Below are 56,379 nucleotides of genomic sequence, written 5' to 3' on the forward strand. Positions count from 1 at the left end.
GCACACCATCAACCTGCAGGCCAAGGGCCAGCAGTACCAGGAATTCGTGCTCCAGGGCCGTGCGCCGCAGATCGTGCTCGTGGTGTCGAACAAGACCATGCCGAACTTCAAGTCGATTGCCGACCTGAAGGGCAAGAAGATCGGCGTGACCGCGCCGGGTTCCTCGACCAATATGATGGCCAACTTCGTGCTGGCCAAGTCGGGCCTGAAGCCGTCGGACGTGTCGTTCATCGGCGTGGGCGCCAGCGCCGGCGCGGTGGCCGCCATGCGCTCGGGCCAGATCGACGCGATGGCCAACCTGGATCCGGTGGTGTCGATGCTGACGCAGAAGAACGAGGTGAAGATCGCCTCGGACACCCGCACGCTCAAGGAAACCCAGGCGGTGTTCGGCGGGAATATGCCGTCGGGCTGCCTGTATGCCTCGACCGCCTTCATCCAGCAGAACCCCAACACCACGCAGGCGATGACCAATGCCATGGTCCGCGCGCTCAAGTGGCTGCAGAAGGCTGGCCCGTCGGACATCGTGAAAACCGTGCCCGAGAGCTACCTGCTGGGCGACCGCGCGCTCTATCTGGCCGCCTGGGAGCAGGTCAAGGAAGCCATCTCGCCGGACGGCACGATGCCGGCTGATGGCCCGAAGACGGCGCTGAACACCTTGCAGCAGTTCGATCCTGAGCTGAAGGGCAAGTCGATCAAGCTCGAGAACACGTTCACGAACACGTTCGTCCAGCGCGCCAACGCCAAGTACAAGTAATCGACAAGTCAGCGCACCCGCCTTCACGCCGCCCGCCGCGCGCGCAACGCTCGGCGGGCTTGTGTTTTCTCTGAGTCCAGTTTTTCGACGAGTTTTCTTCGAGCAATGAGCACGCCCGCACTTTCCCTCGAGAACGTTACCTGCACCTTCGTCTCGCGCGAGGACCGCAGCCAGCGCTACACCGCCGTGCGCGATGTCACGCTGTCCATCCAGCCCGGCGAGTTCGTCTCGGTGGTGGGCCCCACGGGCTGCGGCAAGTCCACGCTGCTGAACGTCGGCGCCGGCCTGCTGGAGCCTTCCAGCGGCACCGTGCGCGTGTTCGGCGAGCCGCTGGTCGGCATCAACCGCCGCGCCGGCTATATGTTCCAGTCCGAGGCGCTGATGCCGTGGCGCAGCGCACTGGACAACGTGATTGCCGGCCTGGAATTCCGCGGCGTGCCGCGCGCCGAGGCCGAGGCGCAGGGCGAGGAATGGCTACGCCGCGTGGGCCTGGGTGGGTTTGGCGACCGCTATCCGCACCAGCTCTCGGGCGGCATGCGCAAGCGCGTGAGCCTGGCGCAGACGCTGGTGCTGGACCCGGACATCATCCTGATGGACGAGCCGTTCTCGGCGCTGGACATCCAGACCCGCCAGCTGATGGAAAACGAGGTGCTGGACCTCTGGGCCGCCAAGCGAAAGGCCGTGCTGTTCATCACGCACGACCTGGACGAGGCCATCGCCATGAGTGACCGCGTGGTGGTGCTGTCGGCCGGCCCGGGCACCCATCCGATTGGCGAATTTGCGATCGACCTGCCGCGTCCGCGCGACGTGGCGGAAGTCCGCAACCATCCGCGCTTCGTGGAGCTGCACGCCGCCATCTGGGACGTGCTGCGCGAGGAAGTGCTCAAGGGCTACGCGCAGCAGCGCAAGGTCGCCTGACCCTCTGACGATACAAAAACTCGTAGAACAACGATATGGCATTTCGAGCGGATTCTAAGGGCATGCTGCGTGTGTGGCAGCTGCTGGTGCTGGTGGTGATCCTGGGGGTGTGGCATGCGGCCACGCGCTCGCAAGAGGTGGCGTTCTTCTTCGGCGAACCGCTGATGGTGGCGAAGCGCATCTGGACCTGGTTCGTCGTGGAGCGTGACATCTATATCCACCTGGGCGTGACGCTGCTGGAGACGGTGCTGGCGTTCGGCATCGGCACGGTGGCCGGGCTGGGCGTGGGGCTGTGGCTGGCGTTGAGCCCGTTCACCTCGGCCGTGCTCGACCCGTATGTGAAAGCGGCCAACTCGATGCCGCGCGTGATCCTGGCGCCGATCTTCGCGGTCTGGTTCGGGCTGGGGATCTGGTCGAAGGTGGCGCTGGCCGTGACGCTGGTGTTCTTCATCGTCTTCTTCAACGTCTACCAGGGCGTGAAGGAAGTGAGTCCGGTGGTGCTGGCCAACGCACGCATGCTCGGCGCGAACCAGAAGCAACTGCTGCGCCACGTGTACCTGCCCAGCGCCACGAGTTGGGTGTTCTCGTCGCTGCACACGTCAGTGGGTCTGGCGTTCGTGGGCGCGGTGGTGGGCGAGTACCTGGGTTCCGCGCGCGGCGTGGGCTACCTGATTCTCCAGGCCGAAGGCACGTTCGACATCAACACGGTGTTCGCGGGCATCGTAGTACTGACCGCGTGCGCGCTGGTGCTGGACTGGATGGTGACGGTGGGGGAGAAGCGGCTGATGAAGTGGCAGCCGAGTTCGGGTGAGACCGAAAAACTCTGAAATACTGCGTTAAACGTTGTTGAATTCGCCCTCTCCCGGCCATGTCCAGACAAAGGACAGGCCGGGGAAGGGCGGAGAAGCGTTACGGCATGATGACGATCTTGCCGGTCACCTTGCGCGCTTCCATGTCCTTCAGCGCCTGCGGCGCCTGCTCCAGCGGGTAGCGTGCCGAGATGTGCGGGCGAATCTTGCCTTCCTTCATCCAGCCCAGCATCTGCGCCATATTGGCCTGATTGTTACGTGGCTCGCGACGGGCGAAATCGCCCCAGAACACGCCGACCAGCGACGCGCCCTTGAGCAGGGCCAGGTTCAGCGGCATCTTCGGGATCTCGCCGTTGGCGAAGCCCACCACGAGGTAGCGGCCACGCCAGCCGATCGAGCGGAAGGCCGGCTCGGCATAAATCCCCCCAACCGGGTCATAGATGACGTCCGGGCCCTTGCCGTCGGTCAGCGCCTTGACGCGCTCGCGCAGGTCTTCGGTGCTGTAGTTGATCAGCGCGTCGGCGCCGTGCTCCTTGCAGACCGCCAGCTTCTCGTCGGTAGACGCCGCCGCGATCACCCGCGCGCCAATCGCCTTGCCGATCTCGATGGCCGCCAGGCCCACGCCGCCGGCCGCGCCCAGCACCAGCATCGTCTCGCCAGCCTTCAGCTCGCCCCGGTCCACCACGGCGTGGTGGGAGGTGCCGTAGGTCAGCGTGAAGGCGGCGGCCACGTCGAAGTCGATGCCGGGCGGCATCGGCACCACGGCGCTCGCCGGGGCCTTGGCCTGCGTGGCGAAGGCGCCGTTGCCGAGATAGGCGATGACCTTGTCGCCGGGCTTGACGTGCGTCACGCCCGCGCCCACCGCGTTGACCACGCCGGCCAGCTCCGAACCGGGCGAGAAAGGCAGCGCCGGCTTGGCCTGGTACTTGTTCTGGATGATCAGCACGTCCGGGAAGTTGACCCCGGCGGCCTTGACGTCGATGACGACCTCGCCATCGCCGGGTACGAGGTCCGGGAGGGTGTCGAGCGAAAGGGAATCGGGCGGGCCCCAGGCTTTGCAGAGTACGGCTTTCATCTTGTCTCCGGTGGTGGTGTTGTGGTGTGGCGATGGTCTGCGCTCCGGGAAGTGTAGCGCAAAAAAGCACGATCGTTCTGTTCGCGTCGGGCGGCGGTTCCACGCCGTTTTGGTGCCGCGATGGCCGCTTTGCTCGGGTACAATCGCGGCCATGCATATCCTTCTCGCCAACGACGACGGTTATCTCGCGCCGGGCCTTGCCGTTCTGCATGCCGCGCTCGCCCCGCTTGCGCGCGTGACGGTGATCGCGCCCGAGCAGAACCATAGCGGTGCGTCGAATTCGCTCACGCTGCAACGTCCGCTCTCGGTTTTCGAGGCGCGCGAGGGCGTGCAGAAGGGTTTCCGTTTCATCAATGGTACGCCCACCGACTGCGTGCACGTGGCACTGACCGGCCTGCTCGAGGATCGGCCCGACCTGGTAGTGTCCGGCATCAACCAGGGCCAGAACATGGGCGAGGATGTCCTGTACTCGGGCACCGTGGCCGCCGCCATCGAGGGCTATCTGTTCGGCATCCCGTCCATCGCGTTCTCGCAGGTGGACAAGGGCTGGGAGCACCTGGACGCCGCCGCGCGCGTGGCGCGCGAGATCGTGGAGCGCGTGATCGCCCGCCCGCCCCAGGAGCCGTTCCTGCTCAACGTCAACATCCCGAACCTGCCGTTCGAACATCTGAAGGGCCAGCGCGCCACGCGCCTCGGCAAGCGCCATCCTTCGCAGCCGGTCATCACGCAGGTGAATCCGCGTGGCGATACCAACTACTGGATCGGCCCGGCCGGCGACGCGCGCGACGCGAGCGAAGGCACCGATTTCCACGCCACCGCCAATGGGTTTGTCTCGCTGACGCCGTTGCAGCTCGACCTGACCCATCGCGCGCAGCTCGAACAACTCGGACAGTGGCTGGGGTAGGCGTGTCGTTCGCGTCGGCCCTCCAGTCTTCGATTCCGGTATCGCGCCGATGAGCACCACGCCGCGCCGATCCCGCTTTCCGCTGCCGCTCGATGCGGTAGTCGAACGCAAGCCCGCGCCGAAGCGCACGGCCGGCCTGCCCGCCGTGGGCGGCCGGCATGTGGCCGCGCCCGCGCCGGCGACCGTCAAGCCACGCAAGCCGTCCGCACCGCCTGCGGCCCCGCCGCCACCGGGCAGTGCCGTGGAGGCGCGTGCCTCGGCGGCCACGGCGGGCGGGGGCGGCATGGCGTCCGATCGCGCCCGCACCGCGCTGGCTGCACGGCTGCGTGCCGGCGGCATCCGCGACGAGCGCGTGCTGAGCGCCATCGCCACGGTGCCACGCCATCTGTTCATGGAGCCGGGGCTGGCCTCGCAGGCCTATGAGGACGCCGCGCTGCCGATCGGCCATCAGCAGACCATTTCCAAGCCGTCGGTGGTGGCGCGCATGATCGAACTGCTGCGCGAGGGCCTCACGCCGGACCAGCCGATCCCGCGGGTGCTGGAAATCGGCACCGGCTGCGGCTACCAGGCTGCCGTGCTGAGCCTCGTCGCGCAGGAAGTGTTCTCCATCGAGCGGATTCGTCCGCTCCACGAACAAGCCAAGGCGAACCTGCGTCCGCTGCGCGTGCCGAACATCCGCCTGCATTACGGCGATGGCATGCTCGGGCTGCCGCAGGCCGCACCGTTTTCCGCCATCATCCTGGCCGCCGCCGGGATGGACGTGCCCGAGGCGCTGCTCGGGCAACTGGCGATTGGCGGCCGGCTGATCGCCCCGGTGGTGGCATCCGCACCGGGCGGCCCCGGCCAGACCGTCACCCAGCAGCTCTTGCTGATCGAGCGCCTGAACCGTCATCGGTTTCACAGGACCGCGCTTGAAGCCGTTTTCTTTGTGCCCTTAAAATCGGGCACCATCTGAGTCGAACTATGCACAACATCGTGAAATCGGAACATTTCGCACGTTTGGGACAACGTTTCACCGTCACCGCGCTCGTCGCCCTGCTGGCTGCCTGCGCCAATTCGCCCATGCCCGCCCCGGTGGTGGACCGTACCTCCACCGCAGGTGGACAGGCCGCCGCGTCCGTGGAGCCGGCGCCGCCTGGATACTATCGGGTCAAGCGAGGCGATACCCTTTACCGTATCGCGCTCGAGAACGGGCAGTCGTATCGCGACGTGGCGTCGTGGAACAATATCGGCAATGCGAATCAGATCGAGGTCGGACAACTGCTGCGCGTTGTGCCGCCGAGCGCCGACGCTAACGTAGCCCCGGGCGTCGCCACGGTGCCGGTGGCGCCTGGCACGGTGCAGTCGCAGCCGATTGACGCGGCGCGCCCGGTCGGCACCCCTGTCGGGACCCCCTCCGGCACCACGGCAGCGGCCTCGGTGCCGGCCGCCACGCCCTCGGCCGGTGCATCGGCAGCAGCGGCGGCTTCGGCCCCGGCTGGCGACGTCCGCCTGTCCTGGCCCGCCAGCGGTCAGCTGATCGGAAAATTTGATGACAAAGGTAACAAAGGCATTGATATCGCTGGTAAAAAAGGCGATGCCGTGCTGGCTGCCGACGAGGGTAGGGTGATTCACGTAGGCCCCTTGCGCGGCTACGGGAATCTTGTCATCATCAAACACAACGACACGTATCTCACCGCCTACGGTCATAACGACAAGGTGCTGGTGGCAGAGCAGTCAATGGTCCGCAAGGGCCAGAAGATTGCCGAAATGGGTAACAGTGATACTGACAGGGTCAAGCTGCACTTTGAGGTTCGCAAGAACGGAAAACCGGTCGATCCGATGCGGTATCTGCCGCCACAGTGAGGTTTCATGCCACGCCAGAAAACTGTCTCATCCGGAGTTGTCAGCAGGACCCGTCGTCCCAAGCAGCCGGAAGGAAAGGCTGGTGTGGCGAAATCTGCCGACGTGGTGGACGCCGAGGGCTTCGGCGACGATCCTGCTGCCGAAATGGTCCCGGCTACCGACGAGCCCATCACGCCCGTTTCGCGTGCCGGCCTGCGTGACACCGATCTCGCCACCGACCTGCGCGTAGACGTCGTCGCCGCCGACGACGGCGACGACGATGAAGCCGAGGACGAGGAAGAGGAAGAAGAAGCCGCCGAGGCCGCGCCCGAGCACGACGACTTCAAGACCGTGCTACACACGGAACTCGCCGCCGACACCGTCCAGCATTACCTGAACCGCATCAGCATCAAGCCGTTGCTGTCCGCGCCGGAGGAACTCCATTTCTCCACGCTGGCCAAGGGCGGGGATTTCTCCGCGCGGCAGGTGATGATCGAGCGAAACCTGCGCCTCGTGGTCAGCATCGCCAAGGGCTACCTGAACCGTGGCGTGCCGCTGCTCGATTTGATCGAGGAAGGCAATCTCGGCTTGATGCACGCCATCGAGAAGTTCGATCCGACCCGTGGTTTCCGCTTTTCCACCTATGCCACGTGGTGGATCCGCCAGAGCATCGAGCGCGCGATCATGAATCAGGCCCGCACGGTGCGGTTGCCGGTGCACGTGATTCGCGAACTCAATCAAGTACTGCGTGCCAAGCGTCATCTTGAAAAAGGTGGCACCGATGGCCGCGACGCCAGCCTCGAGGACATTGCTCATCTCCTCGGAAAGACGCCTGACGAGGTGCAGGACGTGCTGGCACTCAATGAACATACCACCTCGCTCGATACGCCGTTCGATCTCGACCCAGGCTCCAGCCTGCTCGATTTCCTTTCCGACGAGCACAACGCCGCGCCCGACCAGGAAGTGGCCCACCGCGAGTTGGAAAACCTGATGAAGCTTTGGCTGGCCCGCCTGTCGGAGAAGCATCGCTATGTGGTGGAGCGCCGCTTCGGCCTGAACCACATCGAGCCGGCTACGCTCGAGGAGCTGGCCGAGGAAATGGGTCTGACGCGCGAGCGCGTGCGCCAGATCCAGCAGGAAGCGCTGGTCAAGCTCAAGCGGCATTTCGCTTCGCAAGGTGTCAGGAAGGACGCCGTTTTATGACCCCTGTGCTGGTATTCGACATCGAGACGATTCCCGATGTAGCCGGCCTGCGCCGTTTGCATGACCATCCCGCATCGATGAGCGACGCCGAAGTCGCCGAGCATGCGTTTGCCGCCCGCCGGGACAAGACCGGCTCCGACTTCATGCCGCACCACCTGCAGCGCGTGGCTGCCATCTCCTGCGTGCTGCGTCGCACGCAGCGCGATGGGTCCGCCGTGTTCCATGTCGGCTCGCTCGGCACGCTCGAGGATGGTGAGGCCACGCTGATCCAGAAGTTCTACGAACTGATCGCGCGCTACAGCCCGCAACTGGTGTCGTGGAATGGCGGTGGCTTCGACCTGCCCGTGCTCCACTATCGTGGGCTGATCAACGGGGTCGCTGCGCCGCGTTACTGGGAAATGGGTGAGGGCCGCGACGACGACAGCCGCGAGTTCAAGTGGAACAACTACATCAGCCGCTATCACATGCGGCATCTGGACCTGATGGACCTGCTGGCGATGTACCAGCCACGGGCCAGTGCGCCGCTCGACGACCTGGCCAAGCTATGCGGCTTCCCCGGCAAGATGGGGATGGACGGCAGCAAGGTCTGGGAGGCCTACCAGCAAGGCCAGCTCGCCGCAATTCGCGATTATTGCGAGACTGACGTCGTCAACACCTACCTGATGTACTGCCGCTTCCAGTTGATGCGCGGCGGGCTGACGCCGCGCGAGTTCGACATGGAAGTGTCGCTGGTTCAGGAGTCGCTGGCCGAGCTGCCGGGCGAGCAGTGGATGCAGTACCTGCGCGCCTTCCAGCTCAAGCCGATGAGCCCCGAGGACGACGAAGAGCCCGAAATCTAGGCGTCCAGTGTCAGATGGATGGGCTGGTGGTCCGATGCATCGGTCTCGCCGTTGACCTCGCAACGTTGCACATCGGCGAGCAAATTCTCCGTCACGAACACGAAATCACACGCGAAGGGCGGCTCCGGCCATTGCTTCTTGTCATAGAGGGCGCAGGTCGGCGCGTGGGGCTCGCCCGGGTGGGTGTGGATCCACGCGTCTTGCCAGTTCGGCGTGGCATCGGGGTAGCGCTCGAGCATGGTCCGGTAGGCCACATCCTCCGGCTTGGCGTTGAAGTCGCCGCACAGGATCGCTTCAACGGGCCGTGGCTCCGGCGTGAACGGGCCGGGCCGTGATTCCGATTTGCTGGGCCGCCGCGCGTGATCGCACGCCTCCTTATGCCAGTCGCGCAGGGCGGTAGCCTGGGCCTCGCGTTGGAGCTTCGAATAGAACTCCAGGTGCGTGGAGATCACACGCAGACGCCTGGCGCCAATCTGCACTGTGACCTCCAGCGCCACGCGTGGCATCGACGCCACTTCCGGATCAGCCGGCCAGGGTAATGCATGGCGGAAGACCTCCCGCACCGCGAGCCGAGTCGCGACCACGTTGCCGAACTGGCGATGGCTGCCATCGTTCCCGGTGCGGTCGACGCCCGGCGCGAAGATGACGCGGTAGCCGGGAAGCAGGGCGGTCAGCTCGGCCACCTGATCGCGGCTCGGGTTGCCGGCCATGTCCGTGAAACCCCGCGTGACCTCCTGCAGGCAGATCACGTCGGCGTCGGCCATGCCGCGCATGGTGTCGACGATCCGCGCGAGGTCGACCTTGCCGTCTGCCCCGCGCCCCCATTGGATATTCCACGTAATCAGTTCCATCGCCGTCCTCTATTGCGGCTGCCGTTTGGCGCCGTGACTGGAATACAATCGCGCTTTCGCAAAACAATACGTCAGGTCCCACTGGTGTCTCAAGCCGTGTCTTCACCCGCCCAGCCGGCGACGCAGTCTAGTGTCGCTTCCGCCACAACTCCGGGGTCTCCCGACCCGATCGTCAAGATCGAAAGCCTTGACATGGAGGCGCGCGGCGTCGGCCGCCTGGTCAATGAAGACGGCACGCCGGGCAAGGTGATCTTCGTCGAAGGTGCGCTGCCGGGCGAGACGGTCAGCTATCGCAGTTTCCGCCGCAAGCGGAGCTACGAGCAGGCCCATCTGGTGGAGGTGAAGCAGGCGTCTGTGATGCGCGTGGAGCCGGGGTGCCAGCATTTCGGCGTGTGCGGCGGTTGCTCGATGCAGCACCTGGACGCGCGCGCCCAGTTGGCCATCAAGCAGCGCGTGCTGGAGGACAATCTCTGGCATCTGTCGAAGGTGCGGCCGGACGTCGTATTTCGTCCAATTGCCGGCCCAGACTGGGGCTATCGCTACCGTGCGCGACTGACCGTCCGCTATGTGGCGAAGAGGGGCGGGGCGCTGGTGGGCTTCCACGAGCGCAAGAGCAGTTACGTGGCCGACATGACGCGCTGCGAGATCCTGCCGCCGCATGTGTCCGCCTTGCTGGTGCCGCTGCGCGAGCTGGTCGCGGCGTTGTCGATCCGCGACCGCATGCCCCAGATCGAACTCGCGGTGGGCCAGGAAGTGACGGCGCTGGTGCTGCGCATCCTTGAGCCGCTGACCGATGCCGATAAGGACCTGCTGCGCGCCTTCGCCGACCGCCACAGCGTGCAGTTCTGGCTCCAGCCGAAGGGCCCGGACACGGTCTATCCGTTCGATCCGGCCGATCAGGAACTGGCGTACACGCTGCCCGAGTTCGGCATCCGCATGCCGTTCAAGCCGACCGATTTCACACAGGTCAATCATCAGATCAACCGTGTGCTGATTGGCCGCGCGCTGCGCCTGCTGGACGCCCAGCCCACGGACCGGCTGCTCGACCTGTTCTGCGGTATCGGCAATTTCACGCTGCCGCTGGCCACGCAGGGCGCATCGGTGATGGGCATCGAGGGCAGCGAGGTGCTAACCACGCGCGCGCTGGCCAATGCCGAGTACAACGGGCTGGCTGGCAAGACGTCGTTCGCCTCCCGCAACCTGTTCGAGGTGACGGCCCAGGATATCGCCGCGCTGGGCCGCTTCGACCGCTGGCTCGTCGATCCGCCCCGCGAGGGTGCGCTGGCGGTCTGCAAGGCGCTGGGTGATCTCAACCAGGCCGGCAGCGACGTGCTGCCGCAGCGCATCGTCTACGTGTCTTGCAACCCGGCCACGCTGGCGCGCGACGCGGGTATGCTGGTGCGCGAAGCCGGCTATCGGCTGGCCGGCGCCGGTGTGGTCAACATGTTCCCGCACACGTCCCACGTGGAGTCGATCGCGGTCTTCGAGCGGGACTGACCGGCGGCGATGCTCATCGCGCAGGCATGAAAAAACCGGCCCGAAGGCCGGTTTTTCGTTTGCAACAACGTTGCGGGTCGTGCGTCAGTCGCGGCTGCCGCCGAAGATGCCGAGCAGCGCCAGCAGGTTCGCGAACACGTTGTAGACGTCGAGGTAGATCGCGAGCGTGGCGGTGATGTAGTTCGTCTCGCCGCCGTTCACGATGCGCTGCACGTCAAACAGGATGTACGCGGAGAAGATGCCGATCGCGATCACGGACACGGTGATCATCAGCGCGGGCATCTGCAGCCAGATGTTGGCCACGCTGGCCAGGATCAGCAAGATCACGCCGACGAACAGGAACTTGCTCATGCCGGAGAAATCGCGCTTGCTGACCGTGGCGACGGACGCCATCGTGGCAAACACGGCCGCCGTGCCGCCGAACGCGTACATGATCAGCGCCGGGCCGTTCGAGAACGACAGCGTCGCGCTGATCAGTCGCGACAGCATCAGGCCCATGAAGAACGTGAACGCCAGCAGCAGGACCACGCCCATGCTGCTGTTCTTGGTCTTCTCGATGCCGTACATGAAGCCGAACGCGACCGCGAAGAAGATCAGGATCGAGAGGCCGGGGCTGCCCGCCATCAGGGTGAAGCCGGAGGCCACTCCGATCCACGCGCCGAGCACGGTCGGGATCATCGAGAGGGCCAGCAGCCAGTAGGTGTTGCGTAGGACCCGATTGCGGACGACGACATCGGTCGCGCCCGCGTTGTTGCCGAAACCGTAGGTGTTCAGCTTGTTGTTCATGGTGACTCCTGTCATCAATGTTCGGTGAGGCGCCGGGTGAGACCCGGGCGGCACAGCGTCAATGTGGCATTGCGTAGGCGGTTTTGCAAGGGCCTTTGTCTTAACAATAACGCATTGGCCTGGTTGTTTTCCGATTTCGCAAACATTGGACGAGACTTTGGGCCTTCCGTTCCCCGGCTGCGCACCCAAAAAGTGTATTTTACGCTACTTATTGCGCCGCAACATCGTGCGCCAGGGCTCACAACGGGGCGAACGGGTCACGCGCTCGAATCCGTCTTGGTCTCGTGCTAGAATTGCACGTTTAATCCATTTGTAACCCCTTCATTTTTCGGAGTTTTTCATGGCGATCGAACGCACCCTGTCGATTATCAAGCCGGATGCCGTGGCCAAGAACGTTATCGGCCAGATCTACGCCCGTTTCGAGGCCGCTGGCCTGAAGATCATTGCTGCCAAGATGGTTCACCTGTCGCGCGGTGAAGCCGAGCAGTTCTACGCCGTGCACAAGGCACGCCCGTTCTTCAAGGACCTGGTGGACTTCATGGTTTCCGGCCCGGTGATGATCCAGGCCCTGGAAGGCGAAGGCGCCATTGCCAAGAATCGCGACCTGATGGGCGCCACGGACCCGAAGAAGGCTGAAAAGGGCACGATCCGCGCCGATTTCGCCGACAGCATCGACGCCAACGCCGTGCACGGCTCGGACGCCGCGGAAACGGCGGCTCAGGAAGTGGCTTTCTTCTTCCCGGGTATGAACGTTTACGGCCGCTGATTGTCCCTGACATCACGACCTGTACTGAAGTAAAGCTGGAATTGCCGTCATGAACCCTCTCGTCAACCTGCTCGATCTCGACGCGGACGCGCTCACCGCCTATTGCGGCGAGCTCGGCGAGAAGCCGTTCCGTGCCCGGCAATTGCAGCGCTGGATCCACCAGTTCGGTGCCAGCCAGTTCGACGCCATGTCGGATCTCGCCAAGTCGCTGCGCGAAAAGCTCGCCACGCGCGCCGAGATCCGCTCGCCGGCCATCATCACCGACAACGTGTCGACCGATGGCACGCGCAAATGGCTGCTCGACGTGGGCGCTGGCAACGCGGTGGAGACGGTGTACATCCCCGAGGACACGCGCGGCACGCTGTGTGTGTCCTCGCAGGCTGGATGCGCCGTCAACTGCCGGTTCTGTTCGACCGGCAAGCAGGGTTTCTCGCGCAATCTGTCGACTGGCGAGATCATCGGCCAGCTGTGGATGGCCGAGTTCGCCATGCGTGCCCAGCTGGGCCGCGGCCCCAAAGACGAGCGCGTCATCTCCAATGTGGTGATGATGGGCATGGGCGAGCCGCTGCTCAACTACGACGCCGTGGTGCCGGCCATGCGCCTGATGCTCGACGACCACGCGTACGGCCTGTCGCGCCGCCGCGTCACGCTGTCCACCTCCGGCGTGGTGCCGATGATGGACCGCCTGTCGAAAGACCTGCCGGTGGCGCTGGCGGTGTCGCTGCATGCGTCGAACGACCCGCTGCGGGACATGCTGGTCCCGCTCAACAAGAAGTACCCGCTGGCCGAACTGATGGCGGCATGCCGCCGCTACCTCGAGTTCGCGCCGCGCGATTTCATCACCTTCGAATACTGCATGCTCGATGGCGTCAACGACGGCGTCGAGCACGCGCGGGAACTGCTGAAGCTTGTGGCCGACGTGCCGTGCAAGTTCAACCTGATCCCGTTCAACCCGTTCCCGGAATCTGGCCTGAAGCGCTCGAACAACGAGCAGATCCGCCGCTTCGCCCAGGTGCTGATGGACGCGGGCATCGTTACCACGATCCGAAAGACCCGCGGCGACGATATCGACGCCGCCTGTGGTCAGCTGGCCGGGGAGGTCATGGATCGGACCCGTCTGGCCGAGCGCGGCAAGTTCGGCAAGATCACGCCACTGGTGCCGGTGGTTGCCGCCGGTCAATCTCGGGAGGCCCGTCCTGCATGACCCGTCTGATTGTCGCAGCCCTGTCAGGGCTGATGATGTTGTCCGCCTGCACGTTGCCGCCTCCGCCTTCGCAGGACATCAAGACCGCCTCCGACCAGACCGCAGCGAGCCGCCGCGCCGCCATCCGGCTGCAACTGGCTACGCAATATCTTGACGCGCGCCAGTATCCGGTGGCGTTGGACGAGGTGAAGCAGGCCATCGCGATCGATCCGGCCTCCGTGGACGCCTACCATGTGCGCGCCCTGATCTATATGGGCATGAACGAGAACGCGCTGGCGGAGGATAGCTTCCGCACGGCGCTCTCGATGCGTGCCAACGATCCGGACGTGCTCAACAACTACGGCTGGTTTCTCTGCCTGACCAACCGTTTTGCCGAGGGCAAGGCCACGCTCCAGCGCGCGGTGCAGGCGCCGTCCGCCAACGGCCCGGTCAAGCCGCTGACCAACCTCGGCGCTTGCGAGCTGCGCAACGGCGACATGGTGGCGGCGGAAAAGAACCTCCAGACCGCGTATGGCTATGACCGCAGCGATCCGTCGGTCAATACGAACCTGGCGCTGCTGAACTACAAGCGCGGCGACTTCGCACAAGCACAGGAATATGCCGGCAAGGTCAACAACAGCCGGTTTGTCAGCGCGCAATCCCTCTGGCTGGGAGCGCGTATTGCACGCCGTCAGGGCGACACAGCGACACAGAATTCGCTGCTGTCGCAACTCCGCAACCGGTTTCCCGACTCGCGCGAGCTGACGGCCTACGAGAGAGGAGCTTGGGATGAGTGAACAAGAGCGCGCCTTGGAGGCTGCGACGACGGGTCACGTCGGCAGTGGCGCGACAGACTCCGACCGCGAGGCCGTGGCCCGCGAGATCGGGGCGCAACTGAAAGAAGCACGCCAGACGCAGCGTCTGTCGCTGGAGGACGTGAGCGCGCGGCTCAAGGTGGCGTCGGCCAAGCTGGCGGCCATCGAGTCCGGCAACGTGGCGAGCCTGCCTGACGTAACGTTCGCCAAGGGCGTGATGCGGGCCTACGCGCGCACGCTCCATATCGATATCGACGCGCTGCTGGGCCAGTATCACGCCCAGGCGCAGACCGCACCGGTGCAGGAAATCACGCGCCGCCGCGAAGGTGCGATCAACCAGACGTTCGACGACCGCAAGCGCTTCGGCTCGAAGAGTTCGAGCGGGGCGGGCGGCCGCTGGGTGTGGCTGTTCTTCGTGCTCGTGGTGCTGGGCGCCGGTGGCTATTTCGGCTTCGACCACGCCCGTGCATGGTGGGAATCGCGTGAGCAAGCCGCCGCGGAAGCGCCGGCCGCCGCCGTTGTCACGGAAGACCCCACCACGGCGCAGAGCCATGGCGACGGTACGGTGACTGCAGCGCTGCCGCCGGTCATGGCGGGTAACGATTCCCCGGCGCCGTCGGAGGCACCGCCCACGACCGTGGCCGGCCTGCCGCTGGCAACGGGTGGCGCATTGGGCACTTCGGATGCCGTTTCGGCGGCACCTGCCGCGCCGTCGGCACCCGCCGCGCCGTCGGCACCCGCTGCAACGAAGCCCGCTCCGGCCGCCACGGCGACGCCCGTGACGGAAACGACCAAGCCTGTCCCGGCGACGCCTGCGGCCACGGCCACCACGGCTGCGGACGGCACGATCCAGATCCGCTTCTCGGCGGACACCTGGTACGAGGTGCGTGACCGCACCGGCAAGATTATCCTGGGCGGCACCGCCAAGGCCGGCGATACCGCTGCCGGCAGCGGCGCGGGTGGCCCGTACAAGATGATCCTGGGTAATGTGAAGGGTGTGGAATCGATCACGCGCAATGGCGCGCCCGTCGATTTCCAGTCAGCCAACCGAAATAATGTGGCGCGCCTGACGCTGCAGTGATGCAGTCGGGTGGCGCATCAAGCGATGCAACAAGGTGGTAACGCTATGAACGAGAAGGCTTCCCAGCCGGTCCTGCCGGGTTCGTTGCCGCGCCGGCAATCGCGCCAGGCGCGTGTAGTGTGGGGCGACAATATCGTCACCGTGGGTGGTGGCGCACCGGTCCGTGTGCAGTCGATGACGAACACGGATACGGTTGATGCCATCGGTACCGCGATCCAGGTCAAGGAACTGGCGCGCGCCGGGTCCGAGATCGTCCGCATCACGGTGAACACGCCCGAGGCCGCCGCCGCCGTGCCGGCCATCCGCGAACAGTTGGACCGCATGGGTGTGGACGTGCCGCTGGTCGGCGACTTCCACTACAACGGCCATACGCTGCTGCACGATTATCCCGAGTGCGCACAGGCGTTGTCGAAGTACCGGATCAACCCCGGCAACGTCGGCAAGGGCGCCAAGCGCGACCGGCAGTTCGCCGAGATGATCGAGCTGGCGTGCCGCTACGAGAAGCCGGTGCGCATCGGCGTGAACTGGGGCAGCCTGGATCAGGACCTGCTCGCCCGCATCATGGACGAGAACGCCGCCCGTGCCGTGCCCTGGGGCGCGCAGAGCGTGATGGTCGAGGCGCTGATCACGTCGGCGATCGAGTCCGCGCAGAAGGCCGAGGAAATCGGCCTGCCGGGTAGCCAGATCATCCTGTCGTGCAAGGTCTCGCAGGTGCAGGAGCTGATCGCGGTGTACCGCGAGCTGGCCCGCCGCTGCGAGTACGCGCTGCACCTGGGCCTGACCGAAGCCGGCATGGGCAGCAAGGGCATCGTGGCCTCGACGGCCGCGCTGTCGGTGCTGATGCAGGAAGGCATTGGTGACACCATCCGCATTTCGCTGACCCCGGAACCGGGCGCGGCGCGCGAGAAGGAAGTCTACGTGGCGCAGGAAATCCTGCAGACCATGGGGCTGCGCAATTTCACGCCGATGGTGATTGCCTGCCCGGGTTGCGGTCGCACCACGAGCACCACGTTCCAGGAACTCGCGTCCAGCATCCAGTCGTATCTGCGCGAGCAGATGCCGACGTGGAAGACCGCGTATCCGGGCGTCGAGGAAATGGATGTGGCCGTGATGGGCTGCATCGTGAACGGCCCCGGCGAGAGCAAGCATGCCAATATCGGCATCTCGCTGCCGGGCTCGGGCGAGTCGCCGGCGGCGCCGGTGTTCGTCGATGGCGTCAAGGTGAAGACGCTGCGCGGCGAACGCATTGCCGAGGAATTCCAGGCGATCGTGGACGAGTACGTGCGCACGCACTACGGTCCCGGCGCCACGCAGCAAGTACAAGAATCGGTGGCCTGAACCCGGCTGCATCGCAGCGAGGCAGGCAACACCGCAGGTAACGAAACGGATATGAGCGAAGAGAAGACGAAGGCCGCCAAGGCACTGCAGGGCGTGAAGGGCATGAACGACATGCTGCCCGCCGACGCCCCGCTGTGGGAAATGTTCGAGAATGCCGCACGCAGCATGCTGCGTGCCTACGGCTACCAGCAGATCCGCACGCCGATCGTCGAGCATACGCAGCTGTTCGTCCGTGGCATTGGCGAGGTGACGGACATCGTCGAGAAGGAGATGTATTCCTTCACCGATGCGCTGAACGGCGAGCACCTGACGCTGCGCCCGGAAGGCACGGCGGCGGCGGTGCGCGCGACCATCGAGCACAACCTGCTCTATGACGGCCCGAAGCGCCTCTGGTACACCGGTCCGATGTTCCGCCATGAGCGTCCGCAGCGCGGCCGCTATCGCCAGTTCCACCAGCTTGGCGCCGAGGCACTTGGCTTTGCCGGCCCCGACGTGGACGCTGAGATCATCCTCATGTGCCAGCGCCTGTGGGACGACCTGGGCCTGGTCAACGTGCGGCTGGAACTCAATTCGCTGGGTCAGGCGCATGAGCGCGCGGCCCACCGTGAGGAACTGATCAAGTACCTCGAGGGCTTCCAGGACATCCTCGACGAGGACAGCAAGCGCCGCCTCTACACGAATCCGCTGCGCGTGCTGGACACGAAGAATCCGGCGCTCCAGGAAATGGCCGCCAACGCGCCCAAGCTGATCGACTTCCTGGGCGAGGAGTCGCTGGCCCACTTCGAGGGCGTGCAGCGCCTGCTGCTGGCCAACAATATTCCGTTCAAGATCAATCCGCGCCTCGTGCGCGGGCTCGATTACTACAACCTGACCGTGTTCGAGTGGATCACGGACAAGCTCGGCGCGCAGGGCACCATTGCCGGCGGCGGTCGCTACGATCCGCTGATCCAGCAGATGGGCGGCAAGCCCGCACCGGCCTGCGGCTGGGCGATGGGCATCGAGCGGATCATCGAACTGATGCGCGAAGAGAAGCTCGCGCCGGAAGCGCCAGGTTGCGATGTCTATCTGGTCCACCAGGGTGAGGCGGCCGGCCAGCAGGCCATGATCGTCGCCGAGCGGTTGCGCGACGCCGGCCTGGACGTGGTGGTGCATGCCACGCCGGATGGCAAGAGCGGCAGCTTCAAGTCGCAGATGAAGCGCGCCGACGCAAGTGGCGCATCCTTTGCCGTTATTATTGGCGACGACGAAGTGGCGGCCGGCGTGATGCAGGTCAAGCAGCTGCGTGGCGGCAGCGCTGGTGACGGCGGCCCGCAGGCAAGCGTTGCGGCCGAAGCGGTGGTGGACCACATCATCGACGCGATGATCAACGCGACAGAGTCTGACACCGCGGACGACGCGGAAGACGAACAATAAGCGAATTCAGCGGTATCCAGCCTGGCCGATCCCGGGGGACGGCCGGACTTATCAACCTTTGCGGGTAACTGCCGCGACATGGCTTGCGAGACATGGCTTACGATCTAGAAGAACAGGAACAGCTTGAGAGCCTGAAGGCCTGGTGGAACCAGTACGGCAACATCATCACGTGGATCGTGATTGCCGCGCTGCTCGGTTTCGCGGCCTGGAGTGGCTGGAACTACTGGCAGCGCGTGCAGGCGCGCGATGCCGCGCTGCTGTACGAGCAGGTCACCAAGGCTGCCGAGGCCCGCGACGCGGACCGCGTGAAGCGCGCCGCCACCGACCTCGAGGACAAGTTCGGCCGTACGGCCTATGGTCCGATGAGCGCGCTCGTGGCGGCCAAGGTGCTGTACGATGCGGGCGATCTGGCCGGCGCCAAGACGCAGCTGCAGTGGGCCGTGGATCATGGTGGCGACGAGTACGCGCCGCTGGCGCGCGTGCGTCTGGCCGGCGTGCTGCTCGACGAGAAGGCGTACGACCAGGGCCTCGCGCTGCTGAAGGACACGCCGCCCGCCCAGTTCGAGGCACTGTTCGCTGACCGCCGGGGCGACCTGCTGGCCGCGCAGGACAAGCGCGACGACGCTCGCACTGCTTACCGCCAAGCGTTGGAGAAGCTGAGCGCCGATGAAGGTGGTATGCGCCAGATCATCCAGTTCAAGCTCGACGCGCTGGGCACGGCCTGAGCGGCACATCGAATAATCCTTAGGATCGTATCCCTATGACGTCATTGCTCCGCGCCGCCGCCATCTGTTCGCTGTCTCCCGTGGTGTCTCGCCGTGTCGCCCGCGTGGTAGTCGCCGGCGCCTGCGTGAGCGCGCTGGCCGGCTGCTCGCTGTTCGGCAAGGAAAACAAGCATCCGCCCACCGAGCTGAAACCGATTTCGGCTACGCTGTCCGTCAAGCAGGCCTGGAAGGCCGACGTGGGCAAGAGCGGCCCGTACGTGATGGCCCCGGTGGCGGCTGGTAATAATGTATACGTGTCGTCCAAGGGCGGCACCGTGCTGGCGCTGGAAGGCAATTCGGGGCGTACGCTCTGGAAGGCCAAGACCGACCTCGACCTGACCTCGGGCCCCGGCTCGGACGGCTCGGTGACGGCTGTGGCCGGCGAGAAGGGCGCGATCTACGCCTTCGACACCAGCGGCAAGCAGATCTGGAAGAAGCAGGTCAACGGCGAGGTGCTGTCGGCGCCGCTGGTCGGCAACGGCCTCGTGGTCGTGCGCACGACCGATACGCGTGTGATCGGCCTCGACGCCCAGACCGGCGACCGCCGCTGGATCTACCAGCGCTCGCAGACCCCGCTGAACCTGCGCGCCGCCATGGGCATGGTCTATGCTGGCGACGGCATCGTCATGGGCTTCCCGGGCGGCAAGCTCGGCGTGCTGGCACCCGGCAACGGCGTGCTGCGCTGGGAAAGCACGGTGTCGTATCCGAAGGGCGTGTCCGAGATCGAACGGCTCAACGACGTGACCGGCGTACCGGCCGTCAATGGCCGCCAGGTGTGCGCCACGACCTTCCAGGGCCGTGTGTCGTGCCTGGAACTGGCCAACGGCCAGCCGCAGTGGGGCAAGGATTTCTCCTCGCCGACCGGGCTGGCCCAGGATGAAACGTCACTGTTCGCCAGCGACGAAACCTCGACCCTCTTCGCGTTCGACCGTTCCAACGGCAACGAGCGCTGGAAGAACGACCAGCTCCGCTATCGCAGCCTGGGCGCGCCGATCGCGCTCGGCCGCTCGGTGGTGGTGGGCGATTTCGAGGGCTTTGTCCACTTCCTGTCCCGTGAAGACGGGCAGATCGTGGCCCGCATGAAGACCGACGGCAGCGCCGTCAGCGCAGCGCCGGTCGTGGCCGGCCAGACGCTGGTCGTACAGACCCGCGACGGTGATATCTTCGGTTTCGTACCGAACTGATCGCCAGCGCACGCAAGCCTGGCCGTGCCCCTGTCGCACGGCCGGCGCCAATCCGGTAGCATGATCCCTGGTCGTGCCAGCAACTGCGGAAGGTGGCGATTCGCCCCGGTTCCGCGCCCGACAGGAAGCCCCATTTCAGGGAATACGGCCAGCCGCGCGGTAATCCGTGCGATGGTTGTCGGATCAACATGACTCCGGAGTTGCCGGGGGACGGCATATGCCGCCCCCCGTTTCCGTTTATTGCATGAAACCAGTTATCGCACTCGTCGGACGCCCGAATGTGGGCAAGTCGACGCTATTCAATCGCATGACCCGCTCCCGGGACGCCCTTGTGGCCGACCTGCCGGGTCTCACGCGCGACCGCCACTACGGCGAAGGCCGCATCGGCGAGCGTCCGTTCATCGTTATCGACACGGGTGGTTTCGAACCCGTGGCCAAGGACGGCATCGTGGCCGAGATGGCCAAGCAGACGCGCCAGGCCGTGGTCGAGGCCGACGTGGTCATCTTCCTGGTCGACGGCCGCCTGGGCCTGGCGCCGCAGGACCGTGTGATCGCCGACTACCTGCGCAAGACCGGTCGTCGCATCATGCTGGCCGTGAACAAGGCCGAGGGCATGAAGTACACCTCGGTAGCCGCGGACTTCTACGAACTCGGCATGGGCGACCCCTATGCGATCTCGTCCACGCACGGCGACGGCGTGAGCGAACTCGTGGACGAGGCGCTGGAGATGGCCGTGCAGGAGCGTCCGGAGCTCGCCGAGCAGACGGATGAGAGCCATCGCGGCGTGAAGATCGCGATCGTGGGGCGCCCGAACGTGGGCAAGTCCACGATGGTCAACACGCTGATCGGCGAGGAGCGCGTGATCGCGTTCGACATGCCGGGCACCACGCGTGACGCGATCTATGTGGAGTTCGAGCGGGGCGGCAAGCCGTACACGCTGATCGACACGGCTGGCCTGCGCAAGCGCGGCAAGGTGTTCGAGGCGATCGAGAAGTTCTCGGTGGTCAAGACGCTGCAGTCGATTGCCGACGCCAACGTGGTCGTCCTGCTACTCGACGCCCAGCAGGACATTTCCGAGCAGGACGCGCACATCGCCGGCTTCATCGTCGAATCCGGCCGGGCGCTGGTGGTGGGCGTGAACAAGTGGGACGGACTGGACGGCCACGCGCGTGACCGCATCAAGCACGACCTGGAGCGCAAGCTGCAATTCCTGAGCTTCGCGAATTTCCACTTCGTATCCGCGCGCGAACGCACCGGCATCGGCGCGCTGCTGCGCTCCGTGGATGAGGCGTACGCCGCCGCGATGGTCAAGCTGCCCACGCCGCAGCTGACCCGTGTGCTGGCCGAAGCGGTGGAGTTCCAGCAGCCCAGGCGGGTGGGCGCGTCGCGCCCCAAGCTGCGCTACGCGCACCAGGGCGGCTCGAATCCGCCGATCATCGTGGTGCACGGCAACGCGCTGCAAGGTGTGGCCGAGACCTATCGTCGCTATCTGGAAAACCGCTTCCGGACAGCGTTCAAACTCAAGGGCACACCGCTGCGCATCGAATTTCGTACGAACAAAAACCCGTACGCCGACTCGAAGGAATGAGGCGCAATGGTGCCTTTCTTCGCGGCCAAGTTTCGTTTGCGTTCGTTTGGAACTGAGGCTAAATTCACGGTAGCAGGGGAAGCCCTGCACGTTGATGCCAGCCTGGTACCGTTTTGATCTTTTTTCTGGCGCGGTTTTGCGCCAACTGACTTGAACCGGGGACTTTTGTCCCCATCATCCATCACTAAATCTATAATTTTGGAGTGTGCCATGAGCAACAAAGGGCAATTGCTACAAGACCCGTTCCTGAACGCGCTGCGCAAAGAGCACGTGCCGGTTTCCATCTACCTCGTCAATGGCATCAAGCTGCAAGGCAACATCGAATCGTTCGACCAGTACGTCGTCCTGCTGCGTAACACCGTGACGCAGATGGTCTATAAGCATGCGATTTCCACCGTCGTGCCTGCGCGCGCGGTCAACTTCCGCGTGGATGACTCCCCCGAGGGCTGATACTTCCTCTCTCGCTGCCGGCCGCATTGCGATGCGGCCGCAGCACCGTGCCTTCCCTCTTCAGTACCGTCCCACGCGGATGGTGCCATCCGCCGCGGCACGTTGCCGCAGCCGGCCATTGTATTAACAACCGTTTCTCCTTCAGGCGCTTCGCGTCCTCCCGCTTGCAACCCAGAGCTACCTCCAATACCGATCCGTCTCGCGCCATCCTGGTGGGCGTGGATTTCGGCAAGCATGATTTCCAGGAAAGCCTGTCCGAACTGGCGCTGCTGACCTCCACGGCCGGCTCGCTGCCGGTGCATACGCTGACGGGCAAGCGCTCGCGTCCCGACCCCGCGCTGTTCATCGGCTCCGGCAAGGCGGAGGAACTCAAGGAAGCGGCCGACGCGCTCGACGCCGACATCGTCGTGTTCAACCACGCGCTCAGTCCCGCCCAGCAGCGGAATCTGGAGCGATTCCTGAACCGGCATGTCATCGACCGTACTGGCCTGATCCTCGACATCTTCGGCCAGCGTGCGCAAAGCCACGTCGGCAAGGTGCAGGTGGAGCTCGCCCAGGTCCAGTACCAGGCGTCGCGCCTGGTTCGCGCATGGAGCCACCTGGAGCGGCAGAAGGGCGGTATCGGCATGCGCGGCGGCCCCGGCGAGCGCCAGATCGAACTGGACCGCCGGATGCTCGATGAGCGCGCCAAGCGGCTCAAAGCCGACCTGTCGCGGCTCCAGCGCCAGCACCATACGCAGCGCCGTGCCCGCGCGCGTAACGACACACTCAGCATCTCGCTGGTGGGTTATACCAACGCGGGCAAGTCCACGCTGTTCAACGCGCTGACCAAGGCGCGCGCCTATGCCGCCGACCAGCTGTTCGCCACGCTCGATACGACGTCGCGCCGTCTGTTCCTGGAGGGCCTGGGTAATGTCGTGCTGTCGGATACGGTCGGGTTCATCCGCGACCTGCCGACGCAGTTGGTGGCGGCGTTCCGCGCCACGCTGGACGAGACCGTGCACGCCGACCTGCTGCTCCACGTGGTGGATGCCTCCAGCCCGGTGCGGCATGAGCAGATCGAGCAGGTCAACCGCGTGCTGGCCGAGATCAACGCGTCGGATATCCCGCAGATCGTCGTGATGAACAAGATCGACGCCGCGCCCGAACTGCTTGAGCAGGGCCCGCGCGTGGAGCGCGACGAGGATGGCGTGCCGAAGCGCGTGTTCCTGTCCGCCCGCGAGGGCGTGGGGCTCGACGTGCTGCGCGAGGCCATCGTCGATGTGGCGCGCTGGCTGGCGGAGCAACCCGATGCGCCGGCGCCGTACGACCCGCGCCTGGCCGAGGTGCCGGGGCTGGCCGACGACGCCATGTTCGAACCGGACGGCCGGGAGGGCCCAGATGCCCCAGATGACCCCGATTCGGACCCTCCGCGCGCGAATTAAGCAGGCAATCTCATTGTTGTTCAGCGAGATTCGCCACCCGATTGGGGATTTTGAGCAAAAGTGATCAAGATGACTGCTAGAATCCCCCTGTTCCAAACTTCCCGGACCCGTGCACTTCATGCCCCTGTTCCAACGGAATCCTGACTCGCGCTCTGTGCCAGGCAGCCAAGCCCTGCATCCTGCAGGCTGGTCGCGCCTGCGCGCCATCTTCTCGCTGAACGATCCCCGCTGGGGCCGTAACGGTCAGGACGATGAAGACAAGGACAAGGATAAGAATCGCCAGCAGAACCAGCGGCCGCAGGACGGCCCGCCCGACCTCGACGAACTGTGGCGCGACTTCAACCGCCGCCTGAACGGCCTGCTGGGCCGCAAGGACAACGGCGGGGGTGGCCCGAACTTCGGCAACGGCCCCCGTACGCCGGGCAAGGGTTCGAACATCGGCATGGGCATCATCGTGGCGGCCGTGGTCGGTATCTGGCTGGCCAGCGGCTTCTTCATGGTGCAGGAAGGCCAGACCGCCGTGATCCTGCAGTTCGGCAAGTTCAAGTACACGACCGGCCCCGGTATCAACTGGCGCATGCCCTGGCCGGTTCAGTCGGCCGAGGTGGTCAACCTGTCGAACGTGCGCTCGGTGGAAGTGGGCCGTGCCACGTCGATCAAGGACAGCAACCTCAAGGACTCGTCGATGCTCACGCAGGACGAGAACATCATCGACGTCCGTTTCACGGTGCAGTACGACATCCAGGACGCCGGCGAATTCCTGTTTTTCAACAAGACCGACCGCGGTGGCGATGAGGAACTGGTGACGCAGGCCGCCGAGACGTCGGTGCGCGAGATCGTGGGCCGCAACAAGATGGATGCGGTGCTGTACGAGAACCGCGAGGAGATTGCGCAGTCGTTGGCCAAGTCGATCCAGACGATCCTGTCCGCGTACAAGACCGGCATCCGCGTGATCTCGGTCAACGTCCAGAGCGTGCAGCCGCCCGAGCAGGTGCAGGCTGCGTTCGATGACGTGAACAAGGCCAGCCAGGATCGCGAGCGTGCGATCAGCGAAGGCCAGTCGTACGCCAACGACATCCTGCCGCGTGCCAAGGGTACTGCCGCCCGCCTCAAGGAAGAGGCCGAGGGCTACCGCTCCCGCGTGGTGGCGCAGGCCGAGGGTGATGCGGCCCGTTTCCGCTCGGTGCAGACGGAATACGCGAAGGCGCCGCAGGTGACGCGTGATCGCATCTATCTGGAAACCATGCAGCAGATCTACGCCAACACGAACAAGATCCTCATCGACGCCAAGGGCGGCAACAACCTGCTGTACCTGCCGCTGGACAAGCTGATGTCGCAGGTGCAAGGCACCGCCGCCACGCCCGCGCCGACGCCGGGCACGAGCGCACCGCCCGTGCCCGAGGCAGGCACCGACATCCGGTCGCGCGAAGGCATGCGCAACCGCGACCGCGATTCGCGCTGAGGAGACCCGTCATGAACCGACTGATTTCCTTCGCGATTGGACTTTTCATCCTGCTGGCCGTGGTGTCGTCGATGCTGTTCGTGGTCGACCAGCGCCAGTACGCCGTGGTGTTCGCGTTCGGCGAGATCAAGCAGGTGGTGCGCGAGCCCGGCCTGCACTTCAAGCTGCCGCCGCCGCTGCAGAACGTGGTCTTCATGGACCGCCGCCTGCAGACGATCGACGTGGCCGCCAGCGAGCGTTTCCTGACCGCCGAGAAGAAGAGCATGGTGGTGGACTGGTTCGTCAAATGGCGCATCACCGATCCGCGCAAGTTCTTCGTGGCGTTCAACGGCAACGTGCGCGGCGCCCAGGATCGCATGACGCAGCGGATCGACTCCGTGGCGCGCGAGGAGTTTGGCAAGCGCACCGTGGCTGACGTAGTCGCTGGCGAGCGCGAGAAGGTGATGCAGAACATTCGTGCCGGCATGTCCGAGTACGCGCAGTCGGTGGGCGTCGAGATCCTCGATGTGCGCCTGAAGCGCGTGGACCTGCTGCCCGCCATCAGCGAATCGGTCTACCGCCGCATGGAAGCCGAGCGCAAGCGCGTGGCGAACGAGCTGCGTTCCACCGGTGCCGCAGAGGGCGAGAAGATCCGCGCCGATGCCGACCGCCAGCGCGAGGTGCTGCTGGCCGAGGCCTATCGCGACGCCCAGGTGGTCAAGGGTGAGGGCGATGCCAAGGCATCGCAGGTCTATGCCGATGCCTTCGGCAAGGATCCGAGCTTCGCGCAGTTCTGGCGCAGCATGGAGGCCTATCGCAACACGTTCCGCGACAAGCGTGACGTGATGGTGCTGGAGCCCAATTCCGACTTCTTCCGCTATATGCGCTCGTCCGGCGGAAGTCCGGCTGCCGCACCCGCAGGCAAGAAGTAGGGCGGCACGCGCAGACTCGCGTGCGTTCGACAAAACCCCGGCCCGCCCGGGGTTTTGTCCGGCTGGAGGGGCCGCGCCGAAGTGCGCCGCCGTCCGCGCCGGATAGCCAGGCCGGCCGGTCAGACCAGCCGGCCTGAAACCGTTTTTGAGAGAAGAGATTCACCATGTCCAACCACTGGCTCCTGCCCGAAAACATTGCCGACGTCCTGCCGTCGGAAGCGCGCAAGATCGAAGAACTGCGCCGCCGCATGCTGGACCTGTTCCGCACCTATGGCTACGAGCTGGTCATGCCCCCGATGCTCGAGTACCTGGAGTCGCTGCTGACCGGTACCGGGCATGACCTGGACCTGCGCACGCTGAAGCTGGTGGATCAACTGTCGGGCCGCACCATGGGCCTGCGCGCGGACATCACGCCGCAGGTGGCGCGCATCGACGCCCATCTGCTGAATCGTCCCGGCGTGACGCGCCTGTGCTACGCCGGCAACGTGCTGCACGCGCGCCCGGCCGGCTTCCATGCCACGCGCGAGCCGCTGCAGATCGGCGCCGAGATCTACGGCCATGCCGGCCTGGAAGCGGACGTCGAGATCCAGGAACTGATGCTGGCCGCCCTTGATGCTGCCGGCCTGACCAATGTGCGGCTGGACCTCTGCCACGCCGGCATCCTCGAGGCGCTGCTGGACGGCCTGCCGTCGATCCGCAAGATCGAGGACGCGATGTTTGCCGCGCTGGAGACCAAGGACGTGCCCGCACTGCGCGTGCTGACCGAAGGCCTGCCCCAGACCGAGCGCGACGCGCTGCTGGCCCTGCCGACGCTCTACGGCGGCGTCGAGGTGATCGAGCGCGCCCGCGCGACGCTGCCGGCCAGCCCGGCCATCGGCCGCGCACTGGACGAGCTGTCGGCGCTGGCCGCGCAGGTACGCGGCGCCAGCGTGAACATCGACCTTTCCGATTTGCGCGGTTACCACTATCACAGCGGCGTGATGTTCACGGCCTACGTAGCGGGTCTGCCCAATTACGTGGCCCGTGGCGGCCGTTACGACAAGGTCGGCGAGGCCTTCGGCCGCGCGCGCCCGGCTACCGGCTTCTCGCTCGATCTGCGCGAGGTGGCGGCACTGTCGCCGGTGGAAGTCCGCGCGCTGGCAATCTACGCCCCGTGGGACGCCGATCCGGGCCTGCGCACGACCATCGCGTCGCTGCGCGCGACCGGCGAGATCGTGATTCAGTCGCTGCCCGGCCATACTCATGAGCTCGATGAATTCAACTGCGACCGGCAGCTGGTTCGTCAGGGCGATGCCTGGGTGGTGGTACCGCGCTAAGACCCGATTCAGCCGGTTCGCACGACGCGTTCCGGCATTTTCCTCCGCTCTCCATGTGACTTTTTGCGCCTTTTTTCGGCGCAAAATCGCTGTCGCGGTGTCATACGTGCGCCCGAAAATCGGGAACCGTCCGGCAACGAGAGTAGAATACGTTTTTAACCTTCTGACCAATTCAACATGTCCGCATCCGCAGTAGGCCAGGGACGCAATGTCGTCGTGATCGGAACCCAGTGGGGTGACGAAGGCAAAGGGAAAATCGTCGATTGGCTTACCGATCATGCAAAAGGCGTGGTGCGGTTCCAGGGCGGCCACAACGCTGGCCACACGCTCATCATCGGCGGCAAGAAGACCATCCTGCGACTGATCCCGTCGGGAATCATGCGCGAGAGCACCGTCTGCTACATCGGCAACGGCGTTGTGCTGTCGCCCGAGGCACTCTTCCGTGAGATCGAGGAACTCGAGGCCGCCGGCCTCCAGGTGCAGAACCGCCTGCGCATCTCCGAAGCCACCACGCTGATCCTGCCGTACCACGTAGCCATCGACAAGGCCCGCGAAGCGCGCCGTGGTGCCGCCAAGATCGGCACCACCGGTCGTGGCATCGGCCCGGCCTACGAAGACAAGGTTGCCCGCCGCGCGCTGCGCGTGCAGGACCTGTTCGATCCGAAGCACTTCGCCGAGCGCCTGCGCGAGAACGTGGAATTCCACAACTTCATGCTGACCCAGTACCTGGGCGCCGAAGCCGTGGACTACCAGCAGATTCTCGACGAGATGCTGTCGTACGCGCCGCGCCTGAAGCCGATGGTGGCGGACGTGTCGGCCGAGCTGTACGCCGTGAACGAGAGCGGCGGCAACCTGATGTTCGAAGGCGCGCAAGGCACGCTGCTGGACGTGGACCATGGCACGTATCCGTTCGTCACGTCGAGCAACTGCGTGGCTGGTGCGGCTGCAGCGGGCGCGGGCGTCGGCCCGGGCCGTCTGAACTACATCCTCGGCATCACCAAGGCCTACTGCACGCGCGTCGGTGCGGGCCCATTCCCGAGCGAGCTGTATGACAACGACAACCCCGCGCGCCAGGACGCCGTGGGCGTGCGCCTGGCCAACGTCGGCAAGGAATTCGGCTCGGTGACCGGCCGTCCGCGTCGCACCGGCTGGCTCGACGCCGCCGCGCTGAAGCGTTCGGTGCAGATCAACGGCGTTTCGGGCCTGTGCATGACCAAGCTCGACGTGCTGGACGGCCTGGAAACGATCAAGCTGTGCGTGGGCTACGAGCTCGACGGCAAGACCGTCGACATCCTGCCGCGCGGCTCGGATGCCGTGGCCGCCTGCGTGCCGGTGTACGAGGAATTCCCGGGCTGGAACGAGTCGACGTTCGGCGTGAAGCAATGGGACGCGCTGCCCGAGGCGGCCCGCGTGTACCTGAAGCGGATTGAGGAAGTCGTCGGCATTCCGATCGACATGATCTCGACCGGTCCGGACCGCGACGAAACGATCCTGCTGCGCCACCCGTACCAGGTGGCCTGACGTATCGGTATTACCCGTGAGCATGATCGCGGCGCCACGAGTGTCGCGGCCTCACCAAGCCAATCGGCCCGCGGAATGCGGGCCGAAGCTTTATCGGCTTTGTCTATCGGTCATCGACCAGAGACCTGACCTGAGAGAAGAAACAGATCATGAACCTGCCTACCAATGACGAAGAGAACCTGTGGGTCTCTTGGGATGATTACCACCGCCTGGTCGCGCGGCTGGCGCTGAACGTGCACGAGTCGGGCTGGAAGTTCGACAAGATCCTGTGCCTGGCGCGCGGCGGCCTGCGCGTGGGTGACCAGATGTCGCGGATCTTCGACGTGCCGCTGGCCATCCTGGCCACCAGCTCTTACCGCGAGGCGGCGGGCACGCAGCAGGGCGATCTCGACATCGCCCAGTACATCACGATGACGCGCGGCGAGCTGTCCGGCAAGATCCTGCTCGTGGACGACCTCGTAGATTCCGGCGTGACGCTGGAACGTGTGGGCCGCCACCTGAAGGAGCGCTATCCGGCCGTGACCGACGTGCGCTCGGCCGTGCTCTGGTACAAGGCGTGCTCGAAGGTGGAGCCGGATTACCATGTGACGTTCCTGCCGTCGAACCCCTGGATCCACCAGCCGTTCGAGGAATACGACACGCTGCGTCCGCACAACCTGGCGGCCTGGCTCAAGCGCGGCAAGCGCGCCTCGCTGCTGGACGACGACTCGGCGGCCTGAGCCGGCCGAGCCATCGCCATGTCGGCTGCGCTATCCGCGATCCGGACTCAGTATTCGGACTAGTAGCCGACCGTGAACCGCTGGCGCACATGCGCCGGCGCTTCGATCTCGTCGAGCATGGCGATCGCGTAGTCTTCCATCGAGATCGTGCTCTTGCCGGCCGCATCGGCCAGCAGTTCCTCCCCACCGAGCCGGAACTTGCCCGTGCGTTCGCCCGGCAGGAACAGCGCGGACGGGGACAGGAACGTCCACGCCAGCGCGGTTTCGCCGCGCAGCGCATTCAGGAAATCACGGCCTGCGGCGGCCTCGTCCTTGTACTGGGCTGGGAACGTCGGCGTGTCGACCAGTTGCACGCCGGGCGCCACGAACAGGCTGCCTGCGCCACCCACCACCAGCAAGCGCTCGACCCCGGCGGCCTTGACCGCATCGACGATCTGCGGCGCCTTGGCCTGCAGGAATCGCACGGTGCTGATCACGGCGTCGTGGCCCCGCAGGGCGGCGGCGAGAGCTGCGCCGTCGGCCACATCCACGTTGCGCGGCGTCACGCCGGTGCGTGCCGGCAGGCTGCTGGCCTGGCGGGCGAGGGCGGTCACGGTGTGGCCGCGGCGCAGGGCTTCATCGGTGAGGCGGGTGCCCACGTTGCCGGTGGCGCCGATGATGGCGATTTTCATGGGTGTTGCTCCTTCACAGTGGCGATATGAAACCAAGATGGTTACATATCGAGGTAAAAAAATCAGCGCTTGCGGCGCTGCGCGGCGGCGTGTTCGACATCCGCGAGCATGCCGGCAATGGTGATGTCCGCGAGCGTGGCGTCCATGGCAGCTTGCGCCCGGTCTGCCACCTGGCGCAGCGCCCCGGTGATCTCGCGGCCGACCATGCAGGCTGGGTTGGGCGCGCTCTGGTGCAGCGTGATCATCGACGGTGTCTCCACGGCACGAAACACTTCGAGCAGCGTGATGGCCGATGCGGGCCGCGCAAGCGTGGCGCCGCCGGTGCTGCCCATCGTTGTGGCCACGAATCCGGCGTCGGTCAGGGCGCCGATGATGCGCCGGATCAGCGCCGGGTTCGTCCCCACGCTGCCGGCGATCATCGACGACGGCACGGGGCCGTCGCTCTGCGCGAGCAGGGTCAGGGTGTGAACGGCGACGGCAAACCGGCTGCTGGTGCTCATGAACGAAATCTCAATGTGAAACCATCTTAGTTACAGATGGTCGAACTGTCAACGCGGTAAATGGCCATTGTTGCCGTTTGTTTTTCGCGAAGGGTGGCCGAATCGTGCCGGATAATGCCGGAATCGGCACTGAAACTGATACACTCATCGACGGCGCCGTGCCGCCAATGAATTCACAAGCCAGAATGGCGTAGAGGGGAGTGCGGATTTGCAGGTTTCTCGGATCAGCGTCGGCAACGCGAAAATCATAGCGATGCCGCAAAACAAAAAGCCCGCAACTTGCGTTGCGGGCTTCTCGCTGAAACCTGGTGCCCAGGAGAGGACTCGAACCTCCACAGTGTTGCCACCGCTAGGACCTGAACCTAGTGCGTCTACCAATTCCGCCACCTGGGCAGGTGTCGAAACAACCGAAGCCGCCATTATAGCGACCGTAAAACGTTTGTCAAATAGTTTCCAGAAAAATTGAATCAGAACAACTATCCGATCCCTAGCCGGGAAGAAATCCTCGGCGTGCTGAGAACTTCGGGGTCGCCGCAATCGGCAGGCGATATCGCCAAGGCCCTGGCCGTCACGCGCAAGGAGCACGACGGCTTCCAGAAGCGCCTCGCCGCGATGGAGCGCGACGGCCAGATCGAACTGAACCGCAAGGGCCGCTATGAGCTGGCCCACCAACCGAATTTCATCGTCGGCCGTGTGCAGGGGCACCGCGATGGTTTCGGTTTCCTGATTCGCGATGACGGTGAGGACGATGTCTTCCTGCCCGAGCGCGAACTCCAGAAGGCGATGCACAACGACCGCGCGCAAGTGCGCGTGGTGGGCTACGACCGCCGTGGCCGCCCGGAAGGGCAGATCGTCGAGATCGTCGAGCGCGCCAACCGCTATGTGATTGGTCGCCTGCTGTCCGAGAACGGGGTGCTCGTGGTAGCGCCCGAGGACAAGCGCATCGGCCAGGACATTCTGATTCCGCCCAAGCAGCAGGGCAAGGCCCGCGTGGGACAGGTGGTCAGCGTGGAGCTGATCGAGTATCCGGACCGCTACGTGCAGCCCGTGGGCCGCGTGGTGGAAATTCTGGGCGATATCGACGATCCCGGCATGGAAATCGAGATCGCCGTGCGCAAGTACGGCGTGCCGCATGCGTTCTCGCCGGCCGCCGCCAAGGAAGCGCAGGGGCTGCCGGACGAGGTGCGCGAAGCCGACCTCGACCATCGCATCGACCTGCGCGACATCCCGCTGGTCACCATCGATGGCGAAGACGCGCGCGACTTCGACGATGCCGTCTATTGCGAGCCGGTCAAGATCGGCCGCGCCAAGGGCTGGCGCCTGATCGTGGCGATTGCCGACGTGTCGCACTACGTGCGCCCAGGCACGCCGCTGGACGCCGATGCGCTGGACCGCGCCACGTCGGTCTACTTCCCGCGCCGCGTGATTCCGATGCTGCCCGAGAAGCTGTCCAACGGCCTCTGCTCGCTGAACCCGCACGTGGACCGCCTGTGCATGGTCTGCGACGCGGTGATCACGGCCAAGGGCGAACTCAAGGGCTACCAGTTCTACCCGGCGGTGATGCACTCCAAGGCGCGCCTGACCTACAACGAGGTCTGGGCCGTGCTGTCGAACACCAAGGGTCCCGAGGCGCACAAGCGCGGTGACCTCGTGCCGCACATGCAGAACCTGTACGAGCTGTTCCAGGTCCTGCTCAAGGCGCGCCGCGAGCGCGGGGCGATCGACTTCGACACCACCGAGACCTACATCGTCTGCAACGCGCAGGGCAAGATCGAGCAGATCCTGCCGCGCACCCGCAACGACGCGCACCGGCTGATCGAGGAGTGCATGCTGACGGCCAACGTCTGCGCGGCCGACTTCCTCGAGCGCTTCAAGCATCCGGCGCTGTACCGCATCCACGCGGGCCCGAGCGAGGAAAAACTCAAGAATCTGCGAGAGTTCCTGCGCACGTCCGGCCTGTCTCTGGGCGGTGGCGACAAGCCGCAGGCATCGGACTACGCCGAGGTCATGGACAAGATCAAGTCCCGCCCCGACGCGCCGATGCTCCAGACCATGCTGCTGCGCTCGATGCAGCAGGCGGTCTACAGCCCCGACAATATCGGCCACTTCGGCCTCGCGTACGAGGCTTACGCCCACTTCACGAGTCCGATCCGTCGCTATCCCGACCTGCTCGTGCACCGCGCGATCAAGGCCGTGCTGGCGCACACCAAGTACCAACCGGCGTTCGCGCACGGCACCGAGCTGAACACAGCGGTCTCGCCCAAGGCGCGCCGCTTGAACGCGGCCGATGCCGAGAAGAAGGCGCAGAACTCGGCCGCCCGGGCCAAGCGCAACGAAGCCATCTGGGATGAGTTGGGCCTGCACTGCTCGGCAAACGAGCGCCGGGCTGACGAGGCCTCGCGCGATGTGGAGGCCTGGCTGAAGTGCTACTTCATGCGCGACAAGCTCGGCAGCGACTTCGCCGGCACGGTCAGCGCGGTCACCTCCTTCGGCATCTTCGTGCAGCTCGACGAACTCTATGTCGAAGGGCTGGTGCACGTGACCGAACTGGGCAGCGACTACTTCCAGTTCGACGAGGCTCGCAACGAACTGCGCGGCGAGCGCACGGGCATCCGCTATCGGCTGACCGACCGCGTGCGCGTGCAGGTGTCGCGCGTCGACCTGGACGCTCGCAAGATCGACTTCCGCCTGGTGCAGGAGCCGTCGGCCAAGACGCTGCGCGCCCGCACGACGGGACCCGAAGTGCAACCGCGCGTGCCGGCCGCCCATGCGGTGCCCGCGCGCAAGAAGGGCCGTCAGCTGGCGGCGCTGCTTGGCGGCACGTCGAAGCCTGAGGAATCGTTCGACGAGACGCTGGACCGCGTGATCGAGGAGCAGCCGGTGTTCGAGGCCGTGATCACGCCGATGAAGCCGCATGTGGGTCATGCGCCGCATGGCAAGTCCGGCGGCAAGCCGGCCAAGCGCGCGGCCAAGCCCAAGCCCGCGCACCTCGAGCAGCCGCGCAAGCCCACGGCCAAGCGCACCGCCAAGGCGGCGGCCAAGACCGCGCGCCCGGCACGCAAGCGTTAAAACACGCGGCGCCGGGGTGGCCATGGCGGGTACAATCCCGCCATGGCCAAACACAAACTCCTGATCGGCTTTCACGCCGTGAACGCACGCCTTCGCCAAGACGCGAAGAGCGTGTCCGACATCTATATCGAATCCAACCGGCGCGACCGCCGCATGCAGGACTTCATCCGCCTCGCGGAAAGCCTGAACGTGCGCCTGCATCCGGTGGATGCCGACCGCCTGCGCGGCATGGCCGGCACCGATCGCCACCAGGGCGTGGTGGCGCGTGCCGACGACATCTCGCTGGCGCTCAATCTGGACGAACTGCTCGATAGCATCGAAGGCACGCCGCTGCTGCTGGTGCTCGATGGCGTGACCGATCCGCACAACCTCGGCGCCTGCCTGCGCGTGGCCGATGGCGCCGGCGCGCATGCCGTGATCGCCCCGAAGGATCGCAGCGTCGGGCTGAACACCACGGTGGCCAAGGTGGCCAGCGGCGCGGCCGAAACCGTGCCTTACATCACCGTGACCAACCTCGCGCGCACGCTGCGCGAGCTGCAGGAGCGCGGCATCTGGGTGGTCGGCACGGTCGACGGCGCCGAGAAGACGCTGTACGACTTGGACCTCAAGGGCCCGATGGCGATCGTCATGGGCGCCGAAGGCGAGGGCATGCGCCGGTTGACGCGCGAGACCTGCGACGAGCTGGTCGGCATTCCGATGGCGGGCGGCGTGGAAAGCCTGAACGTGTCGGTGGCGAGCGGCGTCTGCCTGTACGAGGCGGTGCGCCAGCGCCGACTGCCGCGCTGACATCGGCATATTGGCGATGATTCTGGACGCGGCATTGCTCGCCCAGGCGCGCGACCGAATCGCGGCGGCGCGCCAGATCTTCGTGCTGACTGGCGCGGGGGTCTCGGCGGAATCGGGCGTGCCGACGTTCCGTGACGCGCTGACGGGCCTCTGGGCCCGCTTCGACCCCGAAGATCTCGCTACAGAGGCCGCGTTCCGGCGCCAGCCGGCGCTGGTCTGGCAGTGGTACGAGCACCGCCGCGCGATGGTTTCGGCCACCCAGCCCAACCCCGCGCACTTCGCGCTGGCGCAGCTGGCGGACCAGAAACCGGTCACGCTGGTCACGCAGAATATCGACGGATTGCACCAGCAGGCCGGCAGCCAGCATGTGATCGAGTTGCACGGCAACCTGTTCGCCAACAAATGGCTGGATGGCTGCGGACACTGCGACACGGTGCCGCCGGTACCGGGCGAGCCGCCGCATTGCGCGCTGTGCGGCGCGATGATGCGGCCCGGGGTGGTCTGGTTTGGGGAGGATCTGCCGCGCGTGGCGCGCTATCGCGCCGAGCACGCGGCGGAGACCTGCGATCTGTGCCTGGTGGTCGGCACGTCGGGGCTGGTGTATCCGGCGGCGGCGCTGCCGGGCATGGCCAGGGAGAACGGGGCGTTCGTGATCGTGGTCAATCCGCAGCCGTCGGCGCTGGACGCCACCGCGGACCTCGTGCTGGCGGCGCCAGCAGGGCAGTGCCTGCCGGCGCTGTGGTAAGGGCCTAGGCGGCCAGCTCTCCCACCAGCTTTTCCAGCTTCACCGCGTCGGCCGCGAACAGGCGGATGCCTTCGGCCAGCTTTTCGGTGGCCATCGCGTCCTCGTTCAGTTGCCAGCGGAACGCCGGCTCGTCGGCCACGACGCGCGCCACATTCGCTGCCTGCGCATGCTCTACCGACAGCTTGCGCTCGACCGTGCCGCGCCCAGCCGCCAACTGCTCGAGCAGCTCCGGGCTGATCGTCAGCAGGTCGCAGCCAGCCAGGGCCAGGATCTGGCCGGTGCCGCGGAAGCTCGCGCCCATCACCTCGGTCGCATGGCCGAAACTCTTGTAGTAGTCGTAGATCTGCCGCACCGAGCGCACGCCCGGGTCGTTGTCGCCGGCATTGGCGTCGGCGTCCCACTTGTCACCTGCCTGCTTCTTGTACCAGTCGAGGATACGGCCGACGAACGGGGAGATCAGCTGCGCGCCGGCCTCGGCACAGGCCACGGCCTGCACCAGTGAGAACAGCAGCGTCATATTGCAGCGGATGTTTTCGCGCTGGAGGATCTCGGCCGCCTTGATGCCTTCCCAGGTGGAGGCGATCTTGATCAGCACGCGCTCCCGCGCCACGCCGCGCTGCTCGTACAGCCCGATCAGGTGGCGCGCCTTGTCCACGGTGGCCTGGGTGTCGAACGAGAGCCGTGCATCGACCTCGGTGGACACGCGGCCCGGCACGATGGCCAGGATCTCGCAGCCAAAGGCGATCAGGAGCTGGTCCATCACGGCGTCCAGGCCCGCGTTGCCATGATGGTCGCGCACGGCCTGCTCGAGCAGGGGCCGATATTCGGCCTTCTGCACCGCCTTGAGAATCAGGGACGGATTGGTGGTCGCGTCCTGCGGCGTGTACTGCTTCATCAACTGGAAGTCGCCGGTATCGGCCACTACCGTGGTGAATTGTCTCAGTTGCTCTAGCTCGGTCATGATCTGTTCCATCCGGTTCCGTCAGTTGCCGCCCGCTTGGGAAGTCAGCATTCATTGTAACGGCGCTGGCACGGTTGGAAACAACGCCGTCACACGCCGATCCGCTACACTACGCGTTTCCCCCCAAGCAATCAGGCTGTTTTCACATGACGCAGGATGAACTCAAGGCGCTGGTGGCGCAAGCCGCCGCCGACTACGTGAAGCAGGAAGTGCCCCAGGGCGCCGTACTCGGCGTCGGCACCGGCTCCACCGCCAACCTCTTCATCGACGCCATCGCGGCGTTCAAGGAGCGCTTCTCGGGCGCGGTGTCCAGCTCGGAGGCTTCCACGCGACGCCTGCAGCAGCATGGCATCCAGGTGCTGGACCTGAACGAAGTGGACGAGATTCCCGTCTACGTGGACGGCGCCGACGAGATCGACGCCTCGGGCGCGATGATCAAGGGCGGCGGCGGCGCGCTGACGCGCGAGAAGATCGTGGCCGCCGTGGCCGGCCGCTTCGTCTGCATCGCCGATGGCAGCAAGCTCGTGGACACGCTCGGCGCGTTCCCGCTGCCGGTGGAGGTGATCCCAATGGCACGTGCAGCCGTGGCGCGCAAGCTGGCCGCGCTCGGTGGCCAGCCGCGCCTGCGCATGACCAAGGAAGGCGGCATCTACAAGACCGACAACGGCAACGTGATCCTCGACGTCTCGGCGCTGCGCATCACCCAGCCGAAGGACATCGAACAGCAGATCAATCAGATCCCGGGTGTGGTGACGGTGGGGCTGTTCGCGCTGCGTGGCGCGGACGTGCTGCTGCTGGGCACGGAGCAGGGTGTGCAGCGCACCGATTATTGACCGGAAGCGTGGCCCGGGCGGCCTAACCGGCCGCCCATGAAAAAGGGGTGCTTGATAAAGCACCCCTTTTCGTTTTTCCAGACTGGCGAATCAGTTCGCCGGCGGCACGTAGCCGGCGGCCGCATCGGCGCCTTCGCCGAAGAAGTACTTCTCGGTTTGCTTGAGCAGGTACTGGCGCGCGCGGGTGTCGGCCATGTTCAGACGATTCTCATTGATCAGCATGGTCTGATGCTTGAGCCAGCCGGCCCAGGCTTCCTTCGACACGCTTTGCCAGATCTTCTTGCCGAGTTCGCCCGGCAGCGGCGGGAAGTCGAGGCCTTCGGCTTCCTTGTTCAGCTTGATGCAATGGACCGTGCGGGCCATGTGAAACTCCTTGTTCGTGGCGCTTTTGTGGTGCGAGGGGACGCCGATTCGTGATGCCGGTTCTGGGCGGCTGCGTGGCCGCTATTGTAGCCAAGCCCGGCCAAGGCTGGGCTTGGCCCTGCCGGCGTTACAGTTTCTTCATGAGCACCATCGATTTGCGCTGCCAGTTATAGAGCTTGCGCTTGTCTTCCGGCAGGTCGTCCACGGTGGCGTGGACGAAGCCGCGCTTCAGGAACCAGTGCTCGGTGCGCGTGGTGAGCACGAACAGCCGGTCCAGCCCCAGCGCGCGGGCGCGGCGCTCGATGCGCTTGAGCAGCCGCTCGCCGTCGCCAGTGCCCTGGGCCTCGGACGAGACCGTCAGGCAGGCCATCTCGCCCATGTTCTCGCGCGGGAATTCGTAGAGCGCGGCGCAGCCGAACAGCACGCCATCGTGCTCGATCACCGAGAAATTGCCGATATCCCGCTCGATCAGGTGACGTCCACGTGGCACGAGCGTGCCATCGGCCTCGAGCGGTGCAATCAGTTGCAGGATGCCGCCCACGTCATCGAGCGTGGCTTCCCGCAGGCTTTCCAGGTCGGTGTCGGACACCATGGTGCCTACGCCATCGTGCAGGAAGAGCTCGAGCAGCACCGAGCCGTCGAGCGAATAGGGGATCAAGTGCGCGCGGGGCACGCCGCCCTTGAGCGCCTTGACCAGATGTTCCAGGTAATAGGCCACGTCCGGCGGCAGGTGGTTGTTCTGCAACCGTTCCACGGCCGTGCGCAGCGACATTTCCTTCATCAGCTTGCCCACCGGGTCCGGCACGCCGGGCACTTCGGTGATGTAGATCAGCTTGTCGGCCTTCAGCGCGCTGGCGGTGGCGCTGGCCACGTCTTCCATCGACAGGTTGAACGCCTGCCCGGTGGGCGAAAAGCCCAGCGGCGACAGCAGCACCACCTTGCCGTGCGAGAGCGACATGTGCATCGAGTCGTTGTCGATCTTGCGCACCAGCCCGGTGTGCTGGTAATCGACCCCGTTGACGATGCCCACCGGCCGCGCGGTGATGAAGTTGCCGGAGACCACCGACAGCTGCGCGCCAGCCATCGGCGTGTTCGGCAAGCCCTGGCTGAAGGCGGCCTCGATGTCCAGGCGCAGCTCGCCGGCCGCCTCCTTGGCGCATTCGAGCGCGGCGTTGTCGGTAATGCGCACGCCGTCCGCGTACTGGGATTCCACATGGCGCAATGCCAACTGCTCCTCCACCTGCGGGCGGGAGCCGAAGACCAGCACGATCTGCATGCCCATGGCGTGCAGCAGGGCCACGTCGTTGACGAGCGCGTTGAGCACGCCGGCCTTGACCAGCTCGCCGCTGAAGGCGATCACGAAGGTCTTGCCGCGGAAGGCGTGGATATAAGGCGCGACGGCGCGCAGCCAATCCACGAACTGCTGGTGGTCCGGCCCGCTGGCCTCGGCCAACTCGGCGGCGGCCGTGGCGGACGGGATCGGCGTGGCGGGTTCGGCGACGGGGAGGGGGGCTGCGCTCAGGGCAGCGGGGGCGTCTTCGTCGGGGGCGACAGGGGCCGGAGCAGGCGCCTGCGCATTGGAGGTTCTGGCGTTCATGCCGCGGATTATAATCCCGGCCAATGTCAGCACAACGCCCCGTCAAACCTGTTTCCCGGCCGCCACGCCCGCCCCGTCCATCACGTGAGGCGCGCCCGGCGGGCCAGCCTCCCGAGCAGCGGCCCCAGGAGTCTTCCGAACAGCGGCGCGAGCCGCGGCCGGAGCGCGCGCCGCGCCCGCCGCGCGACGCCCAGACCCCTCGAGAGCCGCGCGAGCCGCGCCAGCCGCGCCCCGTGCGCCCGGTCCGCATGGCTAATCCGCTGCCCGAGATCACCTTTCCCGAAGCGCTGCCGGTTTCCGCGCGCCGGGACGAGATCGCCGCCGCGCTGCAGGCCAACCAGGTGGTGATCGTGTCCGGCGAGACCGGCTCCGGCAAGACCACCCAACTGCCCAAGATCGCGCTGTCGATCGGCCGTGGCCCGGCGCGGGAAGGCAAGGAAGGCGGCGGCCTGATCGGCCACACCCAGCCCAGGCGGATCGCCGCCACGTCCACGGCCAAGCGCATCGCCCAGGAACTGGGCACGCCGCTGGGCCAGAACGTCGGCTATCAGGTGCGGTTCAACGACACGATGTCCGCCGGCGCCTCTGTCAAGCTGATGACGGACGGCATCCTGCTGGCCGAGACGCAGAACGACCCGTTGCTGCGTGCCTACGACACGATCATCATCGATGAGGCGCACGAGCGTAGCCTCAACATCGACTTCCTGATCGGCTACCTGCGCCAGATCCTGCCCAAGCGGCCGGACCTGAAGGTCATCATCACGTCCGCGACGATCGACGCCCAGCGGTTCGCCGAGCACTTCGCCCGTAACGGCAAGCCGGCGCCGGTGATCGAGGTCAGCGGGCGGCTGTATCCCGTGGAAGTGCGATATCGGCCGATCCAGTCCGATGCGCCGCCCGACGCCGCGCCGAAATCCGCCCAGGCCCGCGAGCGCGACCTGTACGACGGCATTGTCGAGGCCGTGGACGAACTGTGCCGGCTCGGCCCCGGCGACGTTCTCGTCTTTCTGCCAGGCGAGCGCGAGATCCGCGAGGCCGCCGAGGCGCTGCGCAAGCACCATCCTCCGCATACCGAGATCCTGCCGCTGTTCGCGCGGCTCTCGGTGCAGGAGCAGGAGCGCGTGTTCAAGCCATCGAACGCGCGGCGGATCGTGCTGGCGACCAACGTGGCCGAGACCTCGCTGACCGTGCCGGGCATCCGCTATGTGGTGGATACGGGGCTTGCGCGCGTCAAGCGCTACTCGTACCGCAACAAGGTGGAGCAGTTGCAGATCGAGGCGATTTCGCAGGCCGCCGCCAACCAGCGCGCGGGCCGGTGCGGCCGGGTAGCCGATGGCGTTTGCATCCGTCTATACGAGGAATCCGATTTCATCGCCCGTACGCGCTTCACCGACCCGGAAATCCTGCGTTCGTCGCTGGCGGCGGTGATTCTGCGCATGAAGGCGCTGCGGCTGACCGACATCGAGTCGTTCCCGTTCATCGAGCCGCCGCTGGGCCGGGCGGTTGCCGATGGCTACCAGCTCCTGCAGGAACTGGGCGCCGTGGACGAGGCCAACCAGCTTACTGGCACTGGCCGTCAACTGGCCAAGCTGCCGCTGGACCCGCGCGTGGCGCGCATGATCCTGGCCGCGCGCGAGCAGCAGTGCCTGCGCGAGGTGCTGATCATCGCCAGCGCGCTGTCCGTGCAGGATCCGCGCGACCGTCCGCAGGAGGCGCAGGAAGCCGCCGACCAGGCCCATCGCAAGTTCATGGACGAAAAGTCCGAGTTCCTGGGGTGGGTCAAGCTGTGGAAGTGGTTCGAGGAGGCAGTGGCCCACAAGAAGACCAACCGGCAGCTGCAGGACCAGTGCCGCGCCAACTTCCTCTCGCACGTGCGGCTGCGCGAGTGGCGGGATGTTCACTCGCAACTTCTGACGACGGTGACCGAGCAGGGCTGGCGCCTGAATGAGACGGAACCGACGTTCGAGCAAGTCCACAAGGCGCTGCTGACCGGGCTGCTCGGGAACGTCGGCCTGAAGCTGGACGAGGCCGACGGGCGCGGGCGCGAGTACCTGGGCGCGCGCGGCATCAAGTTCCACCTGTGGCCGGGCTCGCTGATCGCGCGCAAGGTGGGCCGCTGGATCATCGCCGCTGAACTGGTCGAGACGAGCCGGCTGTTCGCACGCACGCTGGCGCGGATCGAGCCGGAATGGATCGAGCAGGTGGGCAGCCATCTGCTGAAGGTGAGCTGGAGCGACCCGCACTGGGAAAAGAAGGCCGGCCAGGTGCTGGCGATGGAGCGCGGCACGCTGTACGGCCTGCCCATCTACCAGCATCGGCGCGTGCACTACGGGCCGATGAACCCGGCCGAGGCGCGCGAGCTGTTCATCCGCCGCGCGCTGGTGGAGGGCGAATTCGACACGAAATTGCCGTTTTACGCCCACAACCAGCGGCTGCGGCGCGAAATTGAGAATCTGGAGCACAAGTCGCGCCGGCAGGACGTGCTGGTGGACGACGAGCTGATCTACGCCTTCTATGACCGGGCGATCCCGGCGGACACCCATAACCAGACCAGCTTCGAGACGTGGTACCAGGCGGAGAGCGCGAAGGATCGCAAGCTGCTGTACCTGAACCGCGACGAACTGATGCGGCACGAAGCGGCCGGCATCACGACCGACCTGTTCCCGAAGCTGCTGCCGATTGCCGGCGTGGACATGGGGTTGTCGTACCACTTCGAGCCCGGCAGCCACCGCGACGGCGTGACGCTGACCGTGCCGCTGTACGCGCTGAACCAGGTGCGGCCCGAGCGCACCGAATGGCTGGTGCCCGGCATGATCAAGGAGAAGGTGCACCTGCTGCTGAAGTCCTTGCCGCAGAAGCTGCGCCGCCACTGCGTGCCGCTGCCCGAGTACGCGGGCGGGTTTGTCGACCGCCAGCCGTTCGGCGAGGGCGAGTTGATCGACGTGCTGATTGCCGACATCCGCGAGCAGACCGGCACGATGGTGCGCCGCGCAGATTTCAAGCAGGAGACCCTGCCGGCCCACCATGCGATGAACTTCAAGGTCATCGACGAACATGGCCGACAGCTCGAAATGGGGCGGAATCTGGCGCAATTGCGAGCCGAGTTCGGCGGACAGGCGCAGCAGTCGTTCCAGAACATTGCCGCCCGCGACGTGCCCGCGGCCGAGGCCGGCCAGTACGAAAACCTGACGTCCTGGTCGTTCGGCGAACTGCCCGAACTGCTGGAAATCCGCAAGGGCAACCAGACCCTGTTCGGCTATCCGGCCCTTGTGGATCATGGCGACCATTGCGAGGTGGAGGTCTTTGACGACCCGCAGGAGGCGGCACGCATCCACCATACGGGGCTGCGCCGACTGTTCGCGATCCAGCTCCGCGAGCCGGTGAAGTTCATCGAGAAGAACATCCCGAATCTTCAGCAAATGGCGATGCAGTACATGACCCTGGGCACGCAGGAGGAACTGCGCAACCAGATCGTGATGGTCACGCTGGAGCGCGCCTGCATGCAGCCGCCGCTGCCGCGCAACGAGGCCGAGTTCAACGCCCGCAAGGACGAGGGGCGCGCGCGGCTGTCGCTGCTGGCGCAGGAGATGGCGCGGCTGGTGGGCGCGATCCTGGCCGAGTACGCGGGACTTCCGCGCAAGCTGCTCCAGGCCAAGCCGTTCGGCTCCGCCCACCAGGACATGGAGGCGCAACTGGCGCGGCTGATGACAAAGTCGTTCGTGATCGATACGCCATACACGCAGCTCGTGCACTTCCCGCGCTATCTCAAGGGGATGGCGATGCGCGTGGACAAGCTCAAGGGCGACCCCGGCCGCGACAGCCAGCGCACCCAGGAGATGACACCGCTGGTGCAACAGTGGCAGCGCGCCGAGAAACAGCTCCGCACGCAGGGCAGGGGGGCCGACGATGCCCGATTGGACGAATTCCGATGGATGCTTGAGGAGCTGCGCATCGCGCTGTTCGCGCAGGAGCTGCGCACGCCGGTGCCGATGTCGGTCAAGCGGTTGCAGAAGGTGTGGGAGTCCATGCAGCGCTGACGCGGAGTTCGTGTGGAAAACCACGATTTGTGTCGGAATGCCCGGCGAAAGATAAATTCGCGCAAACGGTCAGCGTAACCCCCGGCTCAAACGTTAGAATGCCCGATTCCTCATGGTTGACGGTCTTATGCTCTCGTTGCGTCGTGTTGTGTCTAGCGTGGTGTCGGTCGGCGCGCTGGCATTGGCAGTGGTGTCCGCCCCCGCGCAAGCGGAGGTTGTGACGATCCTTAATTCGGGTGATGCAACCGTCACCCTGATCGACAAGGACACGCAGAAGGTGCTGGAAACCTTCCCCGTCGGCAAGGAACCGCACCACCTGATTGCCACGCCTGACGACAAGTCGCTGATCGTGGCCAACGCGGTCGGCAACGACCTGGTGTTCCTGGATCCGGTGACCGGCAAGGTGCAGCAGCGCGTACCGAACATCGACGATCCGTACCAGATCGGCTTCTCGCCGGACCAGAAATGGTTCGTGACGACGGGCAACCGGCTCGACCGCGTGGACGTCTACCGCTGGGACGGCCACCAGCTCAAGATCGCCAAGCAATTCCCGCTGCCCAAGACGCCCAGCCATATCGCGTTCACGGCGGACAGCAAGATCGCCTTCATCACCCTGCAGGACAGCGATCAGATCGCCGCGATCGACCTCAATTCGCTGACCGTGCTCTGGACCATGGACGCCGGCTCGGCGCCGGCCGGGATCTGGGTGACGCCGGACCAGAAATACCTGCTGGTGGGCATGACCGGCGCCGACTATGTGGCCGTGATCGACTGGCGCACGCGCACCGTGGTCAAGCAGATCCAGACCGGCAAGGGCGCGCACAATTTCCGCGCGGTGGGCGACAAGCGTCATCTGTTCCTGACCAACCGCGTCTCGGGGTCCATCAGCATCATTGACCAGCAGACGCTGTCCAAAGTTGGCGATATCACCGGCCTGCTGCCGGGGCCTGACGACATGGAGTTGACCGCCGATGGCAAGACACTCTGGGTGACGTTCCGCTGGGCGCGTTCGGTGGGGCTGATCGACGTGGCGAGCCGCAAGCTGGTCAAGACCATCCGCGTGGGCAAGTCGCCACACGGTATCTACTTCCGCACGCGGGCGCCGCTCTACTGAGGCAGGGTTCGACATGGCTCGGCTGCTGATTCGTATTCTTGCCATGCTGGCCGCGATGCTGGCGCTGGCCGGTGCTGCCTCGGCGGCGGACGCCGCCGCCAGTTGCCGTGCCGGTACGCTGTACCTGACCTTCGACACCGGCAGCATGAGCCAGGCGGAACTGATCGCCCGCACGCTGCGCCGGCATCATATCCGCGCCACGTTCTTCCTGGCCAGCGAGCCGACCGTCAATCATGACAACTCGCTGGACCCGACCTGGGCCCCTTACTGGAAAGCGTTGGCCGCCGATGGGCACGTGTTCGGTTCCCATACGTTCGATCACGTCTACCTGCGCGGGGTGCACGGGGACAAGGTGACGATGCGTCCGCAGTTTGGCGCGCAGGGCGGCAAGGACGTCGCGATGACTGCCGACGCCTTCTGCACGGAACTGCGCCGCAGCGCCCAGGCATTCCGGTCGATGACTGGCCAGCCGATGGCGCCGATCTGGCGCGCGCCGGGCGGCCGCACCGCCCCGCAGACGCTGGCCTGGGCCGAGCAATGCGGCTTCAAGCACGTGGGCTGGGCGCCGGCCGGCTTCCTCGGCGACGAACTGTCTTCCGAGAAATTTCCGAACCGGGCTTTGCTGGACCGCGCGCTGCGCGACCTCCGGGATGGCGATATTACGATGGCGCACCTCGGCATCTGGTCGCGCAAGGACCCCTGGGCACCGGGCGTGCTCGAACCGCTGCTGACCGGCCTCGAACAGAAGGGCTTCTGCTTCGCCACGCTGCGCGAGCATCCCCGCTACAAGGATTGGTTCCAGCAGCACGGGGCGGAGGGCCGGCGGTAATGTGGGACGCGTTCACGAACTGGATCAGCCTCTGGGTAGGCCAGGTGGAAGCCACGGTATTCCAGGGCGTGGTGCTGCCGGTGGTCTACCACCTCGGCTTCGGCGGCTATGCCGAGGACGCCTTCACAGGCACCGAATGGTTGCTAGTGGGTGTGGTGCAGATCGCAGTGATGGTGCTGATCCTCGGCCCGTTGGAGAAATTGCGACCCGTGGAGCCGGTGACGGACCGCGCCGCCGTGCGCACGGACATGCTCTATACGATGATCCATCGCCTGGGCCTGTTCCGGCTCGCGATGTTCTTCGTGCTGGCGCCGCTGATGGATGGCCTCGAAGGCCATCTGCGCCTGCTGGGCTGGCAGCGGATCAACGTGGAGGACTGGTGGCCCGGCGTGACGTCGATCCCGCTGGTCAGCTTCTTCGTCTACCTGCTGCTGTTCGATCTGCTCGACTATTGGTATCACCGGTTTTCGCATACCTATCGCTGGTGGTGGAGCCTGCACGCCACGCACCACAGCCAGCGCCAGATGACGCTCTGGAGCGACAATCGCAACCATCTTCTGGACGATATGCTACGTGACGCAGTTTTTGCGACCGTGGCGCTGGCGGTTGGCGTGGAGCCGTCGCAGTACGTGCTGCTGGTGGCGCTTTCGCAACTGCTGCAAAGCCTCCAGCACGCCAACCTGCGACTGCATTTCGGCTGGCTCGGGGAGCGACTGCTGGTTTCGCCGCGCTTCCATCGCACGCACCACGCGGTGGGGCTCGGCCACGAGCAGCAGGCGGCGGGCAAGCCGGTGCGGCTTGGCGGCTGCAACTACGGCGTGATCTTTCCGTGGTGGGACATGTTGTTCCGCACCGCCCGGTTCGTCGAGGCCTACCATCCGACGGGCATCCGGGACCAGCTTCCGCCGCCCACCGGCCACGGCCGCGACTACGGCGCGGGATTCCTGTCCCAGCAGTGGCTGGGCCTGAAGCGGCTGCTACGGCTCCGCTGACCGGGAATGTCGTCGGCGTGGGATCTTTTCGGCCTGTGCTAGGCTCTGAAGGTTTTCCCGACCGCTTTCCTGCATGAACGATATCTTTCGCTCGTTTGGCCGTGCCCTGATCAGCCAGTTGCATCCGCGCATGCTGATGCTGACGCTGGTGCCATTCGTCCTCGCCACCGTGCTATGGGGCGGCCTGATCTGGTGGGGCTGGGACCCGATCATGGGCGGCGCTCGCGCCATCCTCGAGGGCTCCGTTTTCACGAGCTGGATCTACTCCGCGCTGGACTGGCTCGGTCTGCAGTCGCTGCGCACCGTGGTGGCGCCGCTGTTCGTGCTGACGCTGGCTGTGCCGCTGGTGATCGCGTCGATGCTGATCTTCATCAGCCTGTTCTCGGTGCCGGCCGTGGTGAAGCACCTGGACCGCAGCTATCCGGGGCTGGTCAAGGCGCGCGGCGGCAGCGTCGCCGGCAGCGTGTTCCAGGCGCTCAGCAACACCGTGGTGTTCCTGTTGCTGGTGCTCGTGACGATGCCGCTATGGTTGATTCCGCCGTTCTTCGCGCTGATTCCGCCCGTGCTGTGGGGCTGGCTCACCTACCGCGTGATGACCTACGACGCCCTGGCCGAACACGCCACGGCCGAGGAGCGCAAGACGCTGATGAAGCGCCATCGCACCTCGCTGCTGATGATCGGCGTGGCCGTGGGCCTGCTTGGCTCCGCGCCGACCTTGCTGTGGGTCTGGTCGGCTGTCATCATCTTCCTGTTTCCGGTGGTGCTGGCCGGCACGCTGTGGCTGTACGTGCTGATCTTTATCTTCTCGGCGCTCTGGTTCGGCCATTTCTGCCTCCGGGCATTGGCTGAATTGCGCGCCGAGCGCGACGCCGCGGCACCCCCGCCGCCGCCCGCCACCGACGTGATCGACCTGGCGCCGGGCGACGTGCGCCGCATTGAACAATCTTGAGCGAGGAACACCATGGGTTTCGGTTTGATTGTCATCGGCGATGAGATCCTGTCCGGGCGGCGCGAGGACAAGCACATGCGCCGGACCATCGAACTGCTGGGCGCACGCGGCCTGGCGCTGGACTGGGCCGAGTACGTGGGCGACGAGCGCGAGCGCATCACCGCCACGCTGCGCCGCACGCTGGCCGGGCCGGACGTGGTCTTTTGCACGGGCGGCATCGGCGCCACGCCGGACGACCACACGCGTCAGTGCGCGGCCGCCGCGCTGGGCGTGGAGCTGGCGCTGCACCCCGAGGCGCGCGAGCAGATTGCGCTACGCATCGCCGAGACCGCCAATGGCGACCCGGTCAAGGCTGACCTGAACCTGCCTGATAACCAGCATCGCTTCAAGATGGGCGAGTTTCCGGTCGGGGCGCGCATCATCCCCAACAGTTACAACCGCATTCCGGGCTTCTCGGTGGCCGACCACCATTTCATGCCAGGCTTCCCCGTCATGGCGTGGCCGATGATGGAATGGGTGCTCGACCACTATTACACCCACCTGTTCCACCTGGAGGTAGCGCAGTCGCGCGCTTTCTATGTGTTCGAGGCGCCCGAGTCGACCCTGACACCGCTGATGGAGCAGGTGGAGGCCGCATTCGCCGGCATCCGCGTATTCAGCCTGCCATCCGTGGGCGACGTGAGCCGGGGCGACCGCTTCGCGCGGCGCCATATCGATCTTGGGGTGAAGGGACCGGCGGAACAGGTCCTGCCAGCCTATGCGATGCTGCTCGAAGGCGTCCGCGCCATGGGGTACGAGATCGTCGAGCAGTAGGTGAGGGTGGGGGGCTGTGCCAATCCTGTGCCAACCTTGACACAGGTCGAAAAAGCGCGCGCCGACGCGTGATAGCTTGATGGGCTTTGTTCAGCCTGCGCTGCCTCGTCAGCGCTCACACATGAAACCAGTTCTCCGGGCGTTCGGCCGCGCGTTGCTGTGCGTTCTGCATCCGCGCATGCTGATACATGCCATCTTGCCGCTCATCCTGATCCCGATGTTCTGGGCCGGCATCCTTTGGTGGGCATGGGATCCTGTCACCCAGGCATTCAATAGATTTCTCGACGCTACCCAGATGTTTGCCTGGCTGAGTGGGACTTCCCCTTGGAGTTGGCTGGCCGGGTTGGGGCCGTACGTGGCGCCGGTGCTTGTCGTGATGGCGCTGTGCCCGTTGATTGTTGTGTCGATGCTGATCTATATCAGCGTATTCTTCGAGTCGACAGTGGCTGGACACGTGGCGCGCGGCTATCCGGGACTTCGCCGTGCCCAGGGCGGTTCGCTAATGGGCGGCCTGCGGGAGTTGATCGTGAGCACTGGGGTGTTCCTGGTGCTCACCATGCTGACGCTGCCGTTGGCGTACCTGCCGGTGATTGGTTTTGTCACACCGTCACTGCTGTCCGGCTGGCTGATGTACCGTGTGATGACCTACGACGCGCTGGAAGATCACGCCACGGTGGAAGAGCGCAAAACGCTGATGAAGCGCCATCGCACATCGTTGATGGGAATCGGCGTGCTCAGCGGCTTTCTCGGCTGGCTGGCCAACCTCGTCTGGGTCTGGGCAATCGTAATGGTTGTACTGCTACCCCTGGCGCTGTTGTGCGTCATGTGGGTCTATATGATGATTTTGATCTTTGCGGTGCCCTGGTACGGCCACTTTTGCCTACAGGCGCTGGCCGACCTGCGCGCGGAGCGGGCAACCCCGCTCCCACACGCCATGGACGGGCGTTAGCTGATGGCTCCCCTTACGCCCCGTGCCACGGCAGGTTGCGCTTGCACCAGCCTTCCACGGTCTTGCGGTGGTATTCCTCGTCGCGGGGGCCTTCGAAGCCTTCCAGCACATCCATGGCACAGGTGTAGCCGGCCTCAGTGGCCAGACGGGCCGCGTGCTTCGAGCGCGCAGCGCTACGGCACAGGAACAGCACCGGCGCATCGGTCGGCACGCGGGCCTTGAGTTCCTCGACGAAATTCGGGTTCTGCTTGCCGCCGGGATAGCTGTTCCATTCCACATGGGCGAATTGCTCGTCCGGCAGGTTCACGCCACCTACCCAATCCAGTTCTGCCTGCGTGCGCACGTCCACGAGCACGGCCTTCGGGTCGGCCTGCAGCAGGTCATAGGCTTGCTGCGGGTCCAGCGCGCCGAAGTACGCAAGCTGGTTCTGTTGCTGGCGCGCGTGCGCCGCCTGGAGGAGGTCGTCTCGGGTGGTCATCTTCTGTGACGGAGTCAATAAGAGAAGCGGGAGCAAAGCGGGGTTCGCTGTGCCGGGGCAACAGCGTGACCCGGGATCGGGCGCGGCGCTGGGATGTCGCCGCGTTCGGCGCTATTCTAGCGCGCAGCCACGGCCATCCCCCGAAAATCCGCCTGCGCGGCGCATGCCCATCTTCGGTGCGTATTCTGGTGCATCGGCACTAAGATAGTGCTTTTCCTTGAATCGTGCACCGAGATGGTGTTTGATGGAGTCGCCGCGGAGCGGTGCGCAAGTGGATCGTTCGCCGCGTCGGCATGTTCAGCTTGGGTTGTATGCAATCCGCGGCCCCCGCCACGGTGCGGCGTGACCGATCACTGCACATTTTTCGGGATGGCGAGGGCAAATGAGGGCGTCGGTTGGCATGCTTTCTGCTAACATTCCTCGTCCCTTTTGGGGCGGTTCCCGCGAGGGTTTTCCGGGGCCGGACCCAACAATGGCTTTCCCAGACTCAGCCCGAATTTCCAGGAGATAGGCATGGCCCACAGCGTTGCAGATGTGATGAAGCTCGTGAAGGAAAACGACGTCAAATTCGTCGATTTCCGTTTCACGGATACCAAAGGCAAGGAGCAACACGTGTCTGTGCCCGTGTCGCACTTCGACGACGACAAGTTCGAGAGCGGCCACGCCTTCGACGGTTCCTCGATCGCCGGCTGGAAGGGTATCGAAGCTTCGGACATGCTGCTGATGCCGGATTCGAACACGGCCCACATCGACCCGTTCTACGAAGAGCCGACGCTGGTGCTGACCTGCGACGTGATCGAGCCGTCGGACGGCAAAGGTTACGACCGCGACCCGCGTTCCATCGCCAAGCGTGCCGAAGCCTACCTGAAGAGCACCGGCCTGGGCGACACCGCCTTCTTCGGTCCGGAACCCGAATTCTTCATTTTCGACGGCGTGACCTGGAACGTCGACATGCAGGGTTGCTCGGTGAAGATTCACTCCGAGGAAGCCCCGTGGTCGTCGGGCAAGGAATTCGAGCACGGCAACAGCGGTCACCGTCCGGGCAAGAAGGGCGGCTACTTCCCGGTTGCCCCGATCGACACGTTCCAGGACATCCGTTCGGAAATGTGCCTGATCCTCGAATCGCTCGGCATTCCCGTTGAAGTCCACCACCACGAAGTGGCTGGCCAGGGCCAGAACGAAATCGGCACGCGTTTCAGCACGCTGGTGCAACGCGCCGACTGGACCCAGCTCCAGAAGTACGTGATCCAGAACGTGGCGCACACCTACGGCAAGACGGCGACGTTCATGCCGAAGCCGGTGGTTGGCGACAACGGCTCGGGCATGCACGTGCACCAGTCCGTGTGGAAGGACGGTCAGAACCTGTTCGCAGGCAACGGCTACGCCGGCCTGTCGGAATTCGCGCTGTACTACATTGGCGGCATCATCAAGCACGCCCGTGCCCTGAACGCGCTGACCAACCCGGGCACGAACTCGTACAAGCGTCTGGTGCCGGGCTTCGAAGCCCCGGTGAAGCTGGCCTACTCGGCCCGCAACCGTTCGGCCTCGATCCGCATTCCGTACGTGGCGAACCCGAAGGGCCGCCGCATCGAAACGCGCTTCCCGGATCCGCTGATGAACCCGTACCTGGGCTTCTCGGCGCTGCTGATGGCCGGCCTGGACGGCGTGATGAACAAGATCCACCCGGGCGAAGCTGCCGACAAGAACCTGTACGACCTGCCGCCGGAAGAGGATGCAAAGATCCCGACCGTCTGCTCGAGCCTCGACCAGGCCCTGGAATATCTCGACAACGACCGTGAGTTCCTGACCCGCGGCGGTGTGTTCTCCAACTCCATGCTCGATGCCTACATCGAACTGAAGATGGAAGAAGTCACGCGTTTCCGCATGACGACGCACCCGATCGAGTTCGAGATGTACTACTCGCTGTAATCGCGTCCGGTTGCCAGGTTGTCACCGGGCAACAGTTGCACCAGGAAGGGGCGGCTTCGGCTGTCCCTTTTTGTTTTGCGAGCGGGTTGATCGCTAGAATGGGGCTCCTTCCCTAACCTTCATGCCGATGTTCATGAACGCGATGTCAAATAAGGTCACGCGCAGCCGCCAAGGCGGACTGTTGCACCAGGGTTCATACCGGATGACGCACCAGATCCGGGTGGGTTTCCCCATTCTGGTGATGGCCATGGCGCTGGGGCTCGGCGCCTGGAGCCGGCCCGCGCCGGCGCAGTCGTCGGATGTCTATATGTGCAAGGGCCCCAACGGCGTGCCCGAGTACCGCAACGGCAATCCAGGCGGCAGCAAGGACTGCAAGAAGCTGAACCTGCCTGACGTGATCACGGTGCCGGGTTCGCGCACTGCCAGCTCGGGCGGTGGCAAGGCGGCGGCGCCTTCGGCGTCCCCGGCGGCTTTCCCGCGCGTGGACAGCGCCACCCAGAAGAACCGCGACAGCGAGCGCCGCGCGGTGCTGGAGCAGGAACTCCAGAGCGAAGAAGCCAAGCTGGCCGGGCTGCGCGCCGAGTACAACAATGGCGAGCCCGAGCGCCAGGGCAACGAGCGCAACTATCAGAAATATCTCGATCGCACGGCACGCCTGCGCGACGACGTCGCACGTAGCGAAGCTAACGCCGCCTCCTTGCGCCGTGAGCTATCGAACCTTAAGGAATAGTGAAATGGCCATGGGTCGCCTGATTCGCGGAGTGTCGCGCAAAGTCACCGGAGCAGACCGCAAGGCGGAAGCCGAGGTCCTGCCGTTGGGCGACGCGGCGTTCCACCCCGGCCTGGACGTGGTGGCCAACCCGGTGCTGCTGGTGCGCCAGCCCGGGCTGCAGGTGGTCTACGCGAATCCGGCCGCCGAGGCCAGCTTCGCGCTGTCCCGCCGGGCGATGGTGGAACTGACGCTGCCGGACTTGTTCGGCCAGATCGACGAGCTGGACAGCATGATCGAGACGGTGATCGCGCGGCAGATCGATGTGCGGCGCCAGGATCTCGTGCTGCGCCCGCCGCTGCAGGAGCCGATGCATGCCCATGTCGTGATCGGGGCGATCGAAGGCCATGCCAATACGGTCCTGGTTGAGATCCTTCTGAACGAGCAGAAGGTACGCAGCGACCGCGAGGAGCGCATCCTCGACCTGACGTCGGCCAACAAGGAACTGATCCGCAACCTGGCCCACGAGATCAAGAATCCGCTCGGGGGCATCCGTGGCGCGGCCCAGTTGCTTGAGTTCGAGCTGCCCGAACGGTCCTTGCGCGAGTACACCCAGGTCATCATCAAGGAGTCGGACCGCCTGCAGACGCTGGTGGACCGGCTGCTGGAGCCGCACCGGCACCCGCACATCGTCTCGGACCTCAATATCCACGAGGTGCTGGAGCGCGTGCGTTCGGTGGTGCTGGCCGAATTCCCGAACGGGCTGGAGATTGTGCGCGACTACGACGCGAGCCTGCCCGACCTGCGCGGCGACATGGAGCAACTGATCCAGGCCGTGCTGAACATCGTGCACAACGCTGCCCAGGCGCTGCACGAGCGCATCGCGCGCGGCGATGCGCAGATCGTATTGCGGACGCGGGTGGCACGGCAGGTGACGATTGCCAAGCGCTTGTTCAAGCTGGCATTGGACTTGCATGTCATCGATAACGGCCCGGGCATCCCCGAGGACATCCGCGAACGCATCTTCTATCCATTGGTATCGGGCAGGGACGGCGGCAGCGGACTCGGTCTCACACTCGCTCAAACCTTCGTGCAGCAGCACGAGGGCTTGATCGAATGCGAGAGCCGGCCGGGCTGTACCGACTTCCGTATCCTGCTGCCGCTGCACTGACCTCCCGCGCCTCTGACCGGCCCGGATGTGCGAGCGGCGCGGGACCTGCCTGAGTGGGACGATGGCGGGACAACGGGAGACCACATGACACCGAGCAGACAAGCGACGCACATGAAGCCGATCTGGATAGTCGACGACGATCAATCAATCCGCTGGGTCCTCGAGAAGGCCCTTGCCCGTGAAAGCCTGCTCTCTCGCAGTTTTACCAATGTTCGCGACGTGCTCGCGGCGCTGGAGGATGACGAGCCGCAGGTCCTGATTTCCGATATCCGCATGCCTGGCGGCTCGGGCCTGGACCTGCTGCAGGCCATCAAGGCGCGGCACCCGGGCCTGCCGGTCATCGTCATGACCGCGTATTCCGACCTGGACAGCGCCGTGGCGGCGTTCCAGGGCGGCGCCTTCGAATACCTGGCCAAGCCGTTCGATGTCGACAAGGCCGTCGAGCTGATCCGGCGCGCGCTCGAAGAGAGCCTGCGCGAGGAGGAAATGGACGATCGGCTAGTCGACGCGCCTGAGATCCTGGGTCAGGCACCGGCGATGCAGGACGTGTTCCGCGCCATCGGCCGCCTGTCGCAGTCGAACGTGACGGTGATGATTACCGGCGAGTCCGGCACCGGCAAGGAACTCGTCGCACGGGCGCTGCACAAGCACAGCCCGCGCGCCAACGGGCCATTTATCGCGCTCAACACGGCGGCGATTCCGAAGGATCTGCTCGAATCCGAACTGTTCGGACATGAGCGCGGCGCGTTCACGGGTGCGCAGACGATGCGGCGTGGCCGCTTCGAGCAGGCCGAGGGCGGCACGCTGTTCCTCGATGAAATCGGCGATATGCCATTCGATCTGCAAACGCGGCTGTTGCGCGTGCTGTCGGACGGCAACTTCTATCGCGTGGGTGGCCACAACCCGTTGCGCGCCAATGTGCGCGTGATTGCGGCCACGCACCAGAACCTCGAGACGCGCGTGAAAGAGGGGCTGTTCCGCGAGGACTTGTTCCACCGCCTGAACGTGATTCGTCTGCGGCTGCCGCCGCTGCGCGAGCGGCCCGAGGACATCACGCTGCTGGCGCGCCACTTCCTGCAGAAGAGCGCCAAGGAGCTTGGCGTGGAACCCAAGCGCATGTCCGACGAGGCGCTGGCCTACGTCAGCACGCTGCCGTTCCCGGGCAACGTGAGACAGCTTGAGAATCTGTGTAACTGGCTGACCGTGATGGCGCCGGCGCAGACCATCGAAGTCAAGGATATGCCACGCGAGATGATCGGCACGCCTCAGTCGGAAAGCACCGGTTCGCCGATGCGCGCGCCGGGCGGCGAGTCGCGCATGGCAGGTGGCGACTACGATGCGATCGAGACATCCGACTACGGCATGAACACCGCGGCAGGCGAGGGTGACACGATGGTCGCCACGCGCCCACCGATGACCGCCACGGCGCCAGGCATGGCGTCCGCACCGGCCTTCGCGGGCAATGCGGTGTCGGCAAGCTGGGAGTCGCTGCTGGCCGGCGAGGCCAAGTCGATGCTGGAAGCGGGCCAGCCCGAGGTGATGGATGTGCTGACGCGGCGCTTCGAAAAAGCTGTGCTCGAAGCCGCGCTGGGCGTCACGCGCGGGCGCCGCGTGGAAGCCGCCACCCGGCTTGGGATTGGACGCAATACGATTACCCGTAAGCTGCAGGAGCTGGGATTCGATTGATGTCCAGGGGTTGAGACGATTCTCTGCTCTCCCGCTGCGGGGGAGCAGAGAACAAGAATCGTCTCAGCCGTTGCTACGTACCGCCAGCAGTCGCTCCGCCATCTCGGCGAAGCCTTCACCGCCGGCCGCCTCCGTGACGTAGGCGGGCGCCACCGGCAACTGATCCAGAATCTCCCGCACGTTCGCCACGCCCACCGACAACGGGAAGTGGCCGAACATCGCCGCGTCATTGGCCGAGTCGCCGATGAACAGCCATTCGTCGCGCGCGGCGTCGATGTCATCCCCCAGCAACTCCTGCACGCAAAGCCGGCTCATCGACAGCTTGTCATGGTCGCCGAACCAGCCGTTAACGTGGATCGAGCTGACCGTCGCCGTCATGCCGGCCTCGCGCATCATCGCGGCAATGCGGTCCACCGCCGGCTGGGGCAGGGGTGCCACGTCCTCGGCATGGTCGATGGCAAGGTCGGCCGCATGCCATGCCTGGTCCGATGCCAGCGCGCAGCCAGGCACCTCGCGCACGATCCGCTCGCCCAGCGCGTGGATCTTCTCAAGATTCCCGGCGCGCGTCGGCGCATCGTCGAGGAAGCGTGTGATCAGCTTGTTGTCGCGCAAATGTGAGAAGAAGGCGCCATTTTCGCCGATGATGGCATCTACCGGCCAGAGTCTGACGAGGATCTCCGCCCAGGCGATGCAGCGTCCTGTGACGGGTACGACATGCAGCCCAGCCCGGGCCAGCCGGTCCAGTGCGAGATAGGTGGGGGCAGGCAGCCGGCCATCGGTCGTCAGGGTGCCGTCGATGTCGGTCAGGATGCCGCGCACGCGCCGGAGGGCGGCGTCCGGCAAGGTGGCGAAGGGTTTCATCGTGCTCATGGGCGAGGATTGTACGCAAACGTCCGCCGGTGCGGCGCGCCCGGTTGTGTGACATCAATGTGTCGTCAAAATGCAGCAATATTCTCACCGCAAGGCGGGTTTGCCCGGTTTGCGGCGAGGTGCGACGGGCGTAACATCCCGCTGTCACAAAAAATGCATACAGTCGGGCGCTTTTTCTTGTTTCTTGCCCGATTTGCCCGACTGATAACAGCCTCAGGAGAGAAGTCCATGTCCTTTCCACGCACCGCCCTAAAATTCGCTGCCGTCGCCGCCCTGGCCATGGCCGGCACCGCCCACGCCGCGGTCGAGATCCAGTGGTGGCACGCCATGCAGGGCGCGCTGAACGACAAGGTCAACGAGATCGCCAACAAGTTCAACGCGAGCCAGACCGACTACAAGATCGTGCCTGTTAACAAGGGCAACTACGACGAAACCATGGCGGCCGGCATTGCCGCCTTCCGCGCGGGCGGCGCTCCGGCGATCCTGCAGGTGTTCGAAGTGGGCACGGCCACGATGATGAGTGCCAAAGGCGCGATCAAGCCGGTCTCCACGGTGATGAAGGATGCGGGCGAGAAGTTCGACCAGAAGGCCTACATCCCCGCCGTGGCCGGTTACTACACCTCGTCGAAGGGCGAGATGCTGTCGTTCCCGTTCAACAGCTCGACCACCGTCTTCTATTACAACAAGGACGCCTTCAAGAAGGCGGGCCTCTCCGAGCCGCCCAAGACCTGGCCCGAAGTGATGCAATATTCGGCCAAGCTGAAGGCATCGGGCACGAACTGCGCCTATACCACCGACTGGCAGGGCTGGGTGCACCTGGAAAGCTTCTCGGCCTGGCATAACACGCTGTTCGCGACCAAGAACAACGGCTTCGGCGGCACCGACGCCCGCCTGGTCTTCAACAGCCCGCTGCACGTGAAGCACATCACCAAT

General features: G+C 65.4%; 51 protein-coding genes and 1 tRNA gene (2 of these 52 cut by a window edge). 41 read left to right on the forward strand and 11 right to left on the reverse strand.

Translation table 11 applies throughout. The features are described 5' to 3' along the window. The 3 genes from AC1DFU_RS14930 to AC1DFU_RS14940 all read left to right on the forward strand — a co-directional run. A protein-coding gene (locus tag AC1DFU_RS14930; RefSeq protein ID WP_092289721.1) for an ABC transporter substrate-binding protein crosses the window boundary here: on the forward strand, positions 1 to 754 show its 3' portion. Its footprint begins 290 nt before the window's first position; 754 of the gene's 1,044 nt are visible here — the last part of the coding sequence; its start codon lies off the left edge, out of view; the stop codon is at positions 752 to 754. 105 nt (positions 755 to 859) lie between these two features. Next, positions 860 to 1,672 carry an ABC transporter ATP-binding protein gene (locus AC1DFU_RS14935; RefSeq protein ID WP_092289719.1) on the forward strand — a complete coding sequence of 271 codons (813 nt, stop codon included), beginning with the start codon at positions 860 to 862 and terminating at the stop codon, positions 1,670 to 1,672. A 35-nt stretch (positions 1,673 to 1,707) separates the two neighbouring features. Continuing rightward, positions 1,708 to 2,499 carry an ABC transporter permease gene (locus AC1DFU_RS14940; protein WP_441593546.1) on the forward strand — a complete coding sequence of 264 codons (792 nt, stop codon included), beginning with the start codon at positions 1,708 to 1,710 and terminating at the stop codon, positions 2,497 to 2,499. 82 nt (positions 2,500 to 2,581) lie between these two features. On the opposite strand, the gene AC1DFU_RS14945 is transcribed toward AC1DFU_RS14940, so the two are convergent. Next, positions 2,582 to 3,556, reverse strand: a complete 975-nt coding sequence (locus AC1DFU_RS14945) for an NADPH:quinone oxidoreductase family protein (protein ID WP_092289715.1) — start codon at positions 3,554 to 3,556, stop codon at positions 2,582 to 2,584. A 151-nt stretch (positions 3,557 to 3,707) separates the two neighbouring features. On the opposite strand from AC1DFU_RS14945, the gene surE reads away from it, so the two are divergent. The 5 genes from surE to AC1DFU_RS14970 are packed head-to-tail and all read left to right on the forward strand — an operon-like array spanning position 3,708 to position 8,326. After that, positions 3,708 to 4,460: a 5'/3'-nucleotidase SurE gene (gene surE, locus AC1DFU_RS14950; protein ID WP_441593547.1), complete on the forward strand. Its 753-nt coding sequence runs from the start codon at positions 3,708 to 3,710 to the stop codon at positions 4,458 to 4,460. A 49-nt stretch (positions 4,461 to 4,509) separates the two neighbouring features. Beyond that, positions 4,510 to 5,415 (forward strand): protein-L-isoaspartate(D-aspartate) O-methyltransferase, encoded by a 906-nt coding sequence (locus AC1DFU_RS14955; protein ID WP_092289711.1) that lies wholly within the window; start codon positions 4,510 to 4,512, stop codon positions 5,413 to 5,415. A gap of 8 nt (positions 5,416 to 5,423) precedes the next feature. Beyond that, on the forward strand, positions 5,424 to 6,305 hold the full coding sequence (locus AC1DFU_RS14960) for a peptidoglycan DD-metalloendopeptidase family protein (RefSeq protein ID WP_092289709.1): 882 nt from the start codon (positions 5,424 to 5,426) through the stop codon (positions 6,303 to 6,305). Positions 6,306 to 6,311: 6 nt separating this feature from the next. Then, positions 6,312 to 7,487, forward strand: coding sequence for an RNA polymerase sigma factor RpoS (rpoS, locus tag AC1DFU_RS14965; RefSeq protein WP_092289708.1), 1,176 nt, complete (start codon positions 6,312 to 6,314; stop codon positions 7,485 to 7,487). Continuing rightward, complete coding sequence (locus AC1DFU_RS14970) at positions 7,484 to 8,326, forward strand: 3'-5' exonuclease (protein ID WP_092289706.1); 843 nt, start codon at positions 7,484 to 7,486, stop codon at positions 8,324 to 8,326. The genes rpoS and AC1DFU_RS14970 overlap by 4 nt, the downstream gene beginning before the upstream one ends. On the opposite strand, the gene AC1DFU_RS14975 is transcribed toward AC1DFU_RS14970, so the two are convergent. Further along, positions 8,323 to 9,177, reverse strand: a complete 855-nt coding sequence (locus AC1DFU_RS14975; RefSeq protein WP_092289704.1) for an endonuclease/exonuclease/phosphatase family protein — start codon at positions 9,175 to 9,177, stop codon at positions 8,323 to 8,325. The genes AC1DFU_RS14970 and AC1DFU_RS14975 overlap by 4 nt on opposite strands. 168 nt (positions 9,178 to 9,345) lie before the next feature. On the opposite strand from AC1DFU_RS14975, the gene rlmD reads away from it, so the two are divergent. Next, a complete protein-coding gene (gene rlmD / locus AC1DFU_RS14980) occupies positions 9,346 to 10,674 on the forward strand; it encodes a 23S rRNA (uracil(1939)-C(5))-methyltransferase RlmD (RefSeq protein WP_441593577.1) in 1,329 nt (442 codons plus the stop codon). An 84-nt stretch (positions 10,675 to 10,758) separates the two neighbouring features. Here rlmD and AC1DFU_RS14985 read toward each other — a convergent pair whose 3' ends face one another. Continuing rightward, the gene (locus tag AC1DFU_RS14985) at positions 10,759 to 11,460 is read right to left on the reverse strand and encodes a Bax inhibitor-1/YccA family protein (protein ID WP_092289702.1); all 702 of its coding nucleotides are present in this window, start codon (positions 11,458 to 11,460) and stop codon (positions 10,759 to 10,761) included. Between the two features lie 340 nt (positions 11,461 to 11,800). Here AC1DFU_RS14985 and ndk point away from each other — a divergent pair, with 340 nt between their 5' ends. From ndk to AC1DFU_RS15065, 16 genes are all read left to right on the forward strand, one after another. Then, positions 11,801 to 12,226 (forward strand): nucleoside-diphosphate kinase, encoded by a 426-nt coding sequence (gene ndk, locus AC1DFU_RS14990; RefSeq protein WP_092289700.1) that lies wholly within the window; start codon positions 11,801 to 11,803, stop codon positions 12,224 to 12,226. A 49-nt stretch (positions 12,227 to 12,275) separates the two neighbouring features. Continuing rightward, entirely contained in the window at positions 12,276 to 13,430 is a 1,155-nt protein-coding gene (rlmN, locus tag AC1DFU_RS14995; RefSeq protein ID WP_092289698.1) for a dual-specificity RNA methyltransferase RlmN, read from the forward strand. Beyond that, entirely contained in the window at positions 13,427 to 14,206 is a 780-nt protein-coding gene (pilW, locus tag AC1DFU_RS15000) for a type IV pilus biogenesis/stability protein PilW (RefSeq protein WP_092289696.1), read from the forward strand. Before rlmN ends, pilW begins: the two co-directional genes overlap by 4 nt. After that, complete coding sequence (locus tag AC1DFU_RS15005; RefSeq protein WP_441593548.1) at positions 14,199 to 15,305, forward strand: helix-turn-helix domain-containing protein; 1,107 nt, start codon at positions 14,199 to 14,201, stop codon at positions 15,303 to 15,305. The genes pilW and AC1DFU_RS15005 overlap by 8 nt, the downstream gene beginning before the upstream one ends. Before the next feature lie 45 nt (positions 15,306 to 15,350). Then, on the forward strand, positions 15,351 to 16,643 hold the full coding sequence (ispG, locus tag AC1DFU_RS15010; RefSeq protein ID WP_092289692.1) for a flavodoxin-dependent (E)-4-hydroxy-3-methylbut-2-enyl-diphosphate synthase: 1,293 nt from the start codon (positions 15,351 to 15,353) through the stop codon (positions 16,641 to 16,643). Between the two features lie 51 nt (positions 16,644 to 16,694). Beyond that, on the forward strand, positions 16,695 to 18,056 hold the full coding sequence (gene hisS / locus AC1DFU_RS15015; protein ID WP_092289690.1) for a histidine--tRNA ligase: 1,362 nt from the start codon (positions 16,695 to 16,697) through the stop codon (positions 18,054 to 18,056). Positions 18,057 to 18,148: 92 nt separating this feature from the next. After that, a complete protein-coding gene (locus AC1DFU_RS15020) occupies positions 18,149 to 18,781 on the forward strand; it encodes a YfgM family protein (protein WP_092289688.1) in 633 nt (210 codons plus the stop codon). A 35-nt stretch (positions 18,782 to 18,816) separates the two neighbouring features. After that, the gene (gene bamB, locus AC1DFU_RS15025) at positions 18,817 to 20,004 is read left to right on the forward strand and encodes an outer membrane protein assembly factor BamB (RefSeq protein WP_441593549.1); all 1,188 of its coding nucleotides are present in this window, start codon (positions 18,817 to 18,819) and stop codon (positions 20,002 to 20,004) included. A 244-nt stretch (positions 20,005 to 20,248) separates the two neighbouring features. Then, the gene (gene der, locus AC1DFU_RS15030) at positions 20,249 to 21,592 is read left to right on the forward strand and encodes a ribosome biogenesis GTPase Der (protein WP_092289684.1); all 1,344 of its coding nucleotides are present in this window, start codon (positions 20,249 to 20,251) and stop codon (positions 21,590 to 21,592) included. Between the two features lie 210 nt (positions 21,593 to 21,802). Beyond that, positions 21,803 to 22,042: an RNA chaperone Hfq gene (gene hfq, locus AC1DFU_RS15035; RefSeq protein WP_092289682.1), complete on the forward strand. Its 240-nt coding sequence runs from the start codon at positions 21,803 to 21,805 to the stop codon at positions 22,040 to 22,042. Positions 22,043 to 22,206: 164 nt separating this feature from the next. Further along, a complete protein-coding gene (gene hflX, locus AC1DFU_RS15040) occupies positions 22,207 to 23,466 on the forward strand; it encodes a GTPase HflX (RefSeq protein ID WP_092289680.1) in 1,260 nt (419 codons plus the stop codon). A 118-nt stretch (positions 23,467 to 23,584) separates the two neighbouring features. After that, entirely contained in the window at positions 23,585 to 24,928 is a 1,344-nt protein-coding gene (gene hflK / locus AC1DFU_RS15045) for an FtsH protease activity modulator HflK (protein ID WP_092289679.1), read from the forward strand. Between the two features lie 11 nt (positions 24,929 to 24,939). Then, positions 24,940 to 25,839 carry a protease modulator HflC gene (gene hflC / locus AC1DFU_RS15050; protein WP_092289677.1) on the forward strand — a complete coding sequence of 300 codons (900 nt, stop codon included), beginning with the start codon at positions 24,940 to 24,942 and terminating at the stop codon, positions 25,837 to 25,839. 164 nt (positions 25,840 to 26,003) lie between these two features. Then, positions 26,004 to 27,155: an ATP phosphoribosyltransferase regulatory subunit gene (locus AC1DFU_RS15055; protein ID WP_441593550.1), complete on the forward strand. Its 1,152-nt coding sequence runs from the start codon at positions 26,004 to 26,006 to the stop codon at positions 27,153 to 27,155. A 177-nt stretch (positions 27,156 to 27,332) separates the two neighbouring features. Continuing rightward, positions 27,333 to 28,676 (forward strand): adenylosuccinate synthase, encoded by a 1,344-nt coding sequence (locus tag AC1DFU_RS15060; RefSeq protein ID WP_092289673.1) that lies wholly within the window; start codon positions 27,333 to 27,335, stop codon positions 28,674 to 28,676. A gap of 149 nt (positions 28,677 to 28,825) precedes the next feature. Next, complete coding sequence (locus AC1DFU_RS15065) at positions 28,826 to 29,395, forward strand: phosphoribosyltransferase (protein ID WP_092289671.1); 570 nt, start codon at positions 28,826 to 28,828, stop codon at positions 29,393 to 29,395. 59 nt (positions 29,396 to 29,454) lie between these two features. On the opposite strand, the gene AC1DFU_RS15070 is transcribed toward AC1DFU_RS15065, so the two are convergent. The 3 genes from AC1DFU_RS15070 to AC1DFU_RS15080 all read right to left on the reverse strand — a co-directional run bounded on the left by AC1DFU_RS15070 (position 29,455) and on the right by AC1DFU_RS15080 (position 30,959). Further along, the gene (locus AC1DFU_RS15070; protein ID WP_092289669.1) at positions 29,455 to 30,066 is read right to left on the reverse strand and encodes an NAD(P)-dependent oxidoreductase; all 612 of its coding nucleotides are present in this window, start codon (positions 30,064 to 30,066) and stop codon (positions 29,455 to 29,457) included. Positions 30,067 to 30,128: 62 nt separating this feature from the next. Then, entirely contained in the window at positions 30,129 to 30,566 is a 438-nt protein-coding gene (locus tag AC1DFU_RS15075; protein ID WP_092289667.1) for an Rrf2 family transcriptional regulator, read from the reverse strand. 306 nt (positions 30,567 to 30,872) lie between these two features. Next, positions 30,873 to 30,959: transfer RNA gene (locus AC1DFU_RS15080), tRNA-Leu, on the reverse strand. A gap of 69 nt (positions 30,960 to 31,028) precedes the next feature. Here AC1DFU_RS15080 and rnr point away from each other — a divergent pair. From rnr to AC1DFU_RS15095, 3 genes are read left to right on the forward strand one after another with little or no spacing between them, the layout of a single operon-like run. Next, a complete protein-coding gene (rnr, locus tag AC1DFU_RS15085; RefSeq protein ID WP_092289665.1) occupies positions 31,029 to 33,635 on the forward strand; it encodes a ribonuclease R in 2,607 nt (868 codons plus the stop codon). A 42-nt stretch (positions 33,636 to 33,677) separates the two neighbouring features. Next, positions 33,678 to 34,421, forward strand: coding sequence for a 23S rRNA (guanosine(2251)-2'-O)-methyltransferase RlmB (gene rlmB / locus AC1DFU_RS15090; RefSeq protein WP_092289663.1), 744 nt, complete (start codon positions 33,678 to 33,680; stop codon positions 34,419 to 34,421). A gap of 16 nt (positions 34,422 to 34,437) precedes the next feature. Continuing rightward, complete coding sequence (locus AC1DFU_RS15095) at positions 34,438 to 35,166, forward strand: SIR2 family NAD-dependent protein deacylase (protein WP_441593551.1); 729 nt, start codon at positions 34,438 to 34,440, stop codon at positions 35,164 to 35,166. 4 nt (positions 35,167 to 35,170) lie between these two features. On the opposite strand, the gene tal is transcribed toward AC1DFU_RS15095, so the two are convergent. Further along, on the reverse strand, positions 35,171 to 36,127 hold the full coding sequence (gene tal, locus AC1DFU_RS15100) for a transaldolase (protein WP_092290827.1): 957 nt from the start codon (positions 36,125 to 36,127) through the stop codon (positions 35,171 to 35,173). 146 nt (positions 36,128 to 36,273) lie between these two features. Between tal and rpiA the strand changes: the two genes are divergently transcribed. Beyond that, positions 36,274 to 36,960, forward strand: a complete 687-nt coding sequence (rpiA, locus tag AC1DFU_RS15105; RefSeq protein ID WP_092289661.1) for a ribose-5-phosphate isomerase RpiA — start codon at positions 36,274 to 36,276, stop codon at positions 36,958 to 36,960. 90 nt (positions 36,961 to 37,050) lie between these two features. On the opposite strand, the gene AC1DFU_RS15110 is transcribed toward rpiA, so the two are convergent. Together AC1DFU_RS15110 and argA are read right to left on the reverse strand one after the other, a co-directional pair. After that, a complete protein-coding gene (locus tag AC1DFU_RS15110; protein WP_092289659.1) occupies positions 37,051 to 37,323 on the reverse strand; it encodes an oxidative damage protection protein in 273 nt (90 codons plus the stop codon). Between the two features lie 127 nt (positions 37,324 to 37,450). Then, positions 37,451 to 38,920, reverse strand: coding sequence for an amino-acid N-acetyltransferase (gene argA / locus AC1DFU_RS15115; RefSeq protein ID WP_092289657.1), 1,470 nt, complete (start codon positions 38,918 to 38,920; stop codon positions 37,451 to 37,453). A 23-nt stretch (positions 38,921 to 38,943) separates the two neighbouring features. Between argA and hrpA the strand changes: the two genes are divergently transcribed. The 7 genes from hrpA (at position 38,944) to AC1DFU_RS15150 (ending at position 48,603) form a co-directional block, all read left to right on the forward strand. Then, entirely contained in the window at positions 38,944 to 42,957 is a 4,014-nt protein-coding gene (hrpA, locus tag AC1DFU_RS15120) for an ATP-dependent RNA helicase HrpA (RefSeq protein ID WP_441593552.1), read from the forward strand. Between the two features lie 127 nt (positions 42,958 to 43,084). Continuing rightward, complete coding sequence (locus tag AC1DFU_RS15125; protein WP_092289653.1) at positions 43,085 to 44,071, forward strand: YVTN family beta-propeller repeat protein; 987 nt, start codon at positions 43,085 to 43,087, stop codon at positions 44,069 to 44,071. Between the two features lie 13 nt (positions 44,072 to 44,084). Further along, positions 44,085 to 44,900, forward strand: a complete 816-nt coding sequence (locus tag AC1DFU_RS15130) for a polysaccharide deacetylase family protein (RefSeq protein ID WP_092289651.1) — start codon at positions 44,085 to 44,087, stop codon at positions 44,898 to 44,900. Further along, entirely contained in the window at positions 44,900 to 45,892 is a 993-nt protein-coding gene (locus tag AC1DFU_RS15135) for a sterol desaturase family protein (protein ID WP_092289649.1), read from the forward strand. The genes AC1DFU_RS15130 and AC1DFU_RS15135 overlap by 1 nt, the downstream gene beginning before the upstream one ends. Positions 45,893 to 45,965: 73 nt before the next feature. Beyond that, a complete protein-coding gene (locus AC1DFU_RS15140; protein ID WP_092289647.1) occupies positions 45,966 to 46,841 on the forward strand; it encodes an EI24 domain-containing protein in 876 nt (291 codons plus the stop codon). A 12-nt stretch (positions 46,842 to 46,853) separates the two neighbouring features. Next, the gene (locus AC1DFU_RS15145) at positions 46,854 to 47,654 is read left to right on the forward strand and encodes a competence/damage-inducible protein A (protein WP_092289645.1); all 801 of its coding nucleotides are present in this window, start codon (positions 46,854 to 46,856) and stop codon (positions 47,652 to 47,654) included. 121 nt (positions 47,655 to 47,775) lie between these two features. Beyond that, on the forward strand, positions 47,776 to 48,603 hold the full coding sequence (locus AC1DFU_RS15150) for an EI24 domain-containing protein (protein ID WP_177219829.1): 828 nt from the start codon (positions 47,776 to 47,778) through the stop codon (positions 48,601 to 48,603). A gap of 13 nt (positions 48,604 to 48,616) precedes the next feature. Here AC1DFU_RS15150 and AC1DFU_RS15155 read toward each other — a convergent pair whose 3' ends face one another. Continuing rightward, positions 48,617 to 49,081 (reverse strand): rhodanese-like domain-containing protein, encoded by a 465-nt coding sequence (locus AC1DFU_RS15155; protein ID WP_092289641.1) that lies wholly within the window; start codon positions 49,079 to 49,081, stop codon positions 48,617 to 48,619. A gap of 513 nt (positions 49,082 to 49,594) precedes the next feature. On the opposite strand from AC1DFU_RS15155, the gene AC1DFU_RS15160 reads away from it, so the two are divergent. The 4 genes from AC1DFU_RS15160 (at position 49,595) to ntrC (ending at position 54,576) form a co-directional block, all read left to right on the forward strand. Then, positions 49,595 to 51,010: a 3-hydroxylaminophenol mutase gene (locus AC1DFU_RS15160; RefSeq protein ID WP_092289640.1), complete on the forward strand. Its 1,416-nt coding sequence runs from the start codon at positions 49,595 to 49,597 to the stop codon at positions 51,008 to 51,010. A 202-nt stretch (positions 51,011 to 51,212) separates the two neighbouring features. Then, positions 51,213 to 51,740 carry a DUF4124 domain-containing protein gene (locus tag AC1DFU_RS15165; protein WP_092290825.1) on the forward strand — a complete coding sequence of 176 codons (528 nt, stop codon included), beginning with the start codon at positions 51,213 to 51,215 and terminating at the stop codon, positions 51,738 to 51,740. A gap of 10 nt (positions 51,741 to 51,750) precedes the next feature. Further along, positions 51,751 to 52,890 carry a nitrogen regulation protein NR(II) gene (gene glnL / locus AC1DFU_RS15170; protein ID WP_092290823.1) on the forward strand — a complete coding sequence of 380 codons (1,140 nt, stop codon included), beginning with the start codon at positions 51,751 to 51,753 and terminating at the stop codon, positions 52,888 to 52,890. A 111-nt stretch (positions 52,891 to 53,001) separates the two neighbouring features. Next, positions 53,002 to 54,576 carry a nitrogen regulation protein NR(I) gene (gene ntrC / locus AC1DFU_RS15175; RefSeq protein WP_441593553.1) on the forward strand — a complete coding sequence of 525 codons (1,575 nt, stop codon included), beginning with the start codon at positions 53,002 to 53,004 and terminating at the stop codon, positions 54,574 to 54,576. 63 nt (positions 54,577 to 54,639) lie between these two features. On the opposite strand, the gene AC1DFU_RS15180 is transcribed toward ntrC, so the two are convergent. Continuing rightward, on the reverse strand, positions 54,640 to 55,437 hold the full coding sequence (locus AC1DFU_RS15180) for an HAD-IIB family hydrolase (RefSeq protein WP_092290821.1): 798 nt from the start codon (positions 55,435 to 55,437) through the stop codon (positions 54,640 to 54,642). 237 nt (positions 55,438 to 55,674) lie between these two features. On the opposite strand from AC1DFU_RS15180, the gene ugpB reads away from it, so the two are divergent. Beyond that, positions 55,675 to 56,379: the 5' portion of a sn-glycerol-3-phosphate ABC transporter substrate-binding protein UgpB gene (gene ugpB / locus AC1DFU_RS15185; protein ID WP_092289636.1), read on the forward strand. It continues 606 nt past the right edge of the window; 705 of the gene's 1,311 nt are visible here — the first part of the coding sequence; its start codon is at positions 55,675 to 55,677; the stop codon falls past the right edge of the window.

The organism is Cupriavidus sp. 10L45, assembly GCF_056395225.1.

Excerpts from the sequence above, each read along its gene's own strand:
- AC1DFU_RS14935 (WP_092289719.1), top strand. The coding sequence starts at position 860 with ATGAGCACGCCCGCACTTTCCCTCGAGAACGTTACCTGCACCTTCGTC.
- AC1DFU_RS14940 (WP_441593546.1), top strand. The coding sequence starts at position 1,708 with ATGGCATTTCGAGCGGATTCTAAGGGCATGCTGCGTGTGTGGCAGCTG.
- AC1DFU_RS14945 (WP_092289715.1), bottom strand. The coding sequence starts at position 3,556 with ATGAAAGCCGTACTCTGCAAAGCCTGGGGCCCGCCCGATTCCCTTTCG.
- surE (WP_441593547.1), top strand. The coding sequence starts at position 3,708 with ATGCATATCCTTCTCGCCAACGACGACGGTTATCTCGCGCCGGGCCTT.
- AC1DFU_RS14955 (WP_092289711.1), top strand. The coding sequence starts at position 4,510 with ATGAGCACCACGCCGCGCCGATCCCGCTTTCCGCTGCCGCTCGATGCG.
- AC1DFU_RS14960 (WP_092289709.1), top strand. The coding sequence starts at position 5,424 with ATGCACAACATCGTGAAATCGGAACATTTCGCACGTTTGGGACAACGT.
- rpoS (WP_092289708.1), top strand. The coding sequence starts at position 6,312 with ATGCCACGCCAGAAAACTGTCTCATCCGGAGTTGTCAGCAGGACCCGT.
- AC1DFU_RS14970 (WP_092289706.1), top strand. The coding sequence starts at position 7,484 with ATGACCCCTGTGCTGGTATTCGACATCGAGACGATTCCCGATGTAGCC.
- AC1DFU_RS14975 (WP_092289704.1), bottom strand. The coding sequence starts at position 9,177 with ATGGAACTGATTACGTGGAATATCCAATGGGGGCGCGGGGCAGACGGC.
- AC1DFU_RS14985 (WP_092289702.1), bottom strand. The coding sequence starts at position 11,460 with ATGAACAACAAGCTGAACACCTACGGTTTCGGCAACAACGCGGGCGCG.
- ndk (WP_092289700.1), top strand. The coding sequence starts at position 11,801 with ATGGCGATCGAACGCACCCTGTCGATTATCAAGCCGGATGCCGTGGCC.
- rlmN (WP_092289698.1), top strand. The coding sequence starts at position 12,276 with ATGAACCCTCTCGTCAACCTGCTCGATCTCGACGCGGACGCGCTCACC.
- pilW (WP_092289696.1), top strand. The coding sequence starts at position 13,427 with ATGACCCGTCTGATTGTCGCAGCCCTGTCAGGGCTGATGATGTTGTCC.
- AC1DFU_RS15005 (WP_441593548.1), top strand. The coding sequence starts at position 14,199 with ATGAGTGAACAAGAGCGCGCCTTGGAGGCTGCGACGACGGGTCACGTC.
- ispG (WP_092289692.1), top strand. The coding sequence starts at position 15,351 with ATGAACGAGAAGGCTTCCCAGCCGGTCCTGCCGGGTTCGTTGCCGCGC.
- hisS (WP_092289690.1), top strand. The coding sequence starts at position 16,695 with ATGAGCGAAGAGAAGACGAAGGCCGCCAAGGCACTGCAGGGCGTGAAG.
- AC1DFU_RS15020 (WP_092289688.1), top strand. The coding sequence starts at position 18,149 with ATGGCTTACGATCTAGAAGAACAGGAACAGCTTGAGAGCCTGAAGGCC.
- bamB (WP_441593549.1), top strand. The coding sequence starts at position 18,817 with ATGACGTCATTGCTCCGCGCCGCCGCCATCTGTTCGCTGTCTCCCGTG.
- der (WP_092289684.1), top strand. The coding sequence starts at position 20,249 with ATGAAACCAGTTATCGCACTCGTCGGACGCCCGAATGTGGGCAAGTCG.
- hfq (WP_092289682.1), top strand. The coding sequence starts at position 21,803 with ATGAGCAACAAAGGGCAATTGCTACAAGACCCGTTCCTGAACGCGCTG.
- hflK (WP_092289679.1), top strand. The coding sequence starts at position 23,585 with ATGCCCCTGTTCCAACGGAATCCTGACTCGCGCTCTGTGCCAGGCAGC.
- hflC (WP_092289677.1), top strand. The coding sequence starts at position 24,940 with ATGAACCGACTGATTTCCTTCGCGATTGGACTTTTCATCCTGCTGGCC.
- AC1DFU_RS15055 (WP_441593550.1), top strand. The coding sequence starts at position 26,004 with ATGTCCAACCACTGGCTCCTGCCCGAAAACATTGCCGACGTCCTGCCG.
- AC1DFU_RS15060 (WP_092289673.1), top strand. The coding sequence starts at position 27,333 with ATGTCCGCATCCGCAGTAGGCCAGGGACGCAATGTCGTCGTGATCGGA.
- AC1DFU_RS15065 (WP_092289671.1), top strand. The coding sequence starts at position 28,826 with ATGAACCTGCCTACCAATGACGAAGAGAACCTGTGGGTCTCTTGGGAT.
- AC1DFU_RS15070 (WP_092289669.1), bottom strand. The coding sequence starts at position 30,066 with ATGAAAATCGCCATCATCGGCGCCACCGGCAACGTGGGCACCCGCCTC.
- AC1DFU_RS15075 (WP_092289667.1), bottom strand. The coding sequence starts at position 30,566 with ATGAGCACCAGCAGCCGGTTTGCCGTCGCCGTTCACACCCTGACCCTG.
- rlmB (WP_092289663.1), top strand. The coding sequence starts at position 33,678 with ATGGCCAAACACAAACTCCTGATCGGCTTTCACGCCGTGAACGCACGC.
- AC1DFU_RS15095 (WP_441593551.1), top strand. The coding sequence starts at position 34,438 with ATGATTCTGGACGCGGCATTGCTCGCCCAGGCGCGCGACCGAATCGCG.
- tal (WP_092290827.1), bottom strand. The coding sequence starts at position 36,127 with ATGACCGAGCTAGAGCAACTGAGACAATTCACCACGGTAGTGGCCGAT.
- rpiA (WP_092289661.1), top strand. The coding sequence starts at position 36,274 with ATGACGCAGGATGAACTCAAGGCGCTGGTGGCGCAAGCCGCCGCCGAC.
- AC1DFU_RS15110 (WP_092289659.1), bottom strand. The coding sequence starts at position 37,323 with ATGGCCCGCACGGTCCATTGCATCAAGCTGAACAAGGAAGCCGAAGGC.
- argA (WP_092289657.1), bottom strand. The coding sequence starts at position 38,920 with ATGAACGCCAGAACCTCCAATGCGCAGGCGCCTGCTCCGGCCCCTGTC.
- hrpA (WP_441593552.1), top strand. The coding sequence starts at position 38,944 with ATGTCAGCACAACGCCCCGTCAAACCTGTTTCCCGGCCGCCACGCCCG.
- AC1DFU_RS15125 (WP_092289653.1), top strand. The coding sequence starts at position 43,085 with ATGCTCTCGTTGCGTCGTGTTGTGTCTAGCGTGGTGTCGGTCGGCGCG.
- AC1DFU_RS15130 (WP_092289651.1), top strand. The coding sequence starts at position 44,085 with ATGGCTCGGCTGCTGATTCGTATTCTTGCCATGCTGGCCGCGATGCTG.
- AC1DFU_RS15135 (WP_092289649.1), top strand. The coding sequence starts at position 44,900 with ATGTGGGACGCGTTCACGAACTGGATCAGCCTCTGGGTAGGCCAGGTG.
- AC1DFU_RS15140 (WP_092289647.1), top strand. The coding sequence starts at position 45,966 with ATGAACGATATCTTTCGCTCGTTTGGCCGTGCCCTGATCAGCCAGTTG.
- AC1DFU_RS15145 (WP_092289645.1), top strand. The coding sequence starts at position 46,854 with ATGGGTTTCGGTTTGATTGTCATCGGCGATGAGATCCTGTCCGGGCGG.
- AC1DFU_RS15150 (WP_177219829.1), top strand. The coding sequence starts at position 47,776 with ATGAAACCAGTTCTCCGGGCGTTCGGCCGCGCGTTGCTGTGCGTTCTG.
- AC1DFU_RS15155 (WP_092289641.1), bottom strand. The coding sequence starts at position 49,081 with ATGACCACCCGAGACGACCTCCTCCAGGCGGCGCACGCGCGCCAGCAA.
- AC1DFU_RS15160 (WP_092289640.1), top strand. The coding sequence starts at position 49,595 with ATGGCCCACAGCGTTGCAGATGTGATGAAGCTCGTGAAGGAAAACGAC.
- AC1DFU_RS15165 (WP_092290825.1), top strand. The coding sequence starts at position 51,213 with ATGACGCACCAGATCCGGGTGGGTTTCCCCATTCTGGTGATGGCCATG.
- glnL (WP_092290823.1), top strand. The coding sequence starts at position 51,751 with ATGGGTCGCCTGATTCGCGGAGTGTCGCGCAAAGTCACCGGAGCAGAC.
- ntrC (WP_441593553.1), top strand. The coding sequence starts at position 53,002 with ATGAAGCCGATCTGGATAGTCGACGACGATCAATCAATCCGCTGGGTC.
- AC1DFU_RS15180 (WP_092290821.1), bottom strand. The coding sequence starts at position 55,437 with ATGAAACCCTTCGCCACCTTGCCGGACGCCGCCCTCCGGCGCGTGCGC.